Origin of the sequence: Streptomyces venezuelae, from assembly GCF_008642315.1 — a bacterium.
Lineage (GTDB): Bacteria > Actinomycetota > Actinomycetes > Streptomycetales > Streptomycetaceae > Streptomyces > Streptomyces venezuelae_D.
In genome coordinates this window covers 2,333,087-2,390,757 of the sequence record NZ_CP029192.1, presented here as the reverse complement: position 1 = coordinate 2,390,757, position 57,671 = coordinate 2,333,087, and the positions used below count along the sequence as shown (strand labels likewise).

The window sequence follows — 57,671 nt, the reverse complement described above, 5'->3', positions numbered from 1 at the left end:
TCGTCCCCGCGCATTACCCCCTGCTCAAGCGCCGCGAGCTGCCGGACGCGCCCTGGCAGTGGACCGACGACACCGAGATGGCCTGCTCGGTACTGGCCATCCTCGCCAAGCACCGACGCATCGACCAGGACGCTCTCGCCCTGTCGTTCGCGGAGCACCATGACTTCGACCGTGGCTACGGGCCCGCCGTGAACCGGCTGCTGCGGCAGGTCCGCGAAGGCGGGGACTGGCGGGAGCTGGCCTCCGCGCTCTTCAAGGGGCAGGGGTCCTGGGGCAACGGCGCGGCCATGCGGATCGCCCCGCTCGGCGCTTGGTACGCGGACGACCCGGAGCAGGCGACGCACCAGGCGGAGATCTCGGCGTATCCGACGCATCAGCACCGTGAGGCCGTCGTCGGGGCGATGGCGGTGGCCGCCGCCGCGGCGCTGGTGGCCGCTCCGACGGGGCCGCCCGCGCCGAAGGAGCTGCTCGACGGCGTGATCGACCTGGTGCCGCGCAGTGCGGTGGGGGCGGGGCTGCGGAGGGCGCGGGACATGCTCGACTACGGCGATGCCGGGACCGTGGCGGCGGTTCTCGGGTGCGGTCGGCGGACGACGGCCCACGACACGGTGCCGTTCGCGTTGTGGTCGGCTGCTCGTGGGCTTGGGGCGTACGAGCGGGCGATCTGGGACACGGCCCGGGTCGGCGGAGACATGGACACGACGTGCGCCATCGTCGGTGGTGTCGTCGCCTCCGCGGAGGAGGGCACGCCGCCAGGAGAGTGGCTGGAGCGGACGGAGGCGCTGCCGGACTGGGTTCTCGACGCGGTGGGGTGACCCTTCGCTCGGGGCAGGCCCACGGCGGGCGGTGGGCGCAGCCCGGGCGCCGGTCCGTGTGGCCCACGTACCGTGGCTCGCCGTCCGGGCCCATCCACCGTGGCTCGTTGTCCTGACCCATGCACCGTGACTCGCCGTCCGTGGCCCGCGGTAGGCGCACCATGGCGGCAGGCGCACCATGGCTTGCGGCCCCTGGTGCCAGCGCCCCCGCTCGTGCCAGGAGCTGCACGGGTGCCGATTGGCGTGGCGCCCCAGTCCGCCACGCCAATCGCCCCCCGGCACCCGCACCCGCACGTGCGTCGCCCCCGGCACCCGCGCACGTGCATCGCCCCCCCGGGGCACCCGCGCCTGCACCCGCGCCCGCCGCCACACGCGCACCCGCCCCCGCAGGGTGCCGTCCACCAGCCGCAGAAGGCTGGCCTCGTCAGCCGCCCGCAGGGCCCGCCAGGCTGGTCGCGTCAGCCGCCCGCAGGGCCCGCCGCGCCCGCCGTGCCGGCCAGGGCGTCGAGGTCGCTCTTGCGGACGCGGATCACCAGTGCCGCGGTGATCAGCGCGAGGACGGCCATGGCGGCGGCCGGGATGAAGGCGGTGGAGATGCCCTCGGCCAGGATCTCGTGGCTCCAGGGGGCCGGGAGTTCGTGGGTCTTGGCGAACTCGGCCTTCTGTTCCGGGGAGGCGTGGGCCATGAAGTCGGCGACCTGGTCCTCGGCCTCGTTGCGGCTCGCCGTGCCGAAGACCGTGGTGAGGATGGAGAGGCCGAGCGAGCCGCCGACCTGCTGGGTGGCGTTGAGGAGGCCGGATGCCGCGCCGGCCTCGTGGAGGGCGACTCCGGAGACGGCGGTCAGGGTCAGGGTCACGAAGTTCAGGCCCATGCCGAAGCCGAAGAGGAGCATGGGCCCGAGTACGCCGCCGACGTACGAGCTGTCGGGGCCGATCAGGGCCTGCCAGCCGAGGCCGACGGCGACGATGGCCGAGCCGGTCACCATGAACGGCTTGGGACCGAGGACGGGGAGGAATTTCTGCGACAGACCGGCGCCGATCGCGATGACCACCGTGACCGGCAGGAAGGCCAGGCCGGCCTCGATCGGGGTGTAGTTCAGGATGTTCTGGACGAAGAGAACGATGAAGAAGAACATGCCGAACATCGCGGCGGCCAGGCTGAGCATGATCACATAGGTGCCGGACCGGTTGCGGTCGGCGAACATGCGGAGGGGTGTGATCGGCTCCTTGGCCCGCTTCTCGATGAACACGAAGGCCATGAGCAGGACGACCGCGGCGGCGAACGAACCGACGGTGACGCTGTCGCGCCAGCCCTCTTCGGAGGCGCGGATGAATCCGTAGACCAGGGAGGCCATGCCGAGCGTCGAGGTCAGGGCGCCCAGGATGTCGAAGCGGCCGGGGTGGCGTTCGGATTCATTGATGTAGAGCGGGGTGAGGACGGCGATCAGGATGCCGATGGGCACGTTCACGAACAGGACCCAGCGCCAGTTGAGCCACTCGGTGAGCATGCCGCCCGCCAGGAGGCCGATGGCGCCGCCACCTGCGGAGACGGCGGCGAAGACGCCGAAGGCGCGGTTCCGCTCGGGGCCTTCGGGGAAGGTTGTCGTGATCAGCGCCAGCGAGGTGGGCGAGGCGATGGCGCCTCCGACGCCCTGCAGGGCGCGGGCGGCGAGCAACTGCCAGGGCTCCTGCGCGAATCCGCCGAGGAGCGAGGCGAAAGTGAAAAGAAGGATGCCTGCCATGAACACGCGGCGGCGTCCCAGGATGTCACCCGCGCGGCCGCCGAGGAGCAGCAGTCCACCGAAGGTGAGGGTGTATGCGCTGACGACCCAAGTGAGGTCGGTCGTCGAGAAGTTGAGGGCTCCCTGGATGTGGGGGAGCGCGATATTCACAATCGTGGCGTCCAGTACCACCATGAGTTGGCAGGCCGCGATGACAGTGAGTGCTAAGCCGGGGTGCCCCTCTCGGCGGGCGGTACCGGGCTTTTGATTCTTCGTCAGCTGAGAGGTGGTCGTCATGATCCCCCACAAGTTCCTTAGTGAACGGTTCCGTTCACTGTCAACCACGACGGTAGTGACACCTCTTGAGTGAACGCAACCGTTCACTGACCCTTCTTCTGTTCTCTGCCTCCCTTGTGTGCTCTATGGAGAGAAATTGATGGCTACTTCCCGTTGGTCCGCGGTTTCCGCACGGACGGCGACACCGCGCCGCCGGGGGCCCGTCCTGGAGCGGGCGATCCTGGACGCCGCCCTGGAGCAGCTCAGCACGGTCGGCTGGAGCGGGCTGACGATGGAGGGCGTGGCGGCGGGCGCGCAGACGGGCAAGGCCGCGGTGTACCGCCGGTGGCCGTCCAAGGAGGACCTCGTCGTCGACGCGTTGCGGGCCGGGCTGCCCCGGCTCGACAGCCCGCCGGACTGCGGCAGCGTCCGCGAGGACCTGTTGCAGCTGTGCAAGGAGATGCGGGTGTCGATGTTCTCGCGCACCGGCTCCGCCCTGCGCGCGGTGCTTCACGAATGCGACACGGCGGCCGCCGAGCGCTTCCATGACGTGATCTTCCAGGGCGTCATCGAGCCGAGCGTCCAGTTGATCAAGGAGGTCGTACGCCGCGGAATCGAGCGTGGAGAGGTGCGTTCCGGGGGACTGGACGCGTACGTCTGCGATGTCATTCCGGCGATGCTGATGTACCGCTCGAAGGTGTGCGGCAGTGAATGGGACGACGAGGAATTCGAGGCCTTGATCGATCAGGTGATGGTTCCCATGCTGCGCCCCTGAGGGTCCGGAGAGCCGAGGGGCGGGCCTGGGTGTCGCGGGCGGGTCCCGGCGGCGTAGGCTATTGCCGCCATGCCGTACGAACCACCCACCCACACCGTCGAGCGCTCCTTGCGCGCCACCACCGGAGCGAAGATCGTCGCCGGTGTCGACGAGGTCGGGCGCGGCGCGTGGGCGGGACCGGTCACCGTCTGTGCGGCGGTCACGGGCCTGCGCAGGCCGCCGGAAGGGCTCACCGACTCCAAGCTGATCACTCCCAAGCGGCGCACCGCGCTCGCCGAGGAGCTGTCGGGCTGGGTCACGGCGCACGCCCTCGGTCATGCCTCGCACGAGGAGATCGACGACATGGGGATGACGGCCGCTCTGCGGCTCGCCGCGGTGCGTGCTCTGGAGGGGCTGCCGGTCCGTCCGGACGCGGTCATCCTCGACGGAAAGCACGACTACCTCGGCAATCCCTGGCGGGTTCGTACGGTGATCAAGGGCGACCAATCCTGTGTGGCCGTCGCCGCGGCTTCGGTGATCGCGAAAGTTCAGCGCGACAAAATGATGGCCGAACTGGGCATCGAACATGCAGACTTCGGTTTTGCGGCCAACGCCGGCTATCCGTCGCCGGTGCACAAGGCCGCGCTGGCGGAGCGGGGGCCCACCCCGTACCACCGGCTCACGTGGGCGTATCTTGATGCGTTGCCCCAGTGGCGGCACCTCAAGAAGGCCCGCAGCTGGGCGGACGGAAATGTTCCGGAAATCGAGGGTCAGCTCGGCTTTGAGTTCTGACGCTTTTCCGGTCCTTCCCGTCGCACTCATGTGCCACCCGCCGACGCGAGTCGCATCGGCGTTTGATAGACAACACTTCATGCCTCTCATTCCCGAGGAGCCTCAGATTCACGAGAGTGCCCAGGGTCCCCGCGCCACGCCGGCCAGTGGCCGTACCGCGCCGACCCCCCGCCCCGTACCCGGACCGCGTCCCGCGGCCCCGCCGTGCCCCGGCCGTCCGGGTCCTGCCCGGCCGATGCCGCCCGCGCAGCGCACGCCGCGTGACGCGGCAGCCAAGCCCGGGCCTGCCGCCCCGGCTGCCCCCGGTCCCGCCGCTTCCGGTGCCCCGGCATCGGTGCCGCAGATCCAGCTGATCCCGGCCTCGGCCGAGGGCGCGCTGGACGCGGCCGAGGAAGCGGTCGACCTCCTTCTCGACTCCGGGCGTGCCCCCGGCGAGGTCCTGGTGATCAGCACCGGTGACCCGCACCCGTGGGCCGCGCACGAGCTGTCCTTCGGTGAGGCCTCCTACTGGGCCCAGCACGACGCGGGCGACGACGTCTTCTACGCCGACGCCGCCGCCCTGGATCGTGCCAAGTCCCGGCCCGTGGTCGTCGTCGCCCTCAACGGCGGCGAGGAGACCGCGGTCGCGGCCCTGCCGACGGCCCTCACCCGAGCCGGCACCCTGCTGATCGTCTGCGGTGATCCGCAGCGCATCAACTCGATGCTGGGCGCGGGCGTCTGAGACGACGTCCGTCGGCCGAAGGCATGGCCGACGCGGGGTCGTAGCGGGCGTGGAGTCGTTGTGGACCGTGCGGTGGTGCCGTCAGGCGCCGACCGCGCGGGAGCACGGTGTCATGGTCGACGTGTGCCGTGACGCGCGGTGCGGGCCTTCGGCGACGCACCGTGTGTCAGCGTGCCGCCGCGCGGCGCAGCACATCGGAGGCGGCCCCTCCGGTGCGTATCGCCGATGGGTCGGTGCCGGTGAAGGGCTCGGGCCGTGAGCCGGTGCTCGGCTGCCGGCCGCCGCGTCCCTCGCCCAGCACCTGCCAGCCGTCCGAGGTCAGCGTGATGTACGCGCCGCAGCGCAGACCGTGCAGCGTGCAGGCGTCGCGCAGACCCCACATCCAGGCACCGTCCTCCTGGGTCCAACGGGCGTCCCCTTCGCGGCAGTAGAGCAGCACGGCGGTCCGTACCGGAGTGCGGCGACGCAGGTCGTGCGGGATGACCCGGCGCAACTGGGTGAGCAGCGCGTTGCGGAAGACCCAGCCGTCCGTCACTGTCGCGCGCCGGCTGAACGAGGCGCTCGCCCGCAGCCGTTCGTCGGGATCGAGCACGGCCACGACTGCCGTCGCCGGGGTCGGCAGATGGCGCGCGTGCAGGCCGCTGACGACCTCGCGCGGGTTGCGCAGCAGGGGGATCCCCGCCGCCGACCACTCGGAGGGTTCCAGCATCCGCGCCAGTCGGTGGGCGGAGTCGGCGGAGTCGCGGGCGAACTCGGGCGACGTCGATGCCGACGCGGGTGAGCCCGGCGTGGATGCCGCGCCGGACGAGGCGAATCCGAAGGTCACGGTCCTCCCTTCGGCTACGCGCCCGTACGAGGGCGGGGTCGGATCGGGGGAGCGCACCACGGCACAGCCCTACCGGACCAGGGGGCCGCGCGGGGAGCGGTTCCAATTCTCACCGTCGCGGCCGTCGGCGGCAATGAACAATCGGCATCACATGCCGTTATCGGCCGGTGCGCTGCCTATATACCTGCCCAGAAGATCCGCCTTCGAGTCCTGCGGGACCCGTGGCGGATTCGGCGATTGTCAGTGGCATCGGGTTGCATGGAGGCATGGACACCCTGGAGCTCCGCACCGAAGCCGACGCCATCCTCGCCGAGCTCGTCGGCGACCCCGGGGGCTCGGCCCGGCTGCGCGAGGACCAGTGGCAGGCGGTCCAGGCCCTGGTGCAGGAGCGTCGCCGCGCCCTCGTGGTGCAGCGCACCGGCTGGGGCAAGTCGGCGGTGTACTTCGTGGCAACGGCCCTGCTGCGCCGCCGCGGCGCGGGCCCCACCGTGATCATCTCCCCGCTCCTCGCCCTGATGCGCAACCAGGTCGAGTCCGCGGCACGCGCCGGCATCCAGGCACGCACCATCAACTCGGCCAACCCCGAGGAGTGGGACACGATCTACGGAGAGGTCGAGCGCGGCGAGACCGACGTCCTCCTCGTCAGCCCGGAGCGCCTCAACTCGGTGGACTTCCGCGACCAGGTGCTGCCCAAGCTCGCGGCCACCACCGGTCTGCTGGTGGTGGACGAGGCGCACTGCATCTCCGACTGGGGCCACGACTTCCGGCCCGACTACCGCAGGCTGCGGGCGATGCTGGCCGAGCTCTCGGCCGGCGTGCCCGTTCTGGCCACGACCGCGACGGCGAACGCGCGCGTGACGGCGGACGTGGCCGAGCAGCTCGGCACCGGCGCGGGTGAGGCCCTGGTGCTGCGCGGCGCACTGGAGCGCGAGAGTCTGCGCCTCGGGGTCGTCCAACTGCCGGACGCCGCCCACCGGCTCGCCTGGCTCGCCGAGCACCTGGAAGAACTGCAGGGCTCCGGGATCATCTACGCACTGACCGTCGCCGCCGCCGAGGAGGCCACGGCCTTCCTGCGGCAGCGCGGCTTCAAGGTGGCGTCGTACACGGGACGCACGGAGAACGCCGACCGGCTCCAGGCCGAGACCGACCTCCAGGAGAACCGGGTCAAGGCGCTGGTCGCGACCTCGGCGCTCGGCATGGGCTTCGACAAGCCGGACCTGGGTTTCGTGGTGCACCTCGGTTCGCCGTCCTCGCCGATCGCGTACTACCAGCAGGTGGGCCGCGCCGGACGAGGCGTCGAGCACGCCGATGTGCTGCTGCTGCCGGGCAAGGAGGACGAAGCCATCTGGCGCTACTTCGCGGATACGGCGTTCCCGCCCGAGGCGCAGGTCCGCCAGACCCTCGCCGCGCTCGCCGACGCGGGGCGGCCGTTGTCCGTGCCGGCCCTGGAGGCCGTGGTGGAACTCCGCCGCACCCGGCTGGAGACGATGCTCAAGGTCCTCGACGTGGACGGGGCGGTCAAGCGGGTCAAGGGCGGCTGGATCTCCACCGGCGAGCCGTGGGTCTACGACGCCGAGCGGTACGCGTGGGTGGCCAGGCAGCGGCAGGCCGAGCAGCAGGCCATGCGGGACTACGTGAGCACGGACCTGTGCCGCATGGAGTTCCTGCGCCGGCAGCTGGACGACGAGGGCGCGGCTCCGTGCGGCAGGTGTGACAACTGCGCGGGCGCCTGGACCGATGCGTCCGTCTCCGAGGACGCCCTGTCGGGCGCGGCGAAGGAGCTGGACCGGCCGGGCGTCGAGGTCGAGCCTCGCCGGATGTGGCCGACGGGCATGGCCGCGCTGGGCGTCGAGCTCAAGGGACGCATTCCGGCCAAGGAGCAGTGCTCCACGGGGCGCGCGCTCGGCCGGCTGTCGGACATCGGCTGGGGCAACCGGCTGCGCCCGCTGCTGGCCGAGAACGCGCCGGACGGCCCTGTCCCCGACGACGTGCTCAAGGCGGCGGTCTCGGTCCTCGCCGACTGGGCGCGCTCCGGCGGGGGATGGGCGACCGGTGCCGCGGATGCCGCCGCTCGGCCGGTGGGCGTCGTGGCCGTGCCGTCGCTCTCCCGCCCGCAGCTCGTCGGCTCGCTCGCGCAGGGGATCGCGTCCGTCGGCCGCCTCCCCTTCCTGGGGACGCTGGCGTATGAGGGTCCCGGCGGCGCGCACACGGCGCGCCGCAGCAACTCCGCCCAGCGGCTGCGGGCGTTGTCGGACGCGTTCACGGTCCCCGAGGAGCTGGCTGCCGCGCTCGCCGCCTCGCCGGGCCCGGTCCTCCTCGTCGACGATTACACCGACTCGGGCTGGACCCTGGCCGTCGCCGCACGCCTCCTGCGCAGGGCGGGCAGCGGGGAGGTGCTGCCCCTGGTGCTCGCGGCGGCGGGCTAGGGCCTGCGCCGTTATCCCGCCTGCCCCGCGTCGCCCGGCACAGGCCCTGGACCGGGTTCAGGCCCCGTGCCGGGAGGGGGGTGGCACGGGACCTGAGGCCTCAGCTCACGGACGGCTCGTCAGGTACCCGCCCATGGAGGTGAAGTACTCCGTCGCGGGCAGCTCCTGGCCGTCCTCGGTCCGTACGCGCGTGATGGCCAGACCGTGGTTGCGCCCAAAGCGCGCGTCGGCTCCGGCGACGATCACCACGCCCTCGCCCTCGCGGTAGAAGATGCGGCCGGGCGTGCCGCCGTAGCGGTTCTCGGACACCACCGCGGAGACGATCTCGAGACGCTTGCCCTTGTGGAAGGCGTAGGCGCTCGGGTACGGCGCGGACTGGGCGCGCACCAGGCGCTCCAGGTCCTCGGCGGGCCAGGTCCAGTCGATGCGGATGTCCTCGGCGGACCGCTTGTGGAAGAAGCTCGCCTGGGAGCGGTCCTGCTTGGTGAACTCGGTCTGCCCGCCGGCGATGAGGTCGAGCGCGCCGATGGTCACCGGGGCGATGAGGTCGACGGTCTTGTGGAAGAGGTCGGTGGCGGTGTCCTTCGGGCCGACCGCGACCGCCTCCTGCCGGACGATGTCGCCGGCGTCGAGTTCGTCGTCCATCATGTGCGCGGTGACGCCCACTTCGGGCTCTCCGTTGATCATCGCCCAGATGATCGGGGAGAAGCCGGCGTACTTCGGCAGCAGTGAGTCGTGGACGTTCAGCGTGCCGTGGCGCGGGAGACCGAAGATGCGCGGGGGGATCCAGGTGCGCCAGTTGTTGGCGACGATGATGTCCGCGTCCGCCTCCTTGAGGCGCTCGAACAGCTCGTCGTCGTCAGGGCGGTTGCGGATCAGGACCGGAACGCCGTGCTCCTCGGCGAGGTCGGCGACGGAGTCGCTCCAGATCTTCTCGTACGCGTGCTCGCTCTTGGGGTGAGTCACCACCAGCACCACGTCGTGCTCGGAGTCCAGGAGGGCTTGCAGGGTGCGGTGCCCCCAGGTCTGGTAACCGAACATGACGACCCGCATGGGGGTTCCTCCTCAGGGCAGGGAATGACTGACGATAAGTAAAGCAAGGCTTACCTTACTGCGCAATGCGCCCCCTCGGTACCGTGCGGTGCGTTCGCCCGGCATCACGTAACGCGTCCACTCCGCGCCCCAGTTGACGGGCCGACGGCCCGTCCGATATGCCCCCATGTCCGTTTCGCCCGGTCGACAGTCGTCACGGATTAGCTTAGGCTCACCTAAGTTCGAGTGGGTCGCCCGTCGGCGTGCCCACTTGCCGTACCTTCCCCCACGCCTGACAGGCGGCTTCCCCGCACGATGGGAGTGACATGTCACAGGTTCTTCCTGGCGACGACGCACCACTGGTCCACGACCTCATTGGCATCGGCTTCGGCCCGTCCAACGTGGCGATGGCGATCGCGCTCAGCGAGCACAACGCGAGCGTCGGCAGGGAGGAGACGGTCACCGCTCACTTCTTCGAGCAGCAGTCGAGCTTCGGCTGGCACCGCGGCATGCTGATCGACGACGCGACCATGCAGGTGTCCTTCCTCAAGGACCTGGTGACACAGCGGAACCCCACCAGTGAGTTCAGCTTCCTCTGCTACCTGAAGAGCAAGGGCCGCCTGACCGACTTCATCAACCACAAGAACCTCTTCCCGCTGCGGGTGGAGTTCCACGACTACCTGGAGTGGGCCGCGGCCAAGGTCGACGACCAGGTCTCCTACGGCCACGAGGTCGTCGGTGTCACGCCGTTCGTACGGGACGGAGTGGTCGAGTACCTGGACGTCACCGTCCGGTCGGCGGAGGGCCTCGCCGTCCACCGCGCACGCAACCTCGTCATAGGCACCGGCCTGCGCCCGCTCATGCCCGAGGGCATCGAGCGCGGGGACCGCGTCTGGCACAATTCCGAGCTGCTCGCCAAGGTCGACGGCCTGGAGGGGACTTCGCCCTCCCGCTTCGTCGTCGTGGGCGCCGGCCAGAGCGCCGCCGAGAACGTCGCGTACCTGCACCGCCGCTTCCCCGAGGCCGAGATCTGCGCCGTCTTCTCGCGCTACGGCTACAGCCCCGCGGACGACAGCTCCTTCGCCAACCGGATCTTCGACCCGGACGCCGTCGACGAGTACTTCGACGCTCCCGAGGACGTCAAGCAGCGGCTGATGGGGTACCACGGCAACACCAACTACTCCGTGGTGGACATCGACCTGATCGACGACCTGTACCGGCAGATGTACCGGGAGAAGGTCCTCGGCACCGAGCGCCTCCGCTTCCTCAACATCTCGCGCCTCACCGGCGTCAAGGAGACGGAGGACGGCGTCCGCGCCACCGTGAAGTCCCTCGTCACCGGCGAGGAGAACCCCCTCGACGCCGACGTCGTGGTCTTCGCCACCGGCTACAGCCCTGCCGACCCCGTCGGCCTCCTCGGCGAGGTCGCCGACCGCTGCCTGCGCGACGACGAGGGCCGCGTCCGCGTCGAGCGCGACTACCGCGTGGCGACCGACGACGACCTGCGGTGCGGCATCTACCTCCAGGGCGGTACGGAGCACACGCACGGCATCACGTCGTCGCTGCTGTCCAACATCGCGATCCGGGTCGGCGAGATCCTGGACTCGGTGCGCGAGCGCGGCGCCGCCTCCGCGGAGGCCCGCCCGGTCGCCGGCGAGACGGGCAGCGCCGCGCGATAGGACGCGGGCCCCACCCGCCGTACGGCACGATCCGATCAAAAGGACAACGGATCAAAGGGATAACGTACGTCGACATGAGCACGACTGCAGTGGAGCGCCCCGTGCCGAGGGGCGCAACGGAGTCCCGTCGACGGCGGGTCGTGGGTCTGGGCATCCTCGCCGCGGTCCTGGTGATCGCGGCGGCGGTGTCGCTGGCCGTCGGGGCGCGCGCACTGACCCCGGCCGAGGTGTGGCACGGGCTGTTCGCCGGACCCGAGTCCGACCAGCGGCTCACGGAGATCCGGCTGATCGTGCAGACCGTGCGCGTGCCGCGGACGGTGCTCGCCGTCGTGGCGGGCATCGCGCTCGGTGTCGGCGGCGCGCTGATCCAGGGGTACACCCGCAACCCCATCGCGGACACGGGCCTGTTGGGCGTGAACGCGGGCGCGTCGTTCGCCGTGGTGACGGTGGTCGCCGTGTTCGGCTTCTCCAACCCGTTCCAGTACGTGTGGTTCGGCTTCCTGGGAGCGGCCGTCTCCGGTGTCGTCGTGTTCGGCCTCGCGAGCATCGGGCGCGGGGCCGGCAATCCGCTGACGCTCGCCCTCGCCGGGCAGGGCATCACGGTCTTCCTCGCGGCGATGACCACGGCCGTCTCCCTCTCGGACACGCAGTCGCTGAACGCCCTGCGGTTCTGGAACGCGGGCTCCGTCGCGGGCGTCGACTTCGACGTGATCTGGCCGGTGACCGCGTTCATCGCGGTCGGTCTCGTCCTCGCCCTGATCACGCTGCCCGCCCTCAACCTGCTCAACCTGGGCGAGGACGTGGCCCGGGGGCTCGGCGTGAACATCGCGGTCAGCAGGACCGTCGGCATCCTCGCCATCACCCTGCTCGCGGGCGCGGCGACGGCGGCCTGCGGCCCCATCGCGTTCCTCGGTCTGATGGTGGCGCACGTGGCCCGCTACCTCACAGGACCGGACTACCGCTGGCTGGTGCCGTACGCGGGACTGCTCGGCGCGGTCGTCCTGCTGGTCTGCGACATCGTGGGCCGACTGGTGGTGCGGCCCGGCGAGTTGGAGGCCGGTGTCGTCGTGGCTCTGCTCGGGGCACCGTTCTTCGCGGTCCTGGTCTGGCGAGGAAAGTTCAAGAACGCATGAGCGAGACAGATGTGAAGCCCGCACTGACGCCGGGCGTGCGGCTCGGCCCGCTGTCGTTCGTCTGGCGGCCCTGGCTCGTCCTCGTCACGCTGGTGCTCGCGGCGGCGACCTTCCTGGTGTTCTGCTTGTCCATCAGCATCGGCGACTTCCCGATCGGCCTCTCCCGCGTGATGGCCACGCTCGTCGGCCGCGGTGAGCAGGTCGACGAGTTCGTGATCATGGATCTGCGGATGCCGCGCGCCCTGGCCGGGCTCGTGGTGGGGATCGCGCTGGGCGTCTCCGGCGCGATCACGCAGTCGGTCGCGCGCAACCCGCTGGCCAGCCCCGACATCCTGGGCATCACCGGCGGTGCGAGCGCGGTCGCGGTGTTCTCGGTGACGGTGTCGGGCGGGGCCGCCGCGGCGGTCGTCGACTCCATCGGCCTCTCGGCCGCGGCCCTGGCCGGCGGGCTCTGCACGGGTCTGCTCGTGTACTTCCTCGCGTGGCGGCGCGGGGTCGACGGCTTCCGGCTCATCCTCATCGGGATCTCGGTGAGCGCCGTGACGCAGGCCATCACGACCTGGCTCCTCGTCTCGGCCGACATCAGGGATGTGGCCCGCGCCCAGGCGTGGTTGGTCGGGTCGCTGGAGAACCGGTCGTGGGACCAGGTGTGGGTGGCGCTGTGGTGCTCGCTCGGCCTGCTGGTCGTCGTGGCCGCGGCCGCGTTCCAGTTCAAGCCGCTGCACCTCGGCGACGACATCGCGGCGGGGCTCGGTGTCCGTTTCGGGCGGGTCCGTGCGGTGCTGCTGCTGTGCGCGGTGCTGCTGGCGGCCGTGGCCGTGAGCTCGGCGGGGCCCGTTCCGTTCGTCGCGCTGGTGGCGCCCCAGGTGGCGATGCGTCTGACGCGCCGTCCGACACCGCCGCTGATCGCGTCCGGTCTGTTCGGGGCGCTGCTCCTGATCGGCGCCGACCTCGTCGCGCGAGCGGTGCTGCCGAACAACCTCCCCGTCGGCGTGGTCACCGCCGCGATCGGGGGCCCCTTCCTCGTCTACCTGTTGGTGCGGGCGAACCTCAAATAGCAGGCTCGGCTCGATTAGCTGGTACAAAGGTGAGGCAAACCTAATATTAGGGGGGCTTGTGGTCGCTCAGTACATCACCGAGATCGAGCCGGCGGTCCAGGACGCCGCGCGGCTTTCCGCCAGGGGCGTCTCGGTCGGATACGGCAGCCGTACCGTCATCGACGACCTCGACGTGTCCATCCCGCCCGGGGTGATCACGACGATCATCGGCCCCAACGGGTGCGGCAAATCGACACTGCTGCGCACCCTGACGCGGCTGTTGAAGCCGGCCAGCGGCTCGGTCGTGCTGGACGGTCAGGACATCGTCAAGCTCAAGACCCGTGACGTCGCGAAGAAGCTGGGGCTGCTGCCGCAGACGCCCGTCGCGCCGGAGGGCCTGACGGTGGCCGATCTGGTCGCCAGGGGGCGCCATCCGCACCAGAGTTGGCTGCGCCAGTGGTCCTCGGACGACGCCGGTGTCGTGGAGCGCGCGCTGGCCATGACCGGCGTCTCCGACCTGGCGGACCGCCCCGTCGACTCGCTCTCCGGCGGCCAGCGCCAGCGCGTCTGGATCTCCATGACCCTGGCCCAGGGCACCGACCTGCTGCTCCTCGACGAGCCCACCACGTACCTGGACCTGGCGCACGCGATCGACGTGCTCGACCTGGTCGACGATCTGCACGAGTCGGGCCGGACCGTGGTCATGGTGCTGCACGATCTCAATCTGGCCACGCGCTACAGCGACCACCTCGTCGTGATGAAGGCGGGTGCGATCCTCGCGCAGGGGCACCCGCGCGAGGTGATCACCGCGGAGCTGCTGCAGGAGGCGTTCGGGCTGCGCGCCAGGGTCGTGGACGACCCGGTGGGCGACCGCCCGCTGATCGTGCCGATCGGCCGTACGCACGTTCAACTCGACTGACCCCGCCGCGGAACAGTCTGGTAAGGCTAGGCTAACCTCATCTCCGCAGGATAAGGTTTGGCTGCCCTGAGACCGGGGTGCAGCGGTCAGCGCGACAGCAAGGGAATCCGGATGCTCCTCCACCGAACGACGCTCACGAAGAAGCCCCGGCGGCTGGCGGCCGTACTGACCGCCACGGCGCTCGGTGTCGGCCTCCTCGCGGGCTGCGGTTCCGACTCGGACGACAAGGCGGACGACAGCGCCCCGGCCGCCGCCACCGGCGGTACGTTCCCGGTCACCGTGGAGCACGCGTTCGGGTCCACCAAGGTCACCAAGGCCCCCAAGCGCGTCGTCACCGTCGGCTACACCGACGACCAGACCGCCCTGGCCCTCGGCACCAAGCCCGTCGGCATGGTCGACCAGTACCCGAACCCGGAGGGCAAGTCCCCCGACATCAACACCCAGTGGCCCTGGGTGAAGGACAAGTGGGGCGACACCAAGCCCGACGTCATCATGAAGAACGGCGACTCCGGCCCCAACTACGAGAAGATCGCCGCCCTGCGCCCGGACCTGATCATCGCGGTGTACTCCGAGATCGACAAGGCCGCCTACGACAAGCTCTCGCAGATCGCCCCCACGGTGGGCCGCACCAAGGGCGAGAAGGAGCTCTTCAGCGCCCCCTGGCAGGACAACGCGGTGCACATCGCCAAGGCGCTCGGCAAGGAGGACGAGGGCAAGAAGCTCGTCGAGGGCATCGAGGACAAGCTCGCCGAGGCCAAGAAGTCGCACCCGAAGTTCGCGAACCAGACCTCCGTCGCCCTGTCCTGGTACAAGGACTCCATCAACCCGTTCACCTCGAAGGACGTGCGCGGGCGGCTCCTGACCGGCATGGGCTTCTCGTACCAGACGAAGATCGACAAGATCGCCGGCGGCAAGTTCTCCACCGAACTCTCGCCCGAGCGCACGGACCTGGTCGACGTCGACCGCATCGTCGTCATCAACGACAAGGCCGACACCGCGGCGCTGATGAAGTTCAAGCTCTTCGCCAACCTCGACGCGGTGAAGAAGGGCAACGTGTCCTACCTGCTCGACAGCGAGGGCCCGGCGGTCGGCGCCGCCATGTCGCAGGGCACCGTCCTGTCCCTCCCGTACGCGATCGACGAACTCGTCAAGTCGGTCGAGTAGCAATGCCGTTCCACCTGCCCCGTCCCCGGCTCGACTTGGTCTTCGTGTGAGCACAGCCGAAACACCCACCGCAGAAACACCCGCGGCCGAAACGTCCGCGACCGAAGCCCCCGCCGCCGGGGCGCCCGCCGCCCCGGCGACGCTGCGCACCGCGTCCGGACGCGAGGCCACCCGGTGGGTCTCGGCCCACTGCCGCGAAGTCCCGTGGCTCACGACGGCCACCGTGTTCACCACGGTGGCCGGGGCGGCGCTCCAGGTGCTGCCGGTGCTGCTCCTCGGCCGGGTGGTCGACGGAGTGGTCGAGGGGGACGGGCGCTCGGTCCTCGTCACGATCGGGGTCCTCATGGGGGCCGCCGCGCTGCTCGGCGCGGTGGCCACCGCGGCCTCGACCTATCTGATCGGACGCCTCGGCGCGGATCTGCTCGCGCGGCTGCGCGAGGGCGCCGTCCGCGCGGTGCTCGGCATGCCGAGCGCGCGGATCGAACAGGTCGGCCGCGGAGACGTCCTCTCCCGGGTCGGCGACGACGTGGCCGTGCTCTCCAAGGGCATCCGCACGGCCATCCCCACGGTGTTCTCGGCGGGCGTGCTCGTCTTCATCGCCACGGTCGGCATGTTCGGCCTCGACTGGCGGCTCGGCCTCGCGGGCGCCGCCGCGCTTCCCGCGTACGCGCTGGCCCTGCGCTGGTACCTGCCGCGCTCCGCACCGCTCTACCGCAAGCAGCGGGTGGCCCAGGCCGACCGCGCCCAGGCGTTGATCAGCGGTCTCAACGGGATCGACACCGTACGCGCGTACCGCCTGGAGGACGATGTCCGGGAGAAGGTCACCGCGGAGTCCTGGCGGGTGCGCAATCTCGGGATCGACGTCTTCCGGTTCTTCGGCCGGTTCGTGGGCCGGGAGAACCGCGCCGAGTTCATCGGGCTCGTCCTCATCCTCGTGGTGGGATATGCCCTGTTGGAGGCCGACGCCGCCAGTCTGGGCGAGGTGTCGGCGGCCCCGCTGATGTTCCACCGCCTGTTCACGCCGCTCGGCGCCATCATGTTCACCTTCGACGAGGCGCAGAAGTCGGGCGCCAGCCTGACCCGTCTGGTCGGGGTGCTCGGGGAGTCCGCGGAGGAACGGCTCGTGGGTGACACGTCCGTCGCCGCGGCCGACGCCGTGCCGCATCAGGTGACGGTGGAGGGGCTGACGTTCACCTATCCCGGGACCGACGAACCGGTGCTCAGGGATGTCGACCTGACGATCCCGGCCGGCGGTTCGCTGGCGCTGGTGGGGGCGACGGGCGCGGGCAAGTCGACGCTGGCCGCGCTGATCGCGGGCATCGGGACGCCGCAGACGGGTTCGGTGCGCATCGGCGCGCACGACCTGGGCGGCCTCGACGAGGCCGGGGCGCGGGCCCTGGTGAGCATCCTGACGCAGGAGACGTACGTCTTCTCCGGTCCGCTCGCCGACGACCTGCGGCTCGCGGCGCCGAAGGCGACCGACGCCGAACTCATGGACGCGCTGCGCACGGTGGGCGCCCACGGCTGGGTCGAGGCGCTGCCCGAGGGCCTGCACACGGCGGTGGGCGAGGGCGGCGAACGCCTGGACGTCACCAAGATCGCGCAGATCGCGCTGGCCCGCCTCGTGCTGGGCCGCGCCCCGGTGGTCGTGCTCGACGAGTCGACCGCGGAGGCGGGCAGCGAGGGCGCCGCCGAGCTGGAGCGTGCCGTGCTGGCCGCGTGCGCGGGTCGTACGACGTTGTTCGTGGCGCACCGGCTCACCCAGGCGATGGCCGCGGACCGGATCGCCGTGCTCGACGCGGGGCGTGTGGTGGAGCAGGGCACCCACGACGAGTTGGTGGCTCTGGGCGGTCGGTACGCGCGGCTGTGGCGGGCCTGGCGAGAGGGTAGTTAGGCAACCCTAATTTAGGTTAGCCTAACTGCGATTACCTGGAAGGGACGCTGTGTCTTCGATGATGGAACCGAGCGCTCGCCTCGCGCTGCTCACCCCCGACCGCCTGGCCGATGTGCGTCGGCGTGCCGGCGACTACTCCGACCGGACCATCGCCGAGGCCTGCGCCATCGGTCTGTCGTACTGGGCGACCGGCCGCAGCCCCGAAGGCATCGAGCTCGCTCCGGGCACGCTCTTCGCGGACGTCCTCGGCTGGGTCGACAACGGCGGTTCCGGGCCCGGCAGTCGGGAAGCAGGTGCCGAGGGGTGGCATGTCCCTGTCCCTGACGGTGTCGACCCCGACACCGCGCGGCGCGCACTCGACGACCTCGCCGACTTCCCCGACCGGCCCCTCGGCAGCATCGGCCCGGACGACGCGGAGTCACGCCTCAAGGCCCTCGCCGAGTGGAACGACACCGACGCGGACCGGGTCCGCCCCACCGTCGTCGAGATGTTCCTCGAACAGGCCCGCACCAGGCCGGACGCCGTCGCCATCGTCGACGAGCACCGCTCGCTGACCTACCGCGAGGCGGCCGAACGGTCCGCCCAGCTCGCCCACCACCTCCTCGCCCGCGGCCTCGGCCCCGAGCAGGTCGTCGGCATCTCGCTCGGCCGCTCCGCCGACATGGTCGTCGGCCTGCTCGCCGTGCTCCGGGCAGGTGGCGCCTTCGTACCGCTGGACCCGCAGTGGCCCGCGGCCCGCCGCTCCGTCGTCATCGAGGACGCCCGCGTCGTCCTGCAGCTCAACTCCTCGGGCGAGCACGACCCGCAGGAGCCGGAAGCCGTCGCCGTCGACCTCGCCGACTGGGCGTTCGACGCCCTGCCCACGACGGGCGGCGACGTCGCCGTGGACGCCGACTCGCTCGCGTACGTGATCTTCACGTCCGGTTCGACCGGGCGTCCCAAGGGCGCGATGATCCGGCACGCGGCGATCAGCGAGCGCCTGCTCTGGCAGGTCGACGAGATCCTGCACTTCGGCCACGACGACGCGTCCCTGTTCAAGGCGCCGCTCTCGTTCGACATCTCCATCAACGAGATCTTCCTGCCCCTGGTCAGCGGCGCCCGCCTCGTCGTCCTGCGGACCGGCGGCGAACGCGACCCGCACCACCTGCTGGGCGTCATCGCCGAACAGCGCGTCACCTTCACGTACCTCGTGTCGTCCATGCTGGACGTGCTCCTGGAGATGGCGGGCGACTCCGGCCGCCTCGACAGCCTGCGCCACGTCTGGTGCGGCGGCGAAGTGCTCACCCCCGAGCTGTACGAGCGCTTCCGCACCCAGCTCGCCATCCCGCTCTACCACGGCTACGGCCCGGCCGAGACGACCATCGGCGTCTCGCACGTCATCTACCGGGGCGAGGCCGAGCGCCTCTCCACCTCCATCGGCAGGGCCAACCCCAACACCCAGCTGTACGTCCTCGACGACGAGCTGCGCCCGGTACCGGTCGGGGTCGGCGGCGAACTGTACGCGGGCGGCCTCCTCCTGGGGCGCGGCTACGTCAACGCGCCCGGCCTGACCGCCTCCCGCTTCGTCGCCAACCCCTTCGCGTCGGACGGGTCCCGGCTCTACCGCACCGGCGACCTCGCGCGGTTCGCCCCCGACGGTTCCCTGGACTTCCTCGGCCGCGCCGACAACCAGGTCAAGATCCGCGGCATGCGCCTGGAGCTCGAGGACGTCGAGGTCGGCCTCGCCGAGCACCCCCGCGTACGCCACACCTGCGTCGTCGCCAAGAAGAACACGGCCGGCGGCACCTACCTCGTGGGGTACGTGATCCCCGCGGGCGGCGAGAGCCTGCGCGCCGACGAGGTCAAGGCGTGGGCCGTCGACCACATGGTCGAGTACATGGTCCCCACCCACATCGTCGTGATGGACGCGTTCCCGCTCACCGCGAACGGCAAGCTCGACCGCAACGCGCTGCCCGAACCCTCCACCGCGACCGGCGCCGTCGCCCCGCCCGCCACCGAGAACGAGCGCGTGGTCTGCGCGGCGGTCGCCGCCGTCCTCCAGCTCGACGAGGTCGGCGTCGACCAGGACTTCTTCCAGCTCGGCGGCGACAGCATCCTGACCATCTCGCTGCTGAGCGCGCTGCGCGAGGCCGGGCTCTACGTCACGGCACGGCAGATCTTCACCCACAGCGTCGTCGGCGCCCTGGCCGCCGTCGCCAGCCGCGAGGACGTCTCCACCGCCGACCACGGCGACGTCGCGACCGGCGCCGTCGCGGGTTCGCCCATCGTGCAGTGGCTCGGCGAGACCACCGGCGCCGTCGACGGCTTCGTCCAGTCGGTCGTCCTCAACACCCCCGAGGAACTCAACCCCGAGGCGCTCGACCAGATACTCGGCGCCGTCCTCGCACGGCACGACATGCTGCGCGCGAAGCTCGTGCGCGGCGACCGCTGGAGCTTCGACATCCCGGAGGCCGACCGCGCCGCCGCCCCCGTGTGGCAGGAGAGCGACCGGCCGCTGGACGCGTGCGTCGAGCTCGCCACCGACGGTCTCGACCCGGACGACGGCGTGATGCTCCGCGCCGTCTGGCGCCGCGCGGAGAACCAACTGGTCGTCGTCGTCCACCATGTGGTGATCGACGGTGTCTCCTGGCGGGTCCTGATGGAGGACCTGGCCACGGCCTGGCGGCAGCTCTCCTCCGGCGCGCCCGTCGAGCTGCCCCCGGTCGGCACCTCGTTCCGGCGCTGGACGCAGCTCCTGGAGCGTGCGGACTTCGCGGCGGACCTCGACTACTTCCACCGGCCCCTGCCGGGCACCGACCAGCCGGTGGGCAGGCGCGCGCTGACCGCCGCCGACACCGTCGCACGCGAGCGGATCCAGACCGTCTCCGTCGGCCCCGAGGTCACGGCCGCCCTCCTCGGCGAGATACCTGCCAAGTTCCACGCGGGCGTCAACGACGTGCTCCTCACCGCACTCGCCGTCGCCCTCGCCCGGTGGCGCCGCGACCTCGGACAGGACCAGACGTTCGCGCACATCGAACTGGAGGGCCACGGCCGCGAGGGCCGTCACGTGGCGGACGCCGCGGGCTTCGAGCCGGAGCTCTCGCGCACCGTGGGCTGGTTCACCACCCTGTTCCCGGTGGCCGTGGACCCGGGCGGCGCGCCCGACCTCACCGCCCCCGAGTACCTCGCCGCGGCCCTCAAGGCGGTCAAGGAGGACCTGGCGCGCGTACCGAGCAACGGCATCTCCTACGGCGCCCTGCGCTACCTGCACGACACCCGGTTCGACGCGCCCGCCCCGCAGGTGCTCTTCAACTACCTGGGCCGCTTCGACGCGGGCGCCTCCGGACACTGGCAGCTCACGGGCGCCACCGGCCAGCTGGGCGAGAAGCGCGACCCGGACATGAGCCTGCCGCGCGCCCTGGAGTTCAACGCCATCGCCGAACCCGCCTCGGCCGGCGGCGAGTACGAACTGGTCACCACCGTCTCCTGGCCCGACGGCATGTTCACCGACGAGGACATCGCGACGCTCGGCGGCTACTTCCGCGTCGCCCTCGCCGGTCTCGCCGCGCTCGACGAGGGCGGGCACACCCCCAGCGACTTCCCCCTGGTGCCGCTCACCCAGGCCGACGTCGACAGCCTGGACGGCCCGGCGCTGCGGGACGTCCTGCCGCTGACCCCCCTCCAGGAAGGCCTGTACTTCCACTCGGTCTTCGACGACGACTCGGCGGGCGCGTATGTCGAGCAGCAACTCCTCACCCTGCAGGGGCCCGTGGACGCGGACCGGCTCGCCGCCGCCGCGACCCGGCTGCTCACGCTCTACCCGAACCTCGCCGCGCGGTTCACGGCCCTCGCCGACGGCCGCGTGGTCTCCGTCCTGGAGAGCGGCGTCCAGGCGCCCTTCACGACCGTGGACCGCCCCGGCATCACCGGCGCCGAGCTGCGCGACCTCGCCGAGCGGGACCGCCGCGCCGGGTTCGACCTGGCCACCGGGCCACTGATGCGGTACACGCTCGTCCGTGAGGGCGACGACCGTGCCGTCCTGGTGCAGACCGTGCACCACATCATCGCCGACGGTTGGTCGGTGCCGCCGATGCTGCGCGCACTCCTCGCCGAGTACCACGCGCCGGGCACCGTGTACCCGGTCGGCGGCTTCCCCGACTACGTGCACTGGCTCGCCGGGCGGGACGACGACGAGAGCGACCGGGTGTGGGGCGAGGAGCTCGCGGGGCTGCCGGGGTCCTCACTGGTCGCCGAGGGTCACACCCCGTCGGACCGGTTCGCCGACACGGCCGTCGAGGCCGAGGTCGACGTCGACGCCGCCGTCCGCACCGCCGGAGTGCCGCTGAGCGTCGCCGTGCACAGCGCGTGGGCCGTGACGCTGGGCGGCATCCTGCACACCGACGACGTGGTGTTCGGCTCCACGGTTTCCGGGCGTGACGCGGACGTGCCCGGCATCGGCGACATGGTGGGCCTGTTCATCAACACCATTCCCGTACGGGCCCGTTGGACCGGCACGACCACCGCGGGCGACCTCCTCGGTCGGGTGCGGGAGCACCAGAGCGCCGTCTTGCCGCACCAGCACGTCTCGCTCGCGCGCATCGGCCGCCAGGCGGGCGCAGGGCCGCTCTTCGACACCCTCGTGGTGTTCGACGTCGCGACGGACGTGGACAGCCTGCGGACCCCCGACGCCGAGCTCGTCATCACCGACCTCGTCAACGAAGGAGCCCCGCACTACCCGCTCACCCTCGTCGTGGAGCGCGCGCTCGACGGGCGTCCGCGCTTCAACCTGATCTACGACGGCGAGCTCGTCGGCGAGAACACGGCCCAGGACATCCTGCGCACCTTCACGCTGACCCTCACCGGCCTCCTCACGCGCCCGGACGCTCCGGTCGGCGAGCTGGGGCCCGAGGGCGCCCGGCGGCCCGCACACGTCGAGCCGACGACCCTCGGCGGCCTCTTCGACACGGCCGCGCGCCGCGACCCGGCGGCGACCGCCGTCACCCAGTGCGCACTCGACGGCACCACCAGGTCGCTGACGTACGGCGAACTGGCCGACGCCAAGAACGAGTTGGCGTCAGGCCTGCGCGCCGCCGGGGTCGGCCCCGGCAAGCGCGTCGCCGTCGCCGTGCCGCGCTCCGTGGAGCAGGTCGTCGCGCTGGTCGCGATCGTCTCCGCGGGCGGTGCCTACGTACCGCTCGACCTGGCCTACCCGGACGAGCGCCTGGAGTACATCCTGGCCGACGCCGCCCCGCAGGTCGTCCTCGTCGACCGCGAGCAGCGCGACCGCTTCACCGGGCTGCTGGAGCGGGCGGGCGTATCGGCCCGGGTGCTCGTCCAGGGGGACGAGATGCCGGAGGACGCCGCCGGGCCGGTGCCCGAAGCCGCCTGGCACGACCCCGCGTACGTCATCTACACCTCAGGATCGACCGGCCGCCCCAAGGGCGTCGTCGTGCCGCACTCCAGCGTCGTCACCCTGCTCGCCAACACCCGCCCCGACATGGGCTTCGGGCCGCACGACGTGTGGGTCCAGTTCCACTCCTTCTCCTTCGACTTCGCGGTCTGGGAGCTGTGGGGCGCGCTGGCGCACGGCAGTGAGCTGCTGGTGCCCGAGTACGGCCTGACCCGCTCCCCGGTCGACTTCCACCGGCTCGTCCGCGAGCGCGGCGTGACCGTGCTCAACCAGACGCCGTCGGCGTTCTACCAGTTCATCGAGGCCGACCGGCACGCCGCCGAACCCCTCCCCGCACTGCGGAAGATCATCTTCGGTGGCGAGGCGCTCGACCTCGGGCGGCTGCGCGGTTGGGTCGAGCGGCACGGCACGGCGTCGCCCGAGCTGGTCAACATGTACGGCATCACCGAGACGACCGTGCACGTCACGCGCCGGGTGCTGACCGACGAGGACGTCACCCGCGGCCAGGACGTCAGTCCCATCGGCGGCCCGATCCCCGGCCTCGTCACCTACCTGCTCGACGACCGGCTCAGGCCGGTGCCGCCCGGCCGCGTCGGCGCCATCTACGTAGCGGGCGACCAGGTGTCGCTCGGCTACCTCGGCAGGTCCGGCCTCACCGCCGGCCGGTTCGTGGCGAACCCGTTCGCGGACGACGGGTCCCGCATGTACCACACGGGCGACCTCGCCCGCCGTACGCTCGACGGGGAGCTGGAGTTCGCCGGGCGCGCCGACGACCAGGTGCAGCTCAAGGGCTTCCGCATCGAGCTCGGCGAGGTCGAGTCCGCGCTCCGGGAGCTCGACGGCGTGGTCGACGTGGCCGTCACCGTCGCCGACAGCGGCGACCACCTCGTCGCGCACGTCGTGGGCCGCGCCCCCGGCGACCTCGCGGGCCTGCTCGCCGCGAAGCTGCCCGTGCACATGGTGCCGGGCCGGGTCCTCACGGTCGACGCGCTGCCGCTCACCGTCAACGGCAAGCTGGACCGCAAGGCACTGGCCGAGCGCGCCGCGGAGGAGGCCGACAACTCCGGTACCGCCGCGAGCGGTTCCGCGCTCGCCTCCCTGGTCGGCATCTTCGCCGAGACGCTGCCCGGCTCCGCCGCCGTGGACGAGGACACCGACTTCTTCATGGCGGGCGGCGACAGCATCGTCGCCATCACTGTGATCAACCGCGCGAGGGCGCTCGGCCTGCCGATCGCGCCCCGTGACGTCTTCCTGTTCAGGACGCCGCGCGCGCTCGCCGAGCACGTGGGTGCCGGCGTGCCCCGCGTGCCCGCCTCCGCCCCGGCTCCCGCCCGCCGCGAGGACGGCCCCCTCACGCCGACGCCGATCATCCTGCGCCAGCGCGAACTGGGCGGCTCCCTCGACCGGTTCGTCCAGGCCAGGACCCTGGAGGCCCCCGAGGGCACCGGATTCGCCGACGCCGAGCACGCCGCGAACGCCGTCGTGGCCGCCCACCCGGCCCTGCGGACGCGACTGCGCGTCGAGCACGGCGTGTGGGCGCTGCGCACCGAACCCGCACGCGAGGTCGCCGTCATCCGCACCGACGCGGCCGACGCGACGGCCGCCGCGGACGAGGCCGCGGGCCGGCTCGACCCGGGGACCGGGGACGTCGTCGCGTTCTCGTGGCTGGAGGCCGGCAGGACTCTGGTCGTCACCGTGCACCACATCGCCGTCGACGCCGTGTCCTGGCTGGTCCTCCTCGACGACCTGGCCACCGCCATGAGCGGGGCGGACCTGGCGCCGCCCACCACGTCCTACGCCGAGTACGCCGACGCGCTGACGCTCGGCGCCGCCTCCGACGAGACGATCGACGGCCTCCCGCACTGGATCACCACACTCGAAGCGCCCGCGCTGCTGCCGGACCGCGACAGCGGAAACCTGCGCGAGACCACCGTCGTCCTGCCGCCCGAGACGAGCGACCGCCTCACCCGCACCGCGCCCGCCGCCCTCGGCGTCGGCCTCACCGAGCTCCTGTGCGGCGCGCTCCGCGCCGCCCTGACCCACGTGCAGCCGTCGCCCACCGACCTCGCGGTCGAGCTGGAGCGGCACGGCCGAGTCGCCCTCTCCGAAGAGCACGACTACACCCGGACGGTGGGCTGGTTCACCTCCATCGCGCCCGTACGGCTCACCGCGCACACCGACCCCGTCGCCGCCGCGCGCGAAGTCGCCGAGCGCCAGCCGGACGAGCGCGGGCACATCGCGTACGGACAGCTGAAGTACCTCAACCCGCAGACCGCGCCGCTGCTCACCGGCCGCCCTCAGGTCCTCTTCAACTACCTGGGCCGGGGCAGCGAGTCGCAGGCGGTGCACGTCACCGGAGGCGACCAGGGCAGCCCGTATGCCGTCGAGGTCAACGCCTGGACCGACGACGCCACCGGCAGCCTGCACGCCGCCTTCACCCTCGCCGACGGCATCCCCGACGCCGTCGCCGAGCACTGGCTCACCGCCCTGGAGCGCGTCGCCGACGCCTCCGCGACCGCCGAGCGCACCGCACCCGTCACACCGCTGCAGCGGGGCCTGTTCTTCCAGGCGCAGATGGCGGGCGCGGCCGGACACTACGTCGCGCAGAGCTGGTTCACCTTCGACCGGCGCCTCGACACCGACGCGCTGGCCGAGGCCATGGCGCACGTGATCGCACGGCACCCGGTCGTCGGCGCCGGCTTCACCACCGACGACGACGGCAACCCGGTCCAGGTCCTCAAGGCCGGCCGACGGGTCGACGTCCGCACGGTGGAGCTCGCGGACGACGCCGAGGCCGAGGAGTTCCGCACCCGGGACCGCGACGCCGGATTCGACCCGGCCGAGGCTCCGCTGATCCGCCTCACCGTCGTCCGCCTGCCCGGCGGCCACGACGGACTGCTGCTCAGCTACCACCTGCTGCTGTGGGACGGCTGGTCCCGCGAGATCGTGCTGCGCGACCTGTTCGACGCGTACGAGGCCGCGGTGGCCGGCGAGCCGTTCGACCCGACCCCGGCCACGCCGAGCTTCGAGGAGTACGCCAGGGCGCTCGACGCCAAGGACTCCGCGGTGTCGGAACGTTTCTGGGCGGAGCACCTGGCGGGCGTCACCGGCCCGACCCTGCTCGCAGGGCCCGCGCCGACGCTGTCGCAGGACCTGCCGCCCGCGCTCGTGCACCGGCTCACCACCGAACAGTCCGACCTCCTGAAGGACGCGGCCAAGCAGCACGGCGTGACGCTGAACGCCGTCCTCACCGGCGCGTTCGGCCTCCTCCTCGGCGCTCACACGGGCCGCAGTGACGCCGTGTTCGGCGTGACCGTGTCGGGCCGCGACGGCGAGGGCCTCTCCGACGTCGTCGGCGTGCTCCTCAACACCGTGCCGACCTGGACGAAGGCCCGGCCCGACGACACCGTCGGCGGCTACCTGTCGGCCGTACAGGCGGCCAGGGTCGAGGCGATGGAGCACGAGCACCTCGGGCTCGGCGAGATCCAGCGGGCCAGCGGGCACGACACCCTGTTCGACAACCTGTTCGTGCTCCAGAACTTCCTGGACATGGACGCCTTCGCCGAGATGAACTCCCGGCACGGCATCACCTCCGTGACGGCCGACGACTCCACGCACTACCCGTTCACCTGGGTCGTGACGCCCGGCGACCGTCTCACGGTCAAGCTGGAGCACCGCCACGGAGACACCGCCGACGCCCGCCGCCTCCTCGACGACTACGTACGCGTACTCGAAGACCTGGCCCGCGCGACAGGCCCCCTCGGCGCGCTGCCCGGCCTCGGCCGCGCCCCCGAGCCCGCCGAGCGCACCGACGTCGGCACGGACACCGTCGTCGACCGTTTCGACCGGGCCGCGGACCGTGACCCCGAGCGGGTCGCCCTCGTCGCGCACGGCTCGACGATGACCTTCGCCCAACTCCGGGACCGCAGCCGCGCGGTGGCGGGCGTGCTCGCCGGGCGCGGCCTCGGCCCCGAGACGACCGTGGGGCTCGCGATACCGCGCTCCCTCGACTCGATCGTGGCGCTGTTCGCCGTGCTGCGCGTCGGCGCCGCGTACGTACCGCTGGAGCTCGACCACCCGGACGAACGGATCGCGGCGATCGTCGAGGACGCACACCCGGACGCGATCCTCACGGTCAGCACGGTCTCCCCGCGGCTGGCCGGCGCCCTGGCCGCCACCGACGGCCTCATCGAGCTGGACCGCCCGCTGCCCGCGGCCGAGCCGTTCGTGACGTTCGCCCCCGATGACCCGGACCGGCTGCGGCACCCCGCGTACACGATCTACACCTCCGGATCGACCGGAAAGCCCAAGGGCGTGGTGACCGAGTACGCCGGGCTCACCAACATGCTCGTCAACCACCAGCGGCGGATCTTCGAACCGGTCCTCGCCGAGCACGGCCACCGGACCTTCCGGATCGCACACACCGTGTCGTTCGCGTTCGACATGTCGTGGGAGGAGCTCCTGTGGCTCGCCGACGGACACGAGGTGCACATCTGCGACGAGGAACTGCGCCGCGACGCGCCCGGCCTGGTCGAGTACTGCCTGGAGCACGGGATCGACGTCATCAACGTCACCCCGACGTACGCGCAGCAGCTGGTGGCCGAGGGCCTGCTCGACCAGCCGGAGCGGCGCCCCGCCCTCGTCCTGCTCGGCGGCGAGGCCGTCACACCGACCCTGTGGCAGCGGCTCGCCGAGACCGAGGGCACGGTCGGCTACAACCTGTACGGGCCCACCGAGTACACGATCAACACCCTCGGCGTCGGCACCTTCGAGTGCCAGGACCCGGTGGTGGGCGTGCCCATCGACAACACCGACGTGTACGTGCTCGACCCGTGGCTACGGCCGCTGCCGGACGGTGTCCCCGGCGAGCTGTACGTGTCGGGCGTCGGCATCGCGCGCGGCTACCTCGGCCAGTGCGCGCAGACCGCGCACCGCTTCGTCGCCTGCCCCTTCGGCGCCCCCGGCGAGCGCATGTACCGCACCGGTGACCTGGTGTTCCGCAGGCCCGACGGGAACCTGACCTACCTGGGCCGCACCGACCTGCAGGTCAAGATCCGCGGCCACCGCGTCGAACTGGGCGAGGTGGAGGCCGCGTTCGCCGCGCACCCGGCGGTGCGGTTCGCCGCCGCCGTCGCCCAGCCGGACCCGCAGGTCGACGGCGCGTACCGCCTCGCCGCCTATCTCGTGCTCGACGGCGCCGACCTGGCCGCCGTCGCGGCCGACGTGGGCACGGGCCTGCCGGACTTCCTGCGCCCGACGCACTTCGCCGAGGTCGACAGCATCCCGCTCACGGTGAACGGGAAGGCCGACACCAAGGCGCTGCCGGAGGCCAAGCCCCTCGGCGCGCTGACCACGGAGGGGGAGCGCGGCCCGGAGACCGAGACCGAGACCACGGTCTGCGAGTTCTTCGCCGAAGCACTGGACCTCGACGACGACGAGGTGAGCGCGGTGAGCGACTTCGTGTCCCTCGGTGGACACTCGATGCTGGCGGTCCGGCTGATCGGGCTGCTCCGTCGCGAGTACGGTCCTGTGATCACCATCCGCGACCTCTTCACCCTGCGAACCCCGGAAGCGATTGCCCGCCACCTCGATGACAACTCTGACGACTGATGACGACTCCTGACACGAAGCGGCCCCGACCGGGGTCCGACATCCTCCGGACCGCCCTGCGCCGCAACGTCGGCGCGATGGTCCTGGGCACCGTCCTCATGGGCCTGTACCAGGCCGGCGAGACGGCGTTCCCCATCGCGCTCGGCATGATCGTCGAGCACACGATGAAGGACGACAGGACCCTCGGCGCGCTCGCGCTCTCCATCGGCGCGCTCGCCGTGATCATCACGACGGTCTCGCTGTCGTGGCGGTTCGGGATGCGCGTCCTGCAGAAGGCCAACACGACCGAGGCGCACCGCTGGCGCGTGAAGGTCGCCGCCTGCGGCCTCCAGCCGGTGGCCAGGGACGTCGACCTCAAGTCCGGCGAGGTCCTGACCATCGCCACCGAGGACGCCGACCAGACCGCCGACATCATCGAGGTGGTGCCGCTGCTGATCAGCTCGCTGGTCGCGGTGCTCGTCGCGGCGGTCGCGCTCGGCATGGCCGACTACCGGCTCGGGCTGCTCGTGATCGTGGGCACCGTCGCGATCCTTTCGATCCTCAGCGTGATGTCCAAGCGGATCGGGTCCAGCACGCGTGAACAGCAGGCCCGGGTGGCGCGGGCCGGCGCGAAGGTCGCCGACCTGATCAGCGGTCTGCGCCCGCTGCACGGCTTCGGCGGCAACCACGCGGCGTTCCGCTCCTACCGGGCCGTCAGCACGGAGGCCAAGCACCAGTCGGTCACCGTGGCCAAGGTCAACGGCGTGTACGCGGGCACGGCCCAGGCACTCAACGCGGTCCTCGCGGCCGCGGTCACCCTGACGGCGGGCTGGCTGGCGTTCGAGGGCGGCATCACCATCGGCGAACTCGTGATGGCCGTCGGCCTGGCGCAGTTCATCATGGAACCGCTGAAGATGTTCTCCGAGATGCCCAAGTACGTGATGATCGCGCGGGCGTCGGCCGAGCGGATGGCGCTGGTCCTGAACGCGCCGCCGGTGACGGATCCCGGAGCCGGACGCCCGGCCCCCGGCGGGGACCTGGAGATCGACTCCGTTCGGTACGGGTCGCTGCGGGAGCTGAAGTTCACGGTGGCGGCGGGCGAGTTCGTGGCCATCGCCGGGTACCAGCCGCGCGCGGTCGCCGACCTGGCGTCGGTCCTCGCGATGAACGTGCCGCCGGACGCGTACGAGGGAGTGGTGCGGGTCAGCGGCCGGGAGATGGCGGACCTGTCGGTCGAGGCGGTCCGCGAGCACATCCTGGTCAACCCGTACGACGGGGAGATCTTCGCGGGCACCCTCCGCTCGAACATCGACCCGTCGGGCACCAGCCGCACGATCTCCGAGGCCGTCGAGGCGTCCATGCTCACCGACGTGGTGGCCCTCCACCGCGAAGGCCTCGACTACGGAGTACGCGATCGGGGAGCCAACCTCTCCGGAGGACAGCGCCAGCGCCTCTCCCTGGCCCGCGCGCTGGCCGCCGACACGGAGGTCCTCGTCCTGCACAATCCGACGACGGCCGTCGACGCGGTCACCGAACAGCTCATCGCGCGGAACGTCGCGAAGCTGCGCCGGGGCCGCACGACCGTCGTGATCACCAGCAGCCCGGCCATGCTGGACGCCGCGGACCGGGTGCTCGTCCTGGACGAAGGCGTGATCACCGCGGAGGACAGCCACCGCAACCTTCTCGCCACCGACGAGGACTACTGTGCGGCGGTGGCGAGGTGACGGGCCGTCCCGTGACGTGGGTCAGGCGAGGGCCCAGGCGACGTCCCTGAGCAGCGGGTGCCGCCAGCCCGCCCGGTCGTGGCCGGCGGGCGCCCGCGAGACCCGCACGGTCGCACCGGCCTCCTCGACCAGCGTCTCGGTCAGCTCGCAGTGCGGGAGCATCCGCGGCTCGTGCTCGCCGAGGTCGAACGCGATGCGCAGCCCGGACAGGTCGGGGCGCTCCTGCCGCAGCCGCGCGGCGATGGTGCCGCCGACCGGGCCGCCCAGCGGGTCCTCGGACGCCATGGCGTCGGGCGTCCACCAGAACGACGGCGACTGACAGGCCACCCGGGAGACCAGGTCGGGGAAGTCCAGCGCCGCGTACATGGCGCTGAGCCCGCCGAGGCTCTGCCCGGCGACCACCAGGCGCCCCGGGTCCGCGGGCACGCCGCACCCGGCCACCAGAGGCAGCAGTTCGTCCCGTACCGCCTCCCACAGCGCGGGGTCGCACCCGAACTCGCCCAGCCTGTCCTTGGACGGCAGGAAGACGAGGGTGACCGGCTCCATCTCACCGGCGGCGACGGCCGACTCGAAGGCGGTCATGGCCGGGTGCAGGTAGAGCCAGTCGTCCCCGTCGAGCAGCAGCACCAACGGCCCGCCGCCGCCCACCGCGTGGACCCGTACGGTGCGCCGCCCGCCGAGCCGCTGACTGGCCCAGCGGATCCGGGTGGCGGGCAGGGGGAGGGCGTCGTCGGCCGCGACGGCCGGCCAGTGGGGCTGGGCGGGGGCGTCGGGGGTCGCGGCGATGGAGCGGTCGCCGCCGGCGCCGTGCGAGTTGAGCGGGTCGGCGTACGCCTCGCCGTCCTCTCCCACGAGGATCTGGTAGGTGACACGCAGCCGCGCGGGCATGCGCACTTCGGCGTACCAGCAGTCCGTGTCGGCCCACCGGGTCAGCGGCACGGGGTCCGACCAGCTCTCGAAGGCGATACGGGGGGACGGCCCGTGCCCGCGCCAGAGGAACAGGGTCCGCCAACCGCCGTCGTCGGCAGGTACGGCGACCGGGCTCCGGGCAGCCGACCAGAAGGCTTCGGTGCCGGGTTCGCCGGACAGTTCGTACTCGGCGAAGGCGTTCCCGGTGTCGGCCGCGGGGCGCATCAACGTCTCCTTGTGAGAGGGAAGGAAGTAAGGCTAAGCTCGCATTAATTTAGGGGAGCCTAACCTAATCATCCTGACGGAGGCACTGACACATGAGCACCAACCCCTTCGACGACCCCGACGGCCGCTTCCTGGTCCTGGTGAACGACGAGGGGCAGCACTCGCTCTGGCCGTCCTTCGCCGAGGTGCCCGGCGGGTGGACGACCGCTTTCGGCGAGGACTCGCGGGACGCCTGCCTGGAGTACATCGAGACCAACTGGACGGACCTGCGGCCGCGTTCCCTCGTCACGTCGGTGGAGGGCTGACCGCACCTCTGCGACGAGTGGAGAGGCACCCGTGATGCTCTGCAAGAGGCTGACGAACGCGCGCTTCCTCACCATGGATCCGGACCACCCCGTCGCCCACGACCTGGGCATCTGGCGGGGCCGGATCGCGGGCCTGGACGCCGCCGTGACGTCCCGGCCCGCACGTGAGGTGATCGACCTGCAGGGGGCCACCGTGCTGCCCGGCTTCGTCGACGCCCACGTGCACCTGGCCTGGACCGGGCTCAAGCAGGACACCTTGAGCATCGCGGGCCGCACCAGGATCGACGACGTGCTCGCCGTCGTGGCGGCGGCCGCGGCCCGTGAACGCTCGCCCGGCTCCTGGCTGAGCATCGCCGGATACGACCAGCGGGCCCTTGGCCGCCATCTGACCGCCGCCGAACTGGACACGGTCAGCCACGGCCACAAGGTCTACGTCCTGCACGAATCCGGACACGGCTGTGTCGTCAACTCCGCCGTCCTCGACCTGCTCCCGCCGGGCACCCCGCACGAGAACGGCTTCCTCGCCGAGGGCGCGATGGGCGCGGCCCGCGCGCTGCGCCTGCCGTACTCCCAGCGCGAACTGGCCGAGGCGATCGGGCGGGCCGCCAGGACCTGTCTGGCCGAAGGCGTCACCGCCTGCGCCGAGGCGGGCATCGGCGGCACCCTCTTCGGTCACAGCCCGGTCGAGCTCGGCGCTTACCAACTCGCCCGCGAGGAGGGGCTGCTGCCGCTGCGCGTGCAGCTCATGGTGGCCGCGGAACGGCTCCGACCGGTCGCCGCGCACCAGGACGACGGCTTTCCCAGGGCCCTCGACCTGGGCCTGCGCACCGGCTTCGGCGACGACTGGCTCTCCGTGGGCGCGCTGAAGGTGTACACCGACGGCGGCATGATGGCGCGGACCGCCGCGCTCAGCAGGCCGTACGAAGGACTCGGCCACGCGGGCCAGTTGCAGGACGACCCGGACGCACTGACCGATCTGATCGTCGACGGGCATCTGGCGGGCTGGCAGCTCGCCGTCCACGCCATCGGCGACCGCGCGGCCGACCTCGCCCTGGACGCCCTGGAACGGGCCCAGCGCCTGCGGCCGCGGCCCACCGCCCGGCACCGCGTCGAACACGCGGGCCTGATCCGCCCGGACCAGCTGCCGCGGTTCGCGCGGCTCGGCGTCAGCGCGGTCGTCCAGCCCACCTTCCTGCACAGCTTCGGCGACGACTACGCGGACATCATGGGCGAGGAGCGGGCGCCCTGGCTCTACCGCGGCCGCGCGTTCCTCGACCACGGCATCCCGCTGGTCGGCAGCTCCGACCGCCCCGTCACGGACGGCGCCCCGCTGCGGGCCGTCCAGTTCATGGTCGAGCGCGCGTCCGCGTCGGGGCGGGCGATCGGCCCGGACGAGGGCATCACCGTCGACCAGGCCCTGCACGCCTACACGGTGGCCAGCGCCCGAGCCTGCCACTGGGAGGACACTTTGGGCAGCCTCACCCCGGGCAAGTACGCCGACCTGGTGGTGCTCGGGGACGACCCTCGACGTGTCGACACGTCACGTATCGGCGACATCGAGGTGGTGGCGACGTACGTGGAGGGGCGCGAGACGGGGTCGTGAGCGAGGTGGCGGAGCGTCAACGGCTCGTGAGGATCACGAGTCGCTGCGTCGCGCGGGTCATCGCCACATAGCGGTCGACCGCGCCTTCGACGCCCTCGCCGAACGTCTCCGGGTCGACGAGGACGACCAGGTCGAACTCGAGCCCCTTCGACAGCTCGGGAGTCAGCGACCGTACGCGTGACGGCGCCTCGCACCGCTCCTGGAACTTCTCGTGGAAGACCCGGTCGCCGATGACGCAGGCGACGCCGTCGGCGTGCTCGTCGAGCCAGGTGCCGAGGACCGAGTCCAGTTCGGCGACCGACCCGTGGGTGACGGGAATGCCGCTGCCGCGGATGGACGTCGGGACGTTGGCGTCGGGGATCTCGGCACGGATGACCGGCTCGGCCTCCGTCATGACCTCCTCCGGCGTGCGGTAGTTGATGCTCAGCGCGGCCATCGTGACCCGGTCGATGCCGGCCCGCTCCAGCCGCTCCACCCACGACTCGGTGAAGCCGTGCCTTGCCTGGGCACGGTCGCCGACGATGGTGAAACTCCGCGACGGGCAGCGCAGCAGCAGCATCTGCCACTCCGCGTCGGTCAGCTCCTGCGCCTCGTCCACGACGACGTGCACGAAGGGGCCCGCGAGCCGGTCCGGGTCCTCCGTGGGCAGCGCGCTCTCGTCGATCAGCGTGTCCTGGAGGTCCTTGCCGCGCAGCATCCGCACCGCGCCCTCGCTCTCGTCACCGGCCGAGGAGAAGTCGGCGGCCGAGAGGATCTCGTCGATGACGCCGGACATGCGCTCCCGTTCGGCGGCGACGGCCGCGTCGTGGCGCCGCTTGCGCCGCGCCGCCTCCGGGTCGCCGAGCCGCTGCCGCGCGGCGTCCAGCAGGGGCAGGTCGGACACCGTCCAGGCCTGTGGGGCTTCCTTGCGCTGCAACGTCGCGATCTCGTCCCGGTCGAGCCAGGGCGCGCACATCCGCAGGTACGCGGGGACCGTCCACAGGTCGGACACGAGGTCCGCGGCTTCGATCAGCGGCCATGCGCGGTTGAGGGTCGTGACCAGCTCCCTGTCCTGGCGCAGCGAGCGCAGGAACAGCTCGGACGAGACGCCGGCCTCGTTCTCGTCCATGTCCTCGCCCAGGCCGAGCTTGTCCATGAGGATCGTGGCCAGCTCCTCCCAGATGAGCTCCCGCGCCTCGTTGTGCGGCGTGCCGGGACCTGGCGCCCGGAACGCCTCGGCCCAGTCGTCGGCGCTCACCCGTACGTCGGCCCAGGGCGTCGAGGCCGTGTACGCGTCCGTGGGCGGCTCCTCGTAGAACCTGACGGCCTTCTCGATCGCCTTCACCATGTCGGCGGTCGACTTCAGCCGGGCCACGTCCGGGTCGCTCTCGGGGCCGGCCGCGGCGCCCTCGGCGACCAGGTCGCGCAGGGTGCAGGTCTGCACGCCCTCCTCGCCGAGGCTGGGCAGGACGTCGGCGACGTAACCCAGGTAGGGCTCGTGCGGGCCGACGAAGAGCACCCCGCCGCCGCGGCGGTCGTGGCCGAGCCTCGGGTCGGAGTAGAGCAGGTACGCGGAACGGTGCAGGGCGACGACGGTCTTGCCCGTGCCGGGGCCGCCGTCGACGACGAGGGCCCCCCGGGAGCCCGCGCGGATGATCGCGTCCTGGTCGGACTGGATGGTGCCGAGCACATCGCGCATCCGGGCCGAACGGTTGCCGCCCAGACTGGCGATGAAGGCGGACTGGTCGTCGAGCGCGGCGTGGTGTTCGAGGCCGTCGGCGGTGAAGACCTCGTCCCAGTAGTCGCTGATCCGGCCGCCCGTCCAGCGGTATCTGCGGCGGCTCGCCAGCCCCATCGGGTTGGCGTGGGTCGCCGCGAAGAACGGCTCGGCGGCGGGCGAACGCCAGTCGACGAGCAGGCGGCGGCCCTCGCTGTCGGTGAGTCCGAGACGTCCGATGTACAGCGGTTCGCCGTCGGTGCCCGTGACGGTGTCGGTGTCGTCCGAGACGACGACGCGTCCCAGGCAGAGGTCGAGACCGAAACGGCGCAGGGCGCGCAGCCGACTGCTGACCCGGTGGATCTCCGAGTCGCGGTCCATGGCCTCCCGGCCGATGCCGCCGGGAGCCTTGCGCAGGGTCTCGAGACGGTCGGAGAGCTCCGCGACGGTCTGGTCGAGGCACTCCGCGATCGCCGCGAAGTGCCGCTCGTCGCCGGCGATCAGCGCCGGGTCGGCCTTGGGCGAGAGGTTGGCGGGCAGGTTGAACGCGCTGCTGGTCAGGGGGGTCTCCGATGTCCGCGGAACGGGGTAGGCCAGTGATTTTGCGGGACGGAGGGGGCCTTGCCGCAAGCCCCCCTGTGGGCTATAACTTGAGAGTGGCAAGAGGTGGGATTCCCCTCTTGCCTTTGTCGTGTCCGGTGTCGTGTCCGGACCGACTGTCCGGCTCGCCGTCACTCCGGCCCCTCTTTCGGTTCCTTCCTCCGTGGCCACTCCGCGCCAACTGGACTCGATAGTTAGGTAAGGCTAGCCTTACCTCGCAAGGTCGATCGTGGAACCATCGTGGAACCGAGGAAGGTACAGCCTTGATCACGGCTACGCCGCGCCCCGCCCCGCTGCGCGAACTCCCCGCGCACGAACTCACCGCAGGAGCGCCGGCCAGGGTGCCCGTCGTGCGCCGGGCCCGTGAGTCGGACGCCGCCGAACTCGTCGCCCTGTCCCAGCCCTTCGTACGCTCGGGGGCGCTGCGCGAGAGGCCGGCCTCCCTCTACTCCGACCAGGCCGCCGATTTCCTCGTCATGGCCGTACCCGGCGGTCCCCTCGAAGGCTGCGTCGGCCTGCGTGTGCACCCGGCCGACCCGGCGGAGGGCCGCGGACCGGCGGGCGTTCTCTACAACTTCTGCGTGGCCGAGCACCGGCAGGGCCGCGGAGTGGGCGCCGGTCTCATGCGCGCCGTACTGGCCGTCGCGCGCGCCGAGTCGCTCGGGGCCCTCTTCACGGCGACGACGGGCGGGGCGGGCCTGTTCCTCCGGTACGGGTTCGCGCCCGCGGCCGTTCGGACGGCGCCGCGGGCGTGGGCCGACTCCCTCGATCCGCGGCGCAACGCGCAGATACTCGCGCGGAGTCTGTGAGGTCCGACGCCACGGCGATTCCGCGTCACTGACGCCGCTCCCGCCCCGACGTTGCTCCCGCATCGCCGCTGCTCCCGCCCCGGATCACGTCCCGGGGCGGGAGTTTTCGTGGGTGCCGGTCTCACTTCGTGGGCGCCGGTCAGACGGTGCACTCGTCGTGTTCGGCGCCCTCGTGAGGGGTCGCGGCCTCCTCGTCGGGCACCACGGTCGTGCCGGGACTCGTCTCGCCGAGTACGCCGCTCAGCACCGCGTGCCGCACCCGGCCGTCGAGCACGTGAGCCTTGCGCACGCCACCGCGGACGGCCCGCAGGCAGCCCTCCATCTTCGGCAGCATCCCGCTCGCGAGCCCGGGCAGCAGCTCGTCCAGCGCGTCGGCCGTCAGACGCTCGATCACCTCGGTGCTGCGCGGCCAGTCCGCGTACAGACCCTCGACGTCCGTGAGCATCACCAGGCGTTCGGCGTCGAGGGCCACGGCCAGCGCCGACGCGGCGAGGTCGGCGTTGACGTTGTAGACCTGCCCGTCCTCGCCGCGTGCCACGGGGGAGACGACCGGGATGTGGCCCTGCTCCAGGAGCGCGCGCACGGTCCCGGGGTTCACCTTCACGATGTCCCCGACGAGGCCTATGTCCACCGGCCGGTCGTCCACCCAGGCGGCCCGCCGCACGGCCGTCATCGTGTGCGCGTCCTCGCCCGTCATGCCGACGGCGAAGGGACCGTGGGCGTTGATGTGGCCGACCAGCTCCCGCTGGACCCGGCCGGTCAGCACCATGCGGACCACCTCCATCGTCTCCGGAGTGGTCACCCGCAGGCCCGCCGCGAACCGGGTCTCCAGGCCGAGGCGGTCGAGCATCGCGTTGATCTGGGGTCCGCCTCCGTGGACGACGACGGGGCGCAGTCCGGCCTGCCACAGCTCCACGACGTCCCGGGCGAACGCCCGCTGCAGATCCGCGTCCACCATGGCGTGCCCGCCGAACTTCACGACGACGACGCTGCCTTGCATGCCTTCCGCGCGGAGAAGAGCCTCCCCGTCCTCGGACTCCTGCTCCCTGACGGCCGTTCGCATGTGTGCCCCTACTCCGTTCACGAGCTGTACGCGCTGTTCTCGTGGACGTACGCAGCGGTCAGATCATTCGTCCAGATCGTCGCCGACGCGTCCCCGGAGCGCAGGTCGACGGTGACCGTCACCGCGCGCCCCGAGAGGTCCACCTTGTCCCGCGGCTCACCGGCCGCACCGTCCCTGCACACCTGGACGCCGTTGATCGACACGTCCAGGCGGTCCGGGTCGAAGACCGCGGAGGTCGTGCCGATCGCCGACAACACCCGGCCCCAGTTCGGATCCTCGCCGTGCAGGGCGCACTTGAGGAGGTTGTTCCGTGCGATCGACCGGCCCACCGTGACGGCGTCCTGCTCCGACGCCGCGCCGACCACCCGTACCTTGATCTCCTTCGACGCGCCCTCCGCGTCCGCGACGAGCCGGAGCGCCAGGTCGAGGCAGACGCCGTGCACGGCCTCCGCGAACTCGGCCGGGTCCGGGCGCACCCCCGAGGCGCCCGAGGCGAGCAGCAGGACGGTGTCGTTGGTGGACATGCAGCCGTCCGAGTCCACTCGGTCGAAGGTGGTGCGCACCGCCTGCCGGAGCGCGGAGTCGAGCGTCGGGGCACTGACGTCGGCGTCCGTGGTGAGGACCACCAGCATCGTCGCGAGACCGGGGGCCAGCATGCCCGCGCCCTTCGCCATGCCGCCCACGGTCCAGCCGGGGCCGGGGCCAGAACCGGAGCGGGGGCCGGAGGCGGGACCGGAGCCGGACGCGACCGCCGTCTTGTGCACCGAGTCGGTCGTCTTGATCGCGATCGCCGCGGCCTCGCCGCCGTCCTCCGACAGCTCCGCGGCGGCGGCGTCGATGCCTGCCGTCACCCGGTCCATGGGCAGCGGGACGCCGATGAGTCCCGTGGAGCACACCGCGACCTGCTCGGCCTCGACGCGCAGGGCCCGAGCCGTGCGCTCGGCCATCGCGCGGGCGTCGTCCTCACCCGCAGGGCCCGTACAGGCGTTGGCGCCACCGGAGTTGAGGACGACGGCGGCCAGCGCGCCGTCGCCGATCACACGCCGAGACCAGCGCACGGGCGCGGCCTGCACCCGGTTGGAGGTGAACACCGCGGCCGCCGCGTACGACGGGCCCCGGTTCACCACCAGGGCCAGGTCCGGTGCCCCGGAGTCCTTGATCCCGGCGGAGACCCCGCTCGCGGTGAATCCCCGGGCAGCGGTCACGCTCACGGAGCCACTCCGTTCATGGGCAGACCCGCCCCTTCGGGGAGGCCGAGGGCGATGTTCATGCTCTGCACCGCACCACCCGCGGTGCCCTTGGTCAGGTTGTCGATCGCGCTGACGCAGACGAGCCGACGTGCGACCGGGTCGACGGTCACCTGCACCTGCGCGGTGTTGGACCCGAGGACGGCGGCGGTGGAGGGCCAGGTGCCGGGCGGCAGCAGACGTACGAAGGGCTCGTCGGCGTAGGCGTTCTCGTACGCGGAACGCACCGCCTGCTCGAGGGCGCTCATGTCGTCCGGTGTGGTGTGTGGGTCGGTGCCAGCGCCGGTTCTGGCGCCTGTGCTGGTGCCGGTGTTGGTGTCGGCCGCTCGTTCCGGACGCAGGCGTGCCGAGCAAGTGGCGAGGATGCCGCGCGGCATCGGTGCCAGGGTCGGTGTGAAGGACACTGTCACGCGCTCGCCCGCGACGCGTGACAGGTTCTGCGTCAGTTCGGGCGTGTGCCGGTGGCCGCCACCGACTCCGTAGGGCGTCATCGAGCCCATCACCTCGGAACCGACGAGATGCGGCTTGGCCACTCGCCCGGCCCCCGACGTGCCGCTGGCCGCGACGACGACGGCCTCCGGTTCCACCAGGCCCGCCTGGAAGGCCGGGTACAGGGCGAGGGTCACCGCTGTCGGGTAGCAGCCCGGCACGGCGACCCGGTCGGTCCCCTTCAGCTCGTCCCGGGCGCCGGGCAGTTCGGGCAGCCCGTAGGGCCACGTACCGGCGTGCGGGGAGCCGTAGAACCGCTGCCAGTCCTCCGCCTCGCGCAGCCGGAAGTCGGCCCCGCAGTCCACGACGAGGGTGCCCGGTTCCAACTGCTGTGCCAGTGCGGCGGACTGGCCGTGCGGCAGCGCGAGGAACACCACGTCATGTCCCCGCAGCGACTCGGCCGACGTCTCCACGAGGACCCGGTCCGCGACGGCGGCAAGGTGCGGTTGTACGTCGCCGAGTCGCCGCCCCGCGCTGCTGTGCGCGGTCACCGCGCCGATCTCGACCTCCGGATGCGAGACCAGCAGGCGGAGGATCTCCCCGCCGGCGTAGCCACTGGCTCCGGCCACCGCGGCCCGTACTGTCATGGTCTCCGTCTCTCGTGGGGGGTGTGCTTCCCGTGGGGGGTCTGGTTCTCGGGGATGTGGTTCTCGGGGATGTGGTGATGGCCGGATCACGCGTTCTTCGGCTCCCTGTGCAGGAGAAGGCCGCGCAGCAGACCGTCTGTCGTGCAGACCATCCCGCTGCGTGCGGCCCAGCGGAGGGCCAGCGTGTGTTCCTCGGCGGAGAGGTCGGCGACCGCGTCGGCGACGACGAACGGCTGGATGTCGTTCATGAAGGCGTCCGCCGCGGTCAGGAGGACCCCGAGGTGCGCGTACACCCCGCAGACGATCAGCTGATCACGGCCCTTCGACCGCAGCAGCCTGCCGAGATGGCTGCGCAGGAAGGCGTTGTGGCGCACGTTCGACAGCAGGTGTTCGCCGGGGCGGGGCGTGAGGGGCGAGACGATCGCGGCGGCGCCCGGCTCGTCCCCGATCCCGGGCCCCCACATGTCGGCGACGAGTCCGCGCTGCCCCGGCGCCTGACCGGCCGGCTCCGCGCTGAAGATGACGGGCATGTCCAGCGTCGACGCCAGCTCTCGGAGCGTCGCTATGTTGTCGACGAGTTCCACCACAGGAGAGCGGCCCGTGGGGAACACGCCGACGAAGTGGTTCTGCATGTCATGGATCAGCAGCGCGGCACGCACCGGGTCGATTCGCCAGGAGACGTGGGACCGGGGGAGGGCGGTGCGGTCCGGCATCGGGTAGGAGCCGATGGCGGGTAGGCCCATGCGTGTTTTCCCTCCCCTGATGACGCGCGCACCGCTGGGTCCGAACTGCGAAGTGACGTTAGCTTAGCCTAACCTAATTTATCTCTGGTTCGAGGTGAAGGGACCGAGCGGCGGAGCGGCTGTGTGTGGCGCAATTGTGTACACGAACGGGGAGTTGAGCGGGACGAGCACGCGAAGCTGTGGATAAGTGTTGGCGTGCTCCTGACCGGGGTTATCCACAGGGCAAACCGGAATCCGGCGCTTCGCGGGAAAGTCGGCGCATGACGAATCACAGCGAAGCAACGGGTCAGTACGAACCCGACAGTTCCGTCCACGCCGACGGCATCGCCCGACCCGCGGACCCGTTCGGAGAGCCGGTGGTCACGCTGCGCACACCGGCGGAACTGGCGGACGCGTTGCCGTACTTGCTCGGGTTCAGGCCCGAGGAGAGCATCGTGCTCATCGCCCTGCACGGCGATCGGGGCCGGTTCGGCGGCCGCGTGCGGCTCGGTGTCCCCGAGCGTGCGGAGGACTGGCCGTGCGTCGCGGAGCAGCTGGCCCAGTGCCTGGTGGGCGGCTCCGAGCGGAGGGGGGAGCGGCCCGACGGCATCGTCGCGTTCCTCTGCCAGGATCCCGTCGGCGCGGAGACGGGGCAGCAGGTCGTGGAGCGGTTGCGCCCGCTGGCCCAGGAGCTGCGCACGGCTTGCGGCCGCCTGGACGTGCCGGTCCTCGAAGTCGTGTGCATCGCGCAGAGCCGCTTCTGGACCTATTGCTGTCCGGACACCGGGTGCTGCCCGCCGGAAGGCGTCCCCCTGCTCAGGCCGGGCACTTCGGTCCTGGCCGCCGCCGCGACGTACATGGGCGTGCGGGCGGACGCCACGCAGAGCGAGATCAGGGGACGGCTCACCCCGTGGGAGACCGCCGCGGCGACGGACCAGGAGCGAGCGCTCGACGCGGCGAGCGTCGCACTCCTGCCGAGGATGTTGCGCGACGCGGAAGCGGAGGCGGAGGCGGTGGCGGAAGGCGACGCGGCCCGGGACGAGAAACCGGTCGGCGTCCCGGGCAAGGACCCGGGCAAGGCGTGTGACGAGGGGCAGGGCGTCGCCTCGGACACGCTCGATCTGGCGCGCCGGATCATGGCGCGCCTCGAAGCGGCACCTCCGGCCCCCGGCGACACCCTCGCGGCCGACAACAGGGACGACGAACTGATCGCGCACGACGAGGCGGCCGCGCTCATCTGCGGCCTCCAGGTCCGCACGACCCGCGACCGCGCGGCGGAGTGGATGGAGGGGACCGAGGGGCCGTCCGCGCTGCGGCTCTGGAGGGCCCTGTCGCGCCGTTGCGTCGGGGCGTATGCCGAGTATGCGGCCGCCCCACTGGCACTCGCCGGCTGGGTCGCCTGGTCGCTCGGCGACCTCGCGGAGGGCCAGGAGGCGCTGGACATGGCCCTGGGGGCCGACTCCCGATACGCCTTCGCTCTGCTCCTCAACCAGGCCTGCAACGACGACATGGACCCGGAGACGATCCGCCGCTGCCTACGACGGAAGCGCGAGGCCCGTGACGGCGCCACCGTCCACGACGCCGCTGCTCTTCAAGACGGCGCCACGGTCCGCGACGACGCCGCACCCCCGCGTCGGCGTCGCCGTCGCCGTCCGTCGCGCACCGCGAGTGAAGCCTCCCGGGCGCCCGGCGGCCCGGCCAGGGGCCCGCAGAACCGCCGCCAGACCGCCCGCCGCGTCGCGAAAGAAGGCCCGTAACCGCCGCACGAACTCTGGGCCACATGGTCGGCTTCGCCCCGGAAGGCGTGACTTGGCCCGGGGTCCGCCCGTTCACCTGAGTGGCGGTACCCCAGCCGTGTCACACCGCCGATTCACCGACACCGCAGACACCGTGCAGGCACCGCAGACAACGCAAAAGAAGCTGCCCATGTCTCTTCCCGCCCCGTCTTCTGTCGGACGATCCATGTCGTCCCGGCCTTCGCGTCCGTCACTCACCCCCACATCGGCCGCGGCGCCGGAGCCGCACCGTGTCCGCGAACTCCCGCCCGCGCACACCGCGCTGATCTGCGTCGCCCTGCCGGCACTCGCCATCTCGACGGACCAGGGGCAGTTGACCGGCCGGGGCCTGGAGGGGTTCTACCGCGCGGGGCGCCGGACCCTGTCCCGCTGCCACGTGCGGGTGGCGGGGCGCGATCCGGTCGCCGTGCAGGCGCGCATGCTCTCGGCGGACAGCGCCCGGTTCGTCGCGACGCTCCGGCTCTCGACGGACGGCGGCCCCGACCCGGAGGTCGTCATCGAGCGGATCCGGCACGCCGACGGCACGGAACGGATCACCTTGCACAGCGCATCGGGGCGGCCCCTGCGGCTGCCACTCGAGGTCGCGCTCGGCACGGACCTCGCGGAGGTGGGCGCGGTCGCCTCGGGCCGGGCAGGGCCCGAACTGCCCGCCAGTGTGCACGACTCCGGCATGCGGTGGTCCTCCGCCGTGGCCCACTGCGTTGTCACGGCTGACCCGGCGCCCGCCGACGCCCTCGCCTCCGCCGGGCTGCTGCGCTGGGAGATGGACCTGCCTCCGGGCACCTCTCGAAGCGTGGAGCTCCGGGTGCGGCCCGACGGTGCGGGGTTGGTCCGCGCGGTGGGACGCGGTGCGGTGCGTTCGGCCGCCGGGGCGCGGGCGACCGGCGACGACCCGAGGGCCCAGCCGCTCCTGGCCCGGTGCGTCGAGGATCTGCAGGCGCTGCTGCTCCGGGACCCCGAGCATCCGTCCGACATGTATCCGGCCGCGGGCGCGCCATGGCGCTGCGGTCTCGCCCCGGCCGAGGCGTTGGCCGCAGCCCGCATGGCACTGCCGCTCGGCACCCGCATCGCCGCCGGGACGCTGCGCACACTCGCCCGTCGCCAGGTCGAGGGCCCGGGGCCCCGGGCCGGTCTGATCCCGGGGCCGTTGCGGGACGCCGGCCCGCACCTGCCGCCCGGCTGCACCGGCACCGAGGCGACCCTGCTCTTCCCGGTGGTCCTCGCGGAAGCCCGCCGGTGGGGGCTCCCCGCGCAGGAGGTCGAGGAACTGCTGCCCGCGGCGGAGCGGTGCCTGCGGTGGCTGCACACCACGGTCGGCGACGGCGTCTTCCTGTCCGACGTCCACCCGGCGGGGATCGCCCGCGGTGAGGTCCAGGCGCACGCGCATCGAGCGGCGCTGCTGGGCGCCGACCTGCTCGACGCGCACGGCCGCGCGGACTCCCTGGGGCTGCGCCAGTGGGCGGCCCGGTTGCGGTCCGCCTTCCAGGAACAGTTCTGGGCGGACGACCGGACGGGCGGCAGGCCGGCCGCCGCCCGCCTGGCCGACGGCAGGCTCGTGCCGCACCTCGTCGGAGGAGCGGCCCACCTCCTGGACACCGGTCTGCTCGGCGCGGGCGCGCTCGCCCCCGGACTGCTCGACAAGGTCAGGACCGAGCAGCTCGCCCGGCTCTTCGGCGGGCCCGTCATGGACTCCGGCTGGGGGCTGCGCAGCCTGGGCGCGAAGGAGATCGCGTACAACCCGTTCGGGCACAGGGGCGGAGCGGTCCGCGTGCACGAGACGGCGGTGGCCGTCACGGGCCTGGCCGCTGCGGGGTACGAGAAGGAGGCAAGCTCGCTCCTGCGCGGCCTGTTGTCCGCGGCCGAGTGCTTCGGCCACCGGCTGCCGGAGATGTATGCGGGAGAGCAGCGCACGGAAGGAGCGGCTCCGCTGCCGCACCCGGCGGCCTGCCGCCCGGCCGCCACCGCCGCGGCCGCCGGGGTGCACGTCCTCACCGCGCTCGCCGGAATCCGCCCCGACGCACCCGCGGGCACGGTGAAGCTCGCTCCGGTCCGCAGCGCTCCGCTGGGAGAGCTGGTGCTCGGCGGGCTGAGCGTCGCGGGAGCACCGTTCTCCGTACGGGTGAGCCGGCTCGGCCTCGCCATGGTCGAGGAGGCGGCCGACGGGCTGCAGTTGGGGGTATGACCTTGTCCCACGTACAGAGACGGCACACCGACGACCGGACTCGCGCACCCGGCGATCCGGGTGGTGAGGCGATGGGAGGCAACAGGACAGCAATGGGCGAAGGAGGTGTTTATCGTCAAGCAGACGACTATGATCGCGGCATGTCGCCCTACGACCCGTCGGCCTTCCCGCCCTTCGCTGTCACCGTCGACCTGGTCGTGCTGACCGTGCGCCGGCACTCGCTCTGCGCGCTGGCCGTGCGGCGCGGTGAGCAGCCGTTCCAAGGGCGTTGGGCGCTACCGGGCGGGTTCGTACGCGCCGATGAGGACCTGTCGTCGGCGGCCGCGCGCGAACTGAGCGAGGAGACGGGCCTGTGCGCGCACGCGCCCGACGCCCCGGCGCAGGCCAATGGAGCGCACCTCGAACAGCTCGGCACCTACGGCGACCCGAAGCGTGATCCGCGCATGCGCGTGGTCAGCGTCGCCCACCTCGCGCTCGCTCCTGACCTGCCCGCGCCGCGCCCCGGCGGCGACGCGAACAGCGCCCGCTGGGCCCCGGTGGAGGCCCTGCTCAACCAGGGTGGCTACGGCCGCGAGGACGAACAGGCCGCGCCCCTCGCCTTCGATCACGCCCAGATCCTCGCGGACGGCGTGGAGCGCGCCCGCTCCAAGATCGAGTACTCGTCGCTGGCCACGGCCTTCTGCCCGCCGGAGTTCACCGTCGGCGAGCTGAGACGCGTGTACGAAGCCGTGTGGGGCGTCGTCCTCGACCCACGCAACTTCCACCGCAAGGTCACCGGCACCCCGGGCTTCCTCGTACCCACCGGCGGGACCACCACCCGCCAGGGCGGACGTCCCGCCCAGCTCTTCCGCGCGGGCGGCGCGACGCTCCTCAACCCGCCGATGCTGCGTCCCGAAGTCTGACGCCCTCACTCGTCGTCACCTGCTGATCCTGCTCATCCTGCGGCTCCGGGCACAGGCCACTGGACACCAGTGGCCCATGCCCTGACCGAAAAGCCGCAAATGTCGCGTTATCTTGCTGCAGTACCCACGGGGTTCGTCCGCCCCCGATCCGGCGGACGGGCCCCGGCCGCCGAGCGGTCGCACATCCTGCGAGAGAAGCGATGATCCAGGCCATCGGACTGACCAGCAATCCCCGCCAGGAGCTCCCGCCCGCCGTCGAGGACGTGTCCTTCGAGGCACGCACCGGCCGTGTCACGGCGCTGCTCGACGCCGAGTCCATCGGCGCGACCACGGCACTGCGGCTGATGCTCGAACTCCAACAGGGCCGTGGGGTCACGTACTTCAGGGGCCGCCCCCTGCACCGCATCGCCCATCCGTCACGCGAGGTCGGCGTCCTCCTGGGCGACGTCCCAGGCCACCCGGCGCGTTCGGTCCGCGGCCATCTGCGCATGCTGTGCGCGGCGATGGGGGTGCCCGTCCTGCGCGCCGACGACGTCCTGGAGGCCGTCGGACTCGTCAGCCTCCGGGACGAGCGCCTCGGCACCCTCTCGCGCGGCATGGACCGGCGACTGGGTCTGGCCTGCGCGCTGCTCGCCGACCCCCATACGCTCGTCCTGGACGGGCCGGGCGAGGGCCTCTCGGCGAGAGAGGCCGCCTGGCTGCACGGCATCCTGCGCGCCCACGCCTCCCAGGGCGGCACCGTCCTGTTCAGCACGTGCGACCCCAAGGAAGCGGCACGGGCCGCCGACCGCGTCGTCACACTGGATGCCGGACGTCTGGTCGCCGACCAAGAGGCCGCGGACTTCGCACGCACCAGACTCCGCCCCCGCGTCGCCGTCCGGACCCCGCACGCCGCCCGCCTCGGCGCCCTCCTCGCCAAAGAGGCACGTGCGGGACACCGCTCGATCGAGGTCGTCAAGGAGGACGGCAACCGGCTCTCCGTCTACGGAAGCACGTGTGCCGACGTCGGCGAGACCGCATACCGCCACAGCATCCTCGTCCACCAACTCGCCGACGAGACCGGCGACGCGGGCCCACCGAGCCACACCAGCCAGCCGTGGCGAGAGGGCCGCCAGGACCACCAGGACCGGCCGGGGCGGGAGGACCACCAGGGCCGGCCGGGTTACCGGAGCTCGCAAAACCCGCAGAACCCGCAGGATCCGCGGGACCACCAGGACCGGCCCGGTCACCGGAGCTCGCAGAACCCGCAGGATCCGCGGAACCGCCAGGACCGCCAGGACCGTCAGGACCGGCCGGGTCGGCAGAACCGCCAGGATCGGCTGGGGCTCCGGAGCCCGCAGGACCCGCAGGCCCCGCAGGCCCCGCAGGACCCCCAGAACCCGCAGGATTCGTTGGACCGTCAAGACTGCCGGGACCCCCAGGGCTGGCCGGGCCACCAAGACCCGCAGGACCAGCAGGACCAGCGGGACCAGCGGGACCAGCGGCACCAGCCGAACCGGGGAGAACACTCAGAGCACGGAACCGCGCCCAGCCAGATCCCCGCGCCCGCCTCCGCCCCCGAGTCCGGCCCCGAGGCCGCGTCAGCGCCCGCGCCCGAGGGCGCCACCGCCTCTCAAGCCGAAAGCCACCCGGCCGGCGACTCGTCAGACACCGCCGCCGACGACGCCACAGGGACGGCCGACGTCACCTCCGACGTCCCAGGCGACGCCCCCACCGACGCCTCGGCGGCACCAGGAGACGACGACACCGCACCGCTCGACACCGCCTCACGCAGCACCGCACCACCCGGCCCCACGCCACTCGACACCACACCGCTCGACACCGCACCGAGCGACACTGTCCCGCTCGACACCGCGCCCCTCGACGCCGACACCCGCCGCTCCGATACGTCGACAGGAATCCTGACCGCCGCCCAGGACACGGCCTCCACACCGGCTTACGTAGCCGCTTCCGCTTCCGCTTCCGTGTCCGCGTCCGGATTCGCGACCGCGGCCTCCGCCCTGCCGCCCCCTATTACCGTCCGCCCCGGCAGAAGCCCTCTGCGCCCGCTGCGCTACGAGGTGCGTCGCCTGCTGGGCGTCGGTACGGGCTACTTCACGCTTGCCGCCGTCCTGGCCACCTCCGCCCTCTTCTCCGTCTTCCTGGCACGTTCCGGGCACACTCCGCAGTCGCACCTGCTCGCCGCCTGGCCGCACGAACTTCCCTTGCCGCCCGCCGCCCTTGGCGCCGGGCTCCTGGGCGCCCTCGCCTTCGGCGACGAGTTCCGCCACCCCGCACTCGCCGCGGACCGAGGCACCGTCCCGCGCCGCCTCGGGATGCTCGGCGCCAAGCTCCTCGTCGCGGCCGTGACGGCGCTGCTCCTGAGCACGCTCGCGGTGGTCTCCGACGCCGTCCTGCTCCACCTTGTATACGGAGAGGAGCTCACGAAAGTTCCCGCTGACTGGCCGTCGCTGAGCGCCAGTTGGTACGCCCTGGTGACGGGATGCGCCTGGGCCGGCGTGCTGGCCGCGGGGGTCTTCCGGTCCACGACGGCGGGCCTCGCCGCGGTGCTCGCCGTGCCGATCGTCGTCGTACCTCTCGTACAGAAGGCCGTCGAGGGACCGTCTGTGCGATCCGCGGCCGGACTTCCGGCGCGGCTCCGGGACCTCGCTCTGGTGCAATGGCCGTTCGGTGCCGAGCGATATCTGACGGCGGGAGTGCGCATGATCGCCCAACCCGTGGGCACCGCGCTGATGTTGTCGCTGACCGCTCTGCTCTGCGCATATGTGCTCACGGCGATGCGCACCAGAGTCCGTTGACGACCGTCCGCCGCCTTCGGGAGCGGGGCTGTGCTCAACTCCCCGAAGGCCGTCCGTTTCTTTCCGATAAGGCGTCAATTGCGGCGGGGTAAGCGATCACCCTTTCGTGTGCTTTTCACCAAAGACCTCAAGGCAGTTGGAGGCAGCGCCGACAACAGATCCGTGAGTACCCTTGCGCACACCATGATGACCACCGCCCGCTCCGCCGACTCCGGTCTCGCCGGCCCGGGTGACCTCGACCGATACCCCTACGCGGAGTCCGCCGCGGGCGACCGCGTAGTGCCTCCCGTCTGGGACGGTCCCGACCAGGACCTGGGGCGCGTGGGCCGGCGCGCCGCCGGAAGCCGCGGCCGCGGGCTGCACGGCCAACTCGTCCAGCAGCTCGGCCAGATGATCGTCTCCGGTGACCTCGGCGCCGACCGCCCGCTCGTGCCCGAGGAGATCGGCCAGCGCTTCGAGGTCTCCCGCACCGTCGTGCGCGAGTCCCTGCGCGTGCTCGAGGCCAAGGGCCTGGTCAGCGCCCGGCCCAACGTCGGCACGCGCGTGCGTCCCGTCAGCGACTGGAACCTGCTCGACCCGGACATCATCGAGTGGCGTGCCTTCGGGCCGCAGCGCGACGACCAGCGTCGGGAGCTCGGCGAGCTGCGCTGGATGATCGAGCCCCTCGCCGCGCGCCTCGCCGCCGGGCACGGCCGCGAGGAGGTGCAGCAGCGTCTCGCCGACATGGTCGAGATCATGGGGCACGCGCTGGGCCAGGGCGACGTGATCACCTTCTCCCGCGCGGACGCCGAGTTCCACTCGCTGCTCATCCAGGTCGCGGGCAACCGCATGCTGGAGCACCTCTCCGGGATCGTCTCGGCCGCACTGCAGGTCTCCGGCGGCCCGATCACCGGCTGCGACCGCCCCAGCGAGGCCTCTCTGGTGCACCACTCCCGCGTCGTCGACGCCCTCGCTGCCGGCGACGGCTCCGGCGCGGAGGCCGCCATGCGGCAGCTGCTCACCGTCCACCCCGAGGTGGAGCGCGTCGTGCCCGCCCCGCGCGAGCACTGACCGCGCGTCCCCGTAGGCGCCGCGGCCGTGCGCGTGCCCCGCGGCAGCGCTGAGTCGTCGCGTACGTCACTCCGTGCCCGTCGGCGACTCCGCCGCCGCTCCCTGTGTCGCCGGATCCGCCACGAGCTCCTGGAGAGCGCGGGGGAGTCCGGCGACACGAATGTGGGGGGTTTCTTCACGGGGCATCGGGGGATCATTCGTGCATGCGTATAGGACGCTTCTGACCGTATCTGGATGCTTTTGTGCGCTTACGGGGTGTGACTCGGGCCACGTAGATTGGGCGTAACGCTCCAAGGAACAGCGCGATGACCTAAGAGGTGATAGCCGAGGAGGGAATACAGCGGTCGTTCGTGACGCTGTGCAGCTCCCCGGCCCCGCCCGCGCCGTCGGCCCAAATCCCTAGCCGCCGGTCGTCGGCTCCGGTCCACAATGGACGGGGCCGGAAGCCGTTTTCCAACGTTCCGAGAGGTTGTTCGTGTCGGCCAGCACATCCCGTACGCTCCCGCCGGAGATCGCCGAATCCGTCTCTGTCATGGCGCTCATCGAGCGGGGAAAGGCTGATGGGCAGATCGCCGGCGATGACGTGCGTCGTGCCTTCGAAGCTGACCAGATTCCGGCCACTCAGTGGAAGAACGTTCTGCGCAGCCTCAACCAGATCCTCGAGGAAGAGGGTGTGACGCTGATGGTCAGTGCCGCGGAGCCGAAGCGCCCCCGCAAGAGCGTCGCAGCGAAGAGCCCGGCCAAGCGCACCGCGACCAGGACGGTCGCGGCCAAGGCCACCACGGCGAAGCCCACCGCCACCGCCGCCACTGAGGCGCCGAGCGCGGACGGCACCGCTGAGGACGCGCCCGCGAAGAAGGTCGCAGCCAAGAAGACGACGGCCAAGAAGGCCGTCGCGAAGAAGACCACCGCCAAGAAGACGGCGGCCAAGAAGACCACCTCCAAGAAGGACGCCGACGAGCTCCGCGACGAAGAGGTCACCGAGGAGGCACCCGCCGCCGGCAAGCCCGGCGAGGGCGAGCCCGCCGAGGAAGGCGCCCAGGGCTTCGTCCTCTCGGACGAGGACGAGGACGACGCGCCCGCCCAGCAGGTCGCCGCGGCCGGCGCCACCGCCGACCCGGTCAAGGACTACCTGAAGCAGATCGGCAAGGTCCCCCTCCTCAACGCCGAGCAGGAGGTCGAGCTCGCCAAGCGCATCGAGGCCGGCCTGTTCGCCGAGGACAAGCTGGCCAACGCCGACAAGCTCGCCCCGAAGCTCAAGCGCGAGCTGGAGATCATCGCCGAGGACGGGCGCCGCGCCAAGAACCACCTCCTGGAGGCCAACCTCCGCCTGGTGGTCTCCCTGGCCAAGCGCTACACCGGCCGCGGCATGCTCTTCCTGGACCTCATCCAGGAGGGCAACCTCGGTCTGATCCGCGCGGTCGAGAAGTTCGACTACACCAAGGGCTACAAGTTCTCCACGTACGCCACCTGGTGGATCCGTCAGGCGATCACCCGCGCCATGGCCGACCAGGCCCGCACCATCCGTATCCCGGTGCACATGGTCGAGGTCATCAACAAGCTGGCCCGTGTCCAGCGCCAGATGCTCCAGGACCTGGGCCGCGAGCCCACTCCGGAGGAGCTGGCCAAGGAACTCGACATGACCCCGGAGAAGGTCATCGAGGTCCAGAAGTACGGCCGTGAGCCGATCTCCCTCCACACCCCCCTGGGTGAGGACGGCGACAGCGAGTTCGGTGACCTCATCGAGGACTCCGAAGCGGTCGTTCCCGCCGACGCGGTCAGCTTCACGCTCCTCCAGGAGCAGTTGCACTCCGTCCTGGACACCCTGTCCGAGCGTGAGGCGGGCGTGGTCTCCATGCGCTTCGGTCTCACGGACGGCCAGCCCAAGACCCTCGACGAGATCGGCAAGGTCTACGGAGTGACGCGTGAGCGCATCCGCCAGATCGAGTCGAAGACGATGTCGAAGCTGCGTCACCCGTCGCGCTCGCAGGTTCTGCGCGACTACCTCGACTAGACCACAGGTCAGTCACCCGAGGGCTCCACGGAAGGCCCGAGGTCCGCGACAGGCGGGCCTCGGGCCTTCCGTCTGCGCGGGTGCGGGGTGAGCGATACTGCATGACTCTGGGGTACGCAACGGCAACCCAGAGTGAGGAGATCGCATGCGTCGTCCCTTCGCCCGAGCGTGGACGGGGGTACTGGCTCTCGCGGCCACTACCGCTGTCCTGCCACTGGCCGCCCCGGCCCCCGCCTCGGCCGACAGCGTGGTGGTCGGGGGCCATCCGGTGGATGTGTCCGAGAGTCCATGGGTGGTGGCCATCTCCAGTCGTGACCGTTTCGGCGGCTCACGCGCGGGACAGTTCTGCGGGGGTGTGATCACGGGGCGCTCGACGGTCCTGACCGCGGCCCACTGCGTGAGCAAGGACGTGCTGGGGGTGCCGCTGAGGGAAGTCACGGACCTGAAGGTCATCGTCGGCCGCGGGGACCTGAGGTCCTCGGAGGGCGAGGAGGTGGCCGTCCGCACTGTTCGGGGCAACCCGGAGTACGACGGGCACACGAACTCCGGCGACGTGGCGGCCCTGACCCTCGCCGAGCCGCTCCCCGAAGGGCGCACCATCCGGATGGCGGGGGCCGGTGACCCGGCGTACCAGCCGGGCACGGGCGCCGCCGTATACGGGTGGGGGGACACCACTGGAGCGGGTGACTACGCCCGTGCGCTGCGTTCGGCGCGCGTGGAGGTGCTCGCCGACCAGGTGTGCGAGGAGGCGTACCCAGGCAGTGCCGACGGGCGGTACATCGCCCGGACCATGCTCTGCGCCGGTGAGATGAGGGGGCGCCGCGACGCCTGTCAGGGCGACAGCGGCGGCCCGCTGGTCGCACGGGGGCGTCTCATCGGGCTCGTGTCCTGGGGGAGCGGCTGTGGCCGCCCGGGGAGCCCCGGTGTCTATACGCGGATCTCGGACGTCACCAGGGTGCTGGGCGCCCGCGACTGAGTGGCCGGTCCGTCCACGGGCGGGTCGGCGTGAGGCTCAGAGGGGCCTGGAAGGGCCCTGGGTGCCCCTGTGACGAGAGCGGGCGGCCGTCCCTGCGGTTGGCAGGGGCGGCCGCCCGTTCGCCGGCCTGGTGCGCCGGAGCTGGCTCGTCGTGGATGCGAGGTGTCAGCGTTCCTCTTCGGTGGCGCTTTCCGGAACGGCGGTCAGACGCTCCGTCTCGTCCTGTATCTCAGCGGCGATCTTCTTGAGTTCCGGCTCGAACTTGCGGCCGTGGTGGGCGCAGAAGAGCAGTTCACCGCCGCTCAACAGGACGACGCGCAGGTATGCCTGGGCGCCGCAGCGGTCGCAGCGATCAGCGGCCGTCAGGGGGCTCGCGGGGGTCAGAACAGTAGTCACGTCGCCTCTTCTCTAGCTCGACGAGCTGTCGTACCAGGGTCAACATCCAACCAGGCCGAAAACGTTCCCGCTCGTGGCTTTTCCTCGAACTTTTCTTTCGAGGTGGCTGTCCGTTGCCGGTTGGCGGCGAATGTGCCGTATTGCGTCTCTTACGTGTCTTACGGTTTCGCGCTGTCTGTCAGGTCAGGTCGTCCCCGGCTGGGTTGCCGGTTGTTCATGAGGACGTGCCCGGAGCCTAAATGGTTCATGCCTCGAAGGGAACGTGACGTGCGCTTCACTCCAACGAGGGATCGAACATGTATGCGAGTCTGGACTAGTCTGAGTTGAGACGAGGGTGGCGTGACAACGGCTCTACCAGGCCTCGGTACCCTCTGACCGGTAACCGAAGCCGCGTCCTTACCCCAAAGGACCCCCCTTGAAATTCAGCGAGGAGCGAACCGCGTGACCGCCGAGACGTCCGTGCCGTCCACAGCGTTGCTGACAGGAGCAGACCGGGACGGTTCCAACTACACCGCGCGGCACCTGCTCGTCCTGGAGGGGCTCGAGGCCGTCCGCAAGCGTCCGGGCATGTACATCGGGTCGACGGACAGCCGCGGCCTGATGCACTGCCTCTGGGAGATCATCGACAACTCCGTCGACGAGGCCCTGGGCGGGTACTGCGACCACATCGAGGTCATCCTCCACGACGACGCCTCCGTAGAGGTCCGGGACAACGGCCGAGGCATCCCGGTCGACGTCGAGCCCAAGACCGGCCTCTCCGGGGTCGAGGTCGTCATGACCAAGCTGCACGCGGGCGGCAAGTTCGGCGGCGGCTCGTACGCCGCCTCCGGCGGCCTGCACGGCGTGGGTGCCTCCGTGGTGAACGCGCTCTCCGCGCGCCTCGACGTCGAGGTGGACCGCGCGGGGCACACCCACGCGATCAGCTTCCGCCGCGGCGTCCCCGGCGCCTTCGCCAAGCCGGGCCCCGACGCGTCCTTCGACCCCTCGGCCAGGCTGAGCAAGGTCAAGAAGGTCCCCAAGGCCCGCAGCGGCACGCGCGTGCGCTACTGGGCGGACCGCCAGATCTTCCTCAAGGACGCCAAGCTCTCGCTGGAGAACCTGCACCAGCGCGCCCGCCAGACCGCCTTCCTGGTCCCGGGTCTGACCATCGTCGTGCGGGACGAGCTCGGTCTCGGCGACGGCGGCTCGAAGGGTGAGGAATCCTTCCGCTTCGACGGCGGCATCAGCGAGTTCTGCGAGTACCTGGCGCAGGACAAGGCCGTCTGCGACGTCCTCCGATTCTCCGGCCAGGGCACCTTCAAGGAGACCGTCCCCGTCCTGGACGAGCACGGTCAGATGACGCCCACCGAGGTCACCCGTGAGCTCGGCGTGGACGTGGCCATGCGCTGGGGAACCGGGTACGACACGACGATCAAGTCCTTCGTCAACATCATCGCCACCCCCAAGGGCGGCACCCACGTCACCGGCTTCGAGCGCTCCCTCACCAAGACGATGAACGAGGCGATGCGCACCCAGAAGGTGCTCCGCGTCGCCGAGGACGACATCGTCAAGGACGACGCCCTGGAAGGCCTCACGGCGGTCGTCACGGTCCGCCTCGCCGAGCCGCAGTTCGAGGGCCAGACCAAGGAGGTTCTCGGCACCTCGGCGGCCAACCGCATCGTCGCGAACGTCATCGCCAAGGAACTCAAGGCGTTCCTGACCTCGACCAAGAGGGACGCGAAGGCCCAGGCCCGCGCCGTCATGGACAAGGCCGTCGCCGCCGCGCGCACCCGCATCGCGGCCCGCCAGCACAAGGACGCCCAGCGCCGGAAGACGGCCCTTGAGTCCTCGTCGCTGCCCGCGAAGCTCGCCGACTGCCGCAGCGACGACGTGGAGCGCAGCGAGCTCTTCATCGTCGAGGGAGACTCCGCGCTCGGCACGGCCAAGCTCGCCCGGAATTCCGAGTTCCAGGCGCTTCTGCCCATCCGAGGCAAGATCCTCAACGTTCAGAAGGCATCCGTGACGGACATGCTGAAGAACGCCGAGTGCGGGGCGATCATCCAGGTCATAGGAGCCGGGTCGGGCCGGACCTTCGACATCGACGCGGCGCGCTACGGAAAGATCATCCTGCTCGTGGACGCCGACGTCGACGGCGCACACATCCGGATTCTGCTGCTCACGCTGTTCCAGCGGTACATGCGGCCGATGGTCGAGGCGGGCCGGGTCTTCGCGGCGGTCCCGCCGCTGCACCGCATCGAGCTCAGCCAGCCGAAGAAGGGCCAGGACAAGTACATCTACACGTACTCGGACCGAGAGCTGCGCGAGACGCTTCTCGAGCTGCAGCGCAAGAACATCCGGTACAAGGACTCCATCCAGCGCTACAAGGGCCTGGGCGAGATGGACGCCGACCAGCTGGCCGAGACGACGATGGACCCGCGCTTCCGGACCCTGCGCCGCATCAACATCAGCGATCTGGACTCCGCCGAGCAGGTCTTCGATCTCCTGATGGGCAACGACGTCGCGCCGCGCAAGGAATTCATCACCAGCTCCGCGGCGACGCTGGACCGCTCGCGGATCGACGCGTAACCGCTCGGCGCCCCGTCCCAGGGGCTCGCCAGGTACGGCAGGAGCCGTGCTCTCCACCCGCGGGTGGAGAGCACGGCTCCACCCGTGTTCAACCCCTGCGCCGATGCCGTGACCAGGCGGTTTCCGTAGCGTCGAAGGCGTCGGTCCTCCGCGGACCGGCCTCGTCCCCGCTCGTCGTACGGAGGCTGACATGTCCGGGCTCACCAACGCACTGGTGATCTGCGCCGTCGTGGTGCTGGTGGTCGTCCGCCAGTTCAAGGCGCAGGAGATCGGCACGGACCGGCGCTGGTGGTTGATACCGGCCGTGCTGGTCTTCATGGCCGTGCGCGAGCCCGGCCTGATCGATCCCCAGCACCGTGCGACGTCCGTGACGCTGCTCGCCGCCGAACTGCTCGTCGGCCTCGCCATGGGAGCCGGCTGGGCGCGGACCTCCCATGTGTGGACCGAGCCGGACGGCACCGCGTGGAGCAAGGGCACCAAAGCCACCGCCGTGGTCTGGGCCGTCGGGATCGGGCTGCGGGTGGGGCTCTTCGGGGTCGGCGCGCTGCTGCATGTGCGGCAGGGCACCCCCGGCCTGATGCTGGCCCTCGCGGCCACGCTGCTGGTCCGCAGCGGGCTGCTCATACTGCGCGCCGGTCCCCGACCCTCGGCGTACGGTATGGCCGACGCGGCGCCCGAGCCGATGCGGAAGGAACCCGTGTGAGTGGGGACTGGTGGACGAGGTGGCCCTCCCGGGAGGCGCTCACCTGGGCGGGGATGAGCCCCGCCCGGCTGTGGTTCGTCAGAGTCCTGCGCGTCGTGATCCTCGGCAGCCTGCTGTGGGACGCGTTCCACGCGGACCGTGGTTGGCGACTGGTTGCCGGGGTGGCGGTAGTGCTGGCCCTCACCTGGGCGGGATGGGCGTTCTTCCGGGTCTCGTTCGCCCACCGCCTCTGGCCGTCCCTGGCGCTGATGTCGCTGCTCCTCGCCGCCGCGCTCGCCGCCGAGTTCGGTGACTGGCAGGTCCTCGCCACGGTGCTGTGGTGCGGCTCGGCGATCTCCGCCCTGGAACGCCTCCCGATGGTCGCGGCAGGGCCCTGCGTGCTCGTGGCGATGACCGGATATGTCGCGTACCAGGGAGACAACCCGCTCATCGCGGCACTGACCGTCATCGGCCTGGCCTTGGCCGGGTACACCCTGCGACTCGATGCCGAAGCCCGTGGCAGCGCCCTGCGGCTGCTGGCGCAGGAGCGTGCCGCGCGGGTCGCGGAGACGGAGGCGGCCGCCCTCGCCGAGCGGGCCCGCATCGCCCGTGAGATCCACGACGTGCTCGCGCACAGCCTCTCCGCCCAGCTCGTCCACTTGGAGGCCGCACGGCTGCTGATCGAGGGCGACGCCTCCAAGGAGCAGATCCTGGGCCGGGTGGTGGCGGCGCGGTCCATGGCGAAGGAGGGGCTCGCCGAGACGAGACAGGCCCTGTCCGCGCTGCGCGGGGAGATGACTCCGGTCGAGGACTTCCTGCGCGAGCTCGTCACGGTCGACCGTGTGTCGGTCACCGTGACGGGGGACCGACGGCCGCTGCCCGCCGAGGCGTCCCAGGCCGTGCGCAGAGTGGCGCAGGAAGCCCTGACGAACGTGCGCAAGCACGCGCCGGGCGCGGAGGTCGAGGTGTGCCTGCGGTACGAGAACGATCAAGTGAGGCTCGACGTCAGGGATTCGGGAGGGCGATCGCCGGGTGAACTCGCCGCCTCCGGCGCCGGGTACGGTCTGCTCGGGATGCGCGAGCGCGCCGAGCTGCTGGGCGGATCCCTGGAGGCGGGACCGGGTGAGGAGGGCTTCGTGGTGACGCTGAGGGTGCCGGGATGACGGGGGACGAGACCACTGCGAAGGCGGCGGACGCCGGCCCGGCGGGACCTGCCCAGGGGCGGGGGAAGCCACCCGCGCGGGTGATCGTGGTCGACGACCAGACCGTGGTGCGTGAGGGGATCGTGATGCTGCTGGGGCTGCTGCCCGGCATCGAGGTGGTGGGCGCCGGCGCGGACGGCGAGGAGGCCGTCCGGCTCGTCGGCGAACTCGCTCCGGACGTCGTCCTGATGGACCTGCGCATGCCCCGGTGTGACGGAGCGGAGGCCACGCGACGTATCCGCGCCGAGTATCCGGGGACCCAGGTCGTCGTGCTCACGACCTACGCCGACGACGACTCGCTGTTCCCCGCGCTCAAGGCGGGGGCGCGCGGCTATCTCACCAAGGACGCGGGCGGGGACGAGATCGTGCGGGCCGTCGAGGACGTGCTCTCGGGGGACGCCGGACTCTCCCCGCGGATCCAGCGGCGGCTCCTCGAGCGGCTGTCGGAGCCGGAGGACGCGGCGTCGGCCGCTCCGCCCGACGGCCTGACCGCGCGGGAGACCGAGGTCCTCGTCCTGATCGCCGAAGGGATGTCGAACCACGAGATCGCCCGGGCACTGCATGTCTCCACCGCGACGGTGAAGACCCACATCAACAATCTCTTCGCGAAGGCGGCCCTCAAGGACCGGGCGCAGGCCGTGCGTTACGCGTACAGACATGGGCTCATCAAGCTGGACAGAGGATCCGGCATCTGACGTGGCTTCACCTGATGGGGTGAAGAGCATTGAGAGGAGAGTCAGGGATCTTACCGTTCTGTCCATCCTTGGGCACGTGGCCGAACAAGGCTGCGGACTAAGGAGAGTTCGGTGGAGAAGCACGACGGGCCCGATGGCGGGCCGGGCCGGGCCGCTACCGGCCGGGACCGCCCCGGCGACCTGAGGGACCCCTGGTACGACACGCTGGCCTCCGGCTGGGGAGAGCTCGACGGCACAGGGGCTCAGGCTTCCGTGGTGGCGCCCCGG

Annotated in this window: 38 protein-coding genes (2 of these 38 running past the window's edge); 28 read left to right on the top strand and 10 right to left on the bottom strand. The window is 71.6% G+C overall.

Going from position 1 to position 57,671, the window contains the following annotated elements; all coding sequences use genetic code 11:
* Positions 1 to 815 carry the 3' portion of an ADP-ribosylglycohydrolase family protein gene (locus tag DEJ48_RS09900; protein WP_150215801.1) on the top strand. 94 nt of this gene lie to the left of the window's left edge, so 815 of the gene's 909 nt are visible here — the last part of the coding sequence; its start codon lies off the left edge, out of view; the stop codon is at positions 813 to 815.
* A 458-nt stretch (positions 816 to 1,273) separates the two neighbouring features.
* Here DEJ48_RS09900 and DEJ48_RS09895 read toward each other — a convergent pair whose 3' ends face one another.
* Positions 1,274 to 2,833 (bottom strand): MFS transporter, encoded by a 1,560-nt coding sequence (locus DEJ48_RS09895; RefSeq protein ID WP_150215800.1) that lies wholly within the window; start codon positions 2,831 to 2,833, stop codon positions 1,274 to 1,276.
* Positions 2,834 to 2,972: 139 nt separating this feature from the next.
* Here DEJ48_RS09895 and DEJ48_RS09890 point away from each other — a divergent pair, with 139 nt between their 5' ends.
* The 3 genes from DEJ48_RS09890 to DEJ48_RS09880 all read left to right on the top strand — a co-directional run bounded on the left by DEJ48_RS09890 (position 2,973) and on the right by DEJ48_RS09880 (position 5,079).
* Entirely contained in the window at positions 2,973 to 3,587 is a 615-nt protein-coding gene (locus tag DEJ48_RS09890) for a TetR/AcrR family transcriptional regulator (RefSeq protein ID WP_150215799.1), read from the top strand.
* A 69-nt stretch (positions 3,588 to 3,656) separates the two neighbouring features.
* Positions 3,657 to 4,358 carry a ribonuclease HII gene (locus tag DEJ48_RS09885; protein ID WP_150215798.1) on the top strand — a complete coding sequence of 234 codons (702 nt, stop codon included), beginning with the start codon at positions 3,657 to 3,659 and terminating at the stop codon, positions 4,356 to 4,358.
* A 79-nt stretch (positions 4,359 to 4,437) separates the two neighbouring features.
* On the top strand, positions 4,438 to 5,079 hold the full coding sequence (locus tag DEJ48_RS09880; RefSeq protein WP_150215797.1) for a hypothetical protein: 642 nt from the start codon (positions 4,438 to 4,440) through the stop codon (positions 5,077 to 5,079).
* 166 nt (positions 5,080 to 5,245) lie between these two features.
* Here the strand turns inward: DEJ48_RS09880 and DEJ48_RS09875 are convergent, their stop codons facing one another.
* Positions 5,246 to 5,905: a hypothetical protein gene (locus DEJ48_RS09875; RefSeq protein ID WP_150215796.1), complete on the bottom strand. Its 660-nt coding sequence runs from the start codon at positions 5,903 to 5,905 to the stop codon at positions 5,246 to 5,248.
* 266 nt (positions 5,906 to 6,171) lie between these two features.
* Between DEJ48_RS09875 and DEJ48_RS09870 the strand changes: the two genes are divergently transcribed.
* Positions 6,172 to 8,331 carry a RecQ family ATP-dependent DNA helicase gene (locus DEJ48_RS09870; RefSeq protein ID WP_150215795.1) on the top strand — a complete coding sequence of 720 codons (2,160 nt, stop codon included), beginning with the start codon at positions 6,172 to 6,174 and terminating at the stop codon, positions 8,329 to 8,331.
* Between the two features lie 105 nt (positions 8,332 to 8,436).
* Here DEJ48_RS09870 and DEJ48_RS09865 read toward each other — a convergent pair whose 3' ends face one another.
* Positions 8,437 to 9,384, bottom strand: a complete 948-nt coding sequence (locus DEJ48_RS09865; RefSeq protein WP_150215794.1) for a methionyl-tRNA formyltransferase — start codon at positions 9,382 to 9,384, stop codon at positions 8,437 to 8,439.
* A gap of 305 nt (positions 9,385 to 9,689) precedes the next feature.
* On the opposite strand from DEJ48_RS09865, the gene DEJ48_RS09860 reads away from it, so the two are divergent.
* The 8 genes from DEJ48_RS09860 (at position 9,690) to DEJ48_RS09825 (ending at position 29,891) form a co-directional block, all read left to right on the top strand.
* Positions 9,690 to 11,042 (top strand): lysine N(6)-hydroxylase/L-ornithine N(5)-oxygenase family protein, encoded by a 1,353-nt coding sequence (locus DEJ48_RS09860; RefSeq protein WP_150215793.1) that lies wholly within the window; start codon positions 9,690 to 9,692, stop codon positions 11,040 to 11,042.
* 74 nt (positions 11,043 to 11,116) lie between these two features.
* On the top strand, positions 11,117 to 12,175 hold the full coding sequence (locus DEJ48_RS09855) for a FecCD family ABC transporter permease (protein WP_150215792.1): 1,059 nt from the start codon (positions 11,117 to 11,119) through the stop codon (positions 12,173 to 12,175).
* Positions 12,172 to 13,233, top strand: coding sequence for a FecCD family ABC transporter permease (locus DEJ48_RS09850; protein ID WP_150215791.1), 1,062 nt, complete (start codon positions 12,172 to 12,174; stop codon positions 13,231 to 13,233). The genes DEJ48_RS09855 and DEJ48_RS09850 overlap by 4 nt, the downstream gene beginning before the upstream one ends.
* A 58-nt stretch (positions 13,234 to 13,291) precedes the next feature.
* Positions 13,292 to 14,131: an ABC transporter ATP-binding protein gene (locus DEJ48_RS09845; protein ID WP_150215790.1), complete on the top strand. Its 840-nt coding sequence runs from the start codon at positions 13,292 to 13,294 to the stop codon at positions 14,129 to 14,131.
* Positions 14,132 to 14,242: 111 nt separating this feature from the next.
* The gene (locus tag DEJ48_RS09840) at positions 14,243 to 15,295 is read left to right on the top strand and encodes an iron-siderophore ABC transporter substrate-binding protein (protein WP_150215789.1); all 1,053 of its coding nucleotides are present in this window, start codon (positions 14,243 to 14,245) and stop codon (positions 15,293 to 15,295) included.
* Positions 15,296 to 15,437: 142 nt separating this feature from the next.
* Positions 15,438 to 17,189, top strand: a complete 1,752-nt coding sequence (locus DEJ48_RS09835; protein ID WP_190537958.1) for an ABC transporter ATP-binding protein — start codon at positions 15,438 to 15,440, stop codon at positions 17,187 to 17,189.
* Positions 17,190 to 17,247: 58 nt separating this feature from the next.
* On the top strand, positions 17,248 to 28,188 hold the full coding sequence (locus tag DEJ48_RS09830) for a non-ribosomal peptide synthetase (RefSeq protein WP_150215787.1): 10,941 nt from the start codon (positions 17,248 to 17,250) through the stop codon (positions 28,186 to 28,188).
* Complete coding sequence (locus DEJ48_RS09825; RefSeq protein ID WP_150215786.1) at positions 28,188 to 29,891, top strand: ABC transporter ATP-binding protein; 1,704 nt, start codon at positions 28,188 to 28,190, stop codon at positions 29,889 to 29,891. Before DEJ48_RS09830 ends, DEJ48_RS09825 begins: the two co-directional genes overlap by 1 nt.
* A 21-nt stretch (positions 29,892 to 29,912) precedes the next feature.
* On the opposite strand, the gene DEJ48_RS09820 is transcribed toward DEJ48_RS09825, so the two are convergent.
* On the bottom strand, positions 29,913 to 31,025 hold the full coding sequence (locus DEJ48_RS09820) for an alpha/beta hydrolase-fold protein (protein ID WP_150215785.1): 1,113 nt from the start codon (positions 31,023 to 31,025) through the stop codon (positions 29,913 to 29,915).
* 92 nt (positions 31,026 to 31,117) lie between these two features.
* Here DEJ48_RS09820 and DEJ48_RS09815 point away from each other — a divergent pair, with 92 nt between their 5' ends.
* Both DEJ48_RS09815 and DEJ48_RS09810 read left to right on the top strand, forming a co-directional pair.
* Positions 31,118 to 31,330 (top strand): MbtH family protein, encoded by a 213-nt coding sequence (locus DEJ48_RS09815; protein ID WP_150215784.1) that lies wholly within the window; start codon positions 31,118 to 31,120, stop codon positions 31,328 to 31,330.
* A 34-nt stretch (positions 31,331 to 31,364) separates the two neighbouring features.
* Complete coding sequence (locus DEJ48_RS09810) at positions 31,365 to 32,933, top strand: amidohydrolase (RefSeq protein ID WP_150215783.1); 1,569 nt, start codon at positions 31,365 to 31,367, stop codon at positions 32,931 to 32,933.
* Between the two features lie 16 nt (positions 32,934 to 32,949).
* On the opposite strand, the gene helR is transcribed toward DEJ48_RS09810, so the two are convergent.
* Positions 32,950 to 35,226: an RNA polymerase recycling motor ATPase HelR gene (gene helR / locus DEJ48_RS09805; protein WP_150221091.1), complete on the bottom strand. Its 2,277-nt coding sequence runs from the start codon at positions 35,224 to 35,226 to the stop codon at positions 32,950 to 32,952.
* A gap of 266 nt (positions 35,227 to 35,492) precedes the next feature.
* Here helR and DEJ48_RS09800 point away from each other — a divergent pair, with 266 nt between their 5' ends.
* Complete coding sequence (locus DEJ48_RS09800; RefSeq protein WP_411757440.1) at positions 35,493 to 36,038, top strand: GNAT family N-acetyltransferase; 546 nt, start codon at positions 35,493 to 35,495, stop codon at positions 36,036 to 36,038.
* A gap of 139 nt (positions 36,039 to 36,177) precedes the next feature.
* On the opposite strand, the gene argB is transcribed toward DEJ48_RS09800, so the two are convergent.
* The 4 genes from argB to DEJ48_RS09780 form a co-directional block, all read right to left on the bottom strand.
* Positions 36,178 to 37,038 (bottom strand): acetylglutamate kinase, encoded by an 861-nt coding sequence (argB, locus tag DEJ48_RS09795; RefSeq protein WP_150221089.1) that lies wholly within the window; start codon positions 37,036 to 37,038, stop codon positions 36,178 to 36,180.
* An 80-nt stretch (positions 37,039 to 37,118) separates the two neighbouring features.
* Positions 37,119 to 38,312, bottom strand: coding sequence for a bifunctional glutamate N-acetyltransferase/amino-acid acetyltransferase ArgJ (argJ, locus tag DEJ48_RS09790; RefSeq protein ID WP_150215782.1), 1,194 nt, complete (start codon positions 38,310 to 38,312; stop codon positions 37,119 to 37,121).
* Positions 38,309 to 39,424, bottom strand: coding sequence for an N-acetyl-gamma-glutamyl-phosphate reductase (gene argC / locus DEJ48_RS09785; RefSeq protein WP_150215781.1), 1,116 nt, complete (start codon positions 39,422 to 39,424; stop codon positions 38,309 to 38,311). The genes argJ and argC overlap by 4 nt, the downstream gene beginning before the upstream one ends.
* Before the next feature lie 86 nt (positions 39,425 to 39,510).
* Positions 39,511 to 40,167: an isochorismatase family protein gene (locus DEJ48_RS09780; RefSeq protein WP_190537308.1), complete on the bottom strand. Its 657-nt coding sequence runs from the start codon at positions 40,165 to 40,167 to the stop codon at positions 39,511 to 39,513.
* Positions 40,168 to 40,427: 260 nt separating this feature from the next.
* On the opposite strand from DEJ48_RS09780, the gene DEJ48_RS09775 reads away from it, so the two are divergent.
* From DEJ48_RS09775 to DEJ48_RS09740, 7 genes are all read left to right on the top strand, one after another.
* The gene (locus tag DEJ48_RS09775) at positions 40,428 to 41,903 is read left to right on the top strand and encodes a DUF4192 domain-containing protein (RefSeq protein ID WP_150215780.1); all 1,476 of its coding nucleotides are present in this window, start codon (positions 40,428 to 40,430) and stop codon (positions 41,901 to 41,903) included.
* A gap of 205 nt (positions 41,904 to 42,108) precedes the next feature.
* Positions 42,109 to 44,124, top strand: coding sequence for a glycogen debranching N-terminal domain-containing protein (locus DEJ48_RS09770; protein ID WP_190538118.1), 2,016 nt, complete (start codon positions 42,109 to 42,111; stop codon positions 44,122 to 44,124).
* Between the two features lie 140 nt (positions 44,125 to 44,264).
* Positions 44,265 to 45,026, top strand: a complete 762-nt coding sequence (locus tag DEJ48_RS09765) for an NUDIX hydrolase (RefSeq protein WP_223831984.1) — start codon at positions 44,265 to 44,267, stop codon at positions 45,024 to 45,026.
* Between the two features lie 200 nt (positions 45,027 to 45,226).
* Positions 45,227 to 47,824, top strand: a complete 2,598-nt coding sequence (locus tag DEJ48_RS39665; RefSeq protein ID WP_190537304.1) for an ATP-binding cassette domain-containing protein — start codon at positions 45,227 to 45,229, stop codon at positions 47,822 to 47,824.
* A gap of 162 nt (positions 47,825 to 47,986) precedes the next feature.
* Positions 47,987 to 48,874: a FadR/GntR family transcriptional regulator gene (locus DEJ48_RS09750; RefSeq protein ID WP_190537302.1), complete on the top strand. Its 888-nt coding sequence runs from the start codon at positions 47,987 to 47,989 to the stop codon at positions 48,872 to 48,874.
* 475 nt (positions 48,875 to 49,349) lie between these two features.
* Entirely contained in the window at positions 49,350 to 50,888 is a 1,539-nt protein-coding gene (locus DEJ48_RS09745; protein ID WP_263399440.1) for an RNA polymerase sigma factor, read from the top strand.
* 145 nt (positions 50,889 to 51,033) lie between these two features.
* Positions 51,034 to 51,864, top strand: coding sequence for a S1 family peptidase (locus tag DEJ48_RS09740; protein ID WP_150215775.1), 831 nt, complete (start codon positions 51,034 to 51,036; stop codon positions 51,862 to 51,864).
* A gap of 165 nt (positions 51,865 to 52,029) precedes the next feature.
* Here DEJ48_RS09740 and DEJ48_RS09735 read toward each other — a convergent pair whose 3' ends face one another.
* Positions 52,030 to 52,260, bottom strand: coding sequence for a hypothetical protein (locus DEJ48_RS09735; protein ID WP_055544920.1), 231 nt, complete (start codon positions 52,258 to 52,260; stop codon positions 52,030 to 52,032).
* A gap of 441 nt (positions 52,261 to 52,701) precedes the next feature.
* Here DEJ48_RS09735 and DEJ48_RS09730 point away from each other — a divergent pair, with 441 nt between their 5' ends.
* The 5 genes from DEJ48_RS09730 to DEJ48_RS09710 form a co-directional block, all read left to right on the top strand.
* Positions 52,702 to 54,825, top strand: coding sequence for a type IIA DNA topoisomerase subunit B (locus tag DEJ48_RS09730; protein ID WP_150215774.1), 2,124 nt, complete (start codon positions 52,702 to 52,704; stop codon positions 54,823 to 54,825).
* Between the two features lie 190 nt (positions 54,826 to 55,015).
* Entirely contained in the window at positions 55,016 to 55,528 is a 513-nt protein-coding gene (locus tag DEJ48_RS09725; RefSeq protein WP_150215773.1) for a CcdC protein domain-containing protein, read from the top strand.
* Entirely contained in the window at positions 55,525 to 56,670 is a 1,146-nt protein-coding gene (locus tag DEJ48_RS09720) for a sensor histidine kinase (protein WP_150215772.1), read from the top strand. The genes DEJ48_RS09725 and DEJ48_RS09720 overlap by 4 nt, the downstream gene beginning before the upstream one ends.
* Positions 56,667 to 57,404 (top strand): response regulator transcription factor, encoded by a 738-nt coding sequence (locus tag DEJ48_RS09715; RefSeq protein WP_150215771.1) that lies wholly within the window; start codon positions 56,667 to 56,669, stop codon positions 57,402 to 57,404. Before DEJ48_RS09720 ends, DEJ48_RS09715 begins: the two co-directional genes overlap by 4 nt.
* A 111-nt stretch (positions 57,405 to 57,515) precedes the next feature.
* Positions 57,516 to 57,671, top strand: partial view of a DUF485 domain-containing protein gene (locus DEJ48_RS09710; protein ID WP_150215770.1) — the start only. The gene runs 429 nt beyond the window's last position; 156 of the gene's 585 nt are visible here — the first part of the coding sequence; its start codon is at positions 57,516 to 57,518; its stop codon lies off the right edge, out of view.

Coding starts and splice junctions, on each gene's coding strand:
- DEJ48_RS09895 (WP_150215800.1), bottom strand. CDS start 2,833: ATGACGACCACCTCTCAGCTGACGAAGAATCAAAAGCCCGGTACCGCC.
- DEJ48_RS09890 (WP_150215799.1), top strand. CDS start 2,973: ATGGCTACTTCCCGTTGGTCCGCGGTTTCCGCACGGACGGCGACACCG.
- DEJ48_RS09885 (WP_150215798.1), top strand. CDS start 3,657: ATGCCGTACGAACCACCCACCCACACCGTCGAGCGCTCCTTGCGCGCC.
- DEJ48_RS09880 (WP_150215797.1), top strand. CDS start 4,438: ATGCCTCTCATTCCCGAGGAGCCTCAGATTCACGAGAGTGCCCAGGGT.
- DEJ48_RS09870 (WP_150215795.1), top strand. CDS start 6,172: ATGGACACCCTGGAGCTCCGCACCGAAGCCGACGCCATCCTCGCCGAG.
- DEJ48_RS09865 (WP_150215794.1), bottom strand. CDS start 9,384: ATGCGGGTCGTCATGTTCGGTTACCAGACCTGGGGGCACCGCACCCTG.
- DEJ48_RS09860 (WP_150215793.1), top strand. CDS start 9,690: ATGTCACAGGTTCTTCCTGGCGACGACGCACCACTGGTCCACGACCTC.
- DEJ48_RS09855 (WP_150215792.1), top strand. CDS start 11,117: ATGAGCACGACTGCAGTGGAGCGCCCCGTGCCGAGGGGCGCAACGGAG.
- DEJ48_RS09850 (WP_150215791.1), top strand. CDS start 12,172: ATGAGCGAGACAGATGTGAAGCCCGCACTGACGCCGGGCGTGCGGCTC.
- DEJ48_RS09840 (WP_150215789.1), top strand. CDS start 14,243: ATGCTCCTCCACCGAACGACGCTCACGAAGAAGCCCCGGCGGCTGGCG.
- DEJ48_RS09830 (WP_150215787.1), top strand. CDS start 17,248: ATGATGGAACCGAGCGCTCGCCTCGCGCTGCTCACCCCCGACCGCCTG.
- DEJ48_RS09825 (WP_150215786.1), top strand. CDS start 28,188: ATGACGACTCCTGACACGAAGCGGCCCCGACCGGGGTCCGACATCCTC.
- DEJ48_RS09820 (WP_150215785.1), bottom strand. CDS start 31,025: ATGCGCCCCGCGGCCGACACCGGGAACGCCTTCGCCGAGTACGAACTG.
- DEJ48_RS09815 (WP_150215784.1), top strand. CDS start 31,118: ATGAGCACCAACCCCTTCGACGACCCCGACGGCCGCTTCCTGGTCCTG.
- DEJ48_RS09810 (WP_150215783.1), top strand. CDS start 31,365: ATGCTCTGCAAGAGGCTGACGAACGCGCGCTTCCTCACCATGGATCCG.
- argB (WP_150221089.1), bottom strand. CDS start 37,038: ATGCAAGGCAGCGTCGTCGTCGTGAAGTTCGGCGGGCACGCCATGGTG.
- argC (WP_150215781.1), bottom strand. CDS start 39,424: ATGACAGTACGGGCCGCGGTGGCCGGAGCCAGTGGCTACGCCGGCGGG.
- DEJ48_RS09780 (WP_190537308.1), bottom strand. CDS start 40,167: ATGGGCCTACCCGCCATCGGCTCCTACCCGATGCCGGACCGCACCGCC.
- DEJ48_RS09775 (WP_150215780.1), top strand. CDS start 40,428: ATGACGAATCACAGCGAAGCAACGGGTCAGTACGAACCCGACAGTTCC.
- DEJ48_RS09770 (WP_190538118.1), top strand. CDS start 42,109: ATGTCGTCCCGGCCTTCGCGTCCGTCACTCACCCCCACATCGGCCGCG.
- DEJ48_RS09765 (WP_223831984.1), top strand. CDS start 44,265: ATGTCGCCCTACGACCCGTCGGCCTTCCCGCCCTTCGCTGTCACCGTC.
- DEJ48_RS39665 (WP_190537304.1), top strand. CDS start 45,227: ATGATCCAGGCCATCGGACTGACCAGCAATCCCCGCCAGGAGCTCCCG.
- DEJ48_RS09740 (WP_150215775.1), top strand. CDS start 51,034: ATGCGTCGTCCCTTCGCCCGAGCGTGGACGGGGGTACTGGCTCTCGCG.
- DEJ48_RS09725 (WP_150215773.1), top strand. CDS start 55,016: ATGTCCGGGCTCACCAACGCACTGGTGATCTGCGCCGTCGTGGTGCTG.
- DEJ48_RS09715 (WP_150215771.1), top strand. CDS start 56,667: ATGACGGGGGACGAGACCACTGCGAAGGCGGCGGACGCCGGCCCGGCG.